A 57,671-nucleotide genomic window follows, 5' to 3' on the forward strand; every position below is an offset into this window, starting at 1 on the left:
AAAGCTTCGAAACGCGCGGCCGGGTCTCGTCCCATCGGTGGTCTCCTCGCCCGGTTGATCGTAAGCCGGCGTGATCCGGCCTCTCCCTTCACTTACTTCGCCACCCGCATTTTTATTCCCGGAATACGCGCGGGATCGAAGAAATATAAGCCGAATAAAGTGCGCGGCTCCGGAGTTTTACCGGCATGGGACGAAACACGTTCGTGCCACCTATCCCCGCTCAAGGAGCCCGACATGGCAGATAAAAAAGCTTTCTCACCCGACGACGCCGGCCAAGCGCCGCTCGCGCCGCTCGACCCGCACGGCTCCCGGCGGCGCACCGCGCTCAAGTGCATGGCGTGGGCGGGCACGGGCGTCGTGTGGACGCTCGCGGGCGGTGTGCCGGCATCGCGGCTGATCGGCTCGGCCGACGCCGCCGAAAACCACTCGCGCGCGTTCTCGTTCGTGCAGATCAGCGACAGCCATATCGGCTTCAACAAGGACCCGAACGTCGAACCGACGAGCACGCTGCAGCAGGCCATCGCCAACGTCCAGTCGATGCCCGTCCGCCCCGCTTTCATGATCCATACCGGCGATATCAGCCATCTGTCGAAACCGGCCGAGTTCGACACGGCGAGCGAGATCATCGGCGCGGCGCGGCTCGACGTGCATTACGTGCCCGGCGAACACGACGTGCTGAGCGAAGGCGGCCAGTCGTACTTCGACCGCTTCTCGAAGGCAGGCGCGCCGAAGTGGTACAGCTTCGATCAGGGCGGCGTGCATTTCATCGGCCTCGTCAATGTGCTCGATTTGCACGGCGGCGGTCTGGGCTTTCTCGGCGACGAACAACTGGCGTGGCTCGAACGCGATCTCAAATCGCGTTCGAGCAGCACGCCTCTGGTTGTTTTTGCGCATATCCCGCTCTGGTCGCTTTATCCGGAGTGGGGCTGGGGAACCGACGACAGCGCGCGTGCGCTTGCAATGATGAAACGCTTCGGCTCGGTCACCGTACTCAACGGCCACGTGCATCAGGTCGCACAGAAAGTGGAGGGCGAGATCAACTTTTACACGGCGCTTTCGACGGCCTTTCCGCAGCCCGCGCCGGGCAGCGCGCCGGGTCCGGGACCCATGAAGGTTCCCGCCGATACGTTGCGCACGTTGCTCGGTGTGCGCTCGGTCAACTTCGTGCCGGGTCAGGCGGATCTGGCCGTGGTGGACACGCGGCTCTCGGCTTGAACCGCCTCGCATTCAATCTTGAACTCGTGGAGAACACATGAAAACCCTGCAGAGAAGCACGAAAGTACTTTTTGCGCTGACGTTAAGCGGATTGCTGAATTGCGCACCGGCGATGGCGGCGAACACGGCGACGGTCGTGATCGGCAATTTCACTTTCGATCCACCCGTGCTGACGGTCGATGCCGGCACGACCGTGACCTGGGAAAATCGCGATGACATGCCGCACATGGTCGCGAGCGCCGATATGTCGCGCGTGATCCATTCGCCTGCGGTCGATTCGGGCGAGCGCTATTCCGCGACCTTCACACAGGCTGGCACGTACAAGTATTTTTGCTCGATGCATCCGCGCATGACGGGCACGATCGTCGTCAGATGAATGAGCCGGAGCGTCGCGCGGTGGAATAAGAAGAAATCCTCGACGGCGAATGCGGCAGTGCGGAACGAGAGTTGCTGCAATGCGGCGCGACCAGGGAGATCCGACATGTCTGCTTACGATGCACCGCATAAAGAATACGTCTGGCAGGTTCCACCCCGTTCGAAGCGCGAGCGCTCGAAAGCGGTCTTGATCGCCGATGACGATATCTCCTCGTCCCGCGCGCTCGCGCTTGCTTTCGAAGACGCGGGGTTCGTCGTCAATCTGGCGTTTACGGGGATCGACGCCGTGAGCGCAACGAAGCGTCTGCGGCCTGACGTCGTGCTCGTGGATCTGCTGATGCCGCTCGGCGATGGCTGGCAGGTTGCGGACGCGGTACGCGCGTCGGGAAACGCATCGATGCTGATCGCGCATACGAGCGTCTCGACGTATCCGGAGTGGGAGAAGTGCCAGCAGGCGGGCTTCGATGCTTTTTTTCTTAAGCCGTGCACGTTGCCGAATTTGATCGGCCTGATGACGACGTATTGCGAGCAATGAGCGTGTTCGTTTCGGCAAACGTCATGCTGAAGGGTTTACCCCTGATCGAACAATAATCTCTTGCGCGATCTCCGCTTAATTTTAAGCCGCCGCTTACCTAGACTGAGATCACTGGACGCGAACAAGGCGTTCGCGGCGAACGGAAAATTTTGGAGGTGTCATCATGAAATCGCTTATTCAAGCTGTCGCTATTGCTGCTGCACTCACTGTTCCTGCAGTGTCGTTCGCGCAATCGGCGCCTTTGAGCCGCGCTGAAGTGCGCGCGCAGTTGGTGCAGGTCGAGCAGGCTGGTTATAACCCTGCTGTCGCAAGCGATCCACGTTATCCGGCTGATGCGCAAGCCGCGGAGGCTCGGGTGGGGGCTTCGTCGGCGTCGTCGGGGTATGGCGGCGTTGCTGATGGCGCTTCAGCGTCGGGTGGTGCGCGTGCGCCGGTTCGCGCGGGTGCTAGCGATAACGCTAAGTCGATTTATTTTGGTAGTTGAGGCGGGGTTGGGGGTTTGTTGGCACGGTTGTGGGGGTTAGCTTTGGTGTCGTGGCCGCGCTTATCTTGCACTGGTTTTGGTTTGCCTGCGCTTCCTGTGAACTTGCGTTCGTGTCGGTTTATTAGCACGCCCCTGTGCGGGGCAGCAGTCACTTTCTTTGCTGCTGCAAAGAAAGTAACCAAAGAAAGCAGCTTGTCCGTCTAAGTGTCCACCACGAACCGTAACCGGGAGTGGCGCGCAAGCTGATTCGGCCATCGCACCACAAGACAGAGTGGAGCCGCTCATCCACCCCCGCAGGCACGAAGTGCCTGCCGGAACGGCATAACAAAAAAACAAACCCAGCGAACCATACCGACCGCTGGTTGTTAAATACGCCCATCGTCCGAGCGCAGCGAGGATGGACCTGACAAGTGCTGTGCCAATACCAACGAATACGAGTTGCCATAGTCAGCCTGCGTGCCTATCCGCAAGGTTATTCGAGGTGGACACTTAGGCGGATAAGCTGCTTTCTTTGGTTACTTTCTTTGCAGCAGCAAAGAAAGTGACTGCTGCCGCGCATAGCGGCGTGCTAATAGACCTACACGAAAGCAAGTTCTCAAGAAGCGGCCGAACATCAGACGGTGTAACCCACCCCCCACAAGCGGCCCCACGGCGCCAAACCGCCGTAACCCAACCAGCCCCACCCCAAGCGCCAGCGACCCCTATGTCTCTCCTAAGGATCAACGCGCAAACTATCCGGTTTCATATCCCGTTCGACCCCGTCAGGAAATGTCTTCGATATGAACGCCACAACGGCAGCCACGGAAGAAGCAGACGAAATCGGCACGCGCTGGCCGGTTGAGCTGTCGCCTGTGGACATCGAACATTCGGTCCGCCGCTTTCCCGGCGACAAGACCCACTTACGCAATCCGCCCGGGCCCGGTGAACTCGTCCTGTGGCGGCTGCGCACGGAATGGCAATTCGTCTCGGCAATGGATAGCGGCATCTGGCTCACGCCGAACGAACGCAAACGTCTGAGGACTTATCGGAATTCGGCGGTCGGGAAGCGTTTCGGCGTGGCGCGTACGGTGCTGCGCATGATCCTCGCCGCGATGTTCGCGTGCGATCCGGGCGACGTGCGGATCGAGGAAACGCCCGACGAGCGCTTGCAAATCAACAACAAGATCGACGGGCGCGCGGTGCATATCGATCTCGCCGTCACCGGCATCTGGATCGTGATTGCCGCCAGCGCGCAAGGCGTGGGCGTGGCGCTGGCCGCACCCGCTACAAACGACGAAGCCCCGGCGCCCGCTCTTATCGCCGAGCATGCGCGGAACGCGAGCCGCGCGCGCACAACGGCCACGTTCGGCACGAAGCCGCACGCCCAAACAATCGACTTTCCGATGCCCGGTGAGATCGTCGGCGCAGTGACGGTCGCCGCGCCCGTTACGCGTCTCACGGCCTTCGGCTGGACGCGCTAAAGCGCGCTACGCGCTCATCGATTCGACGAGTTGTCTTTCGAATCTTAGTGCGGCTTCGGTTGGGGTTGCGTCGGCGGCGACCGCTGCCGGGCAATCGCCAAGAATCGCCTTGACGCGGGCATAGGCGTCGCTAAACCCGCGAAGCTCGCGCGTGACCGGACGGTCATCGAGCCGTCTGCGCTGCAAGGCCAAATCCACCATTCGTTCGATCAATCCAAGCTGACGCTCGATGTACTCGATACACATCGCGCGGCATCGCGCCGATAACCCCGCGACCACGAGCACCGCGGGCGCGAGCGAAATCGTCAAGTGACCGCCTGGAGGAATGCGTGCGAGCGCTGTTGGCGAATCGAACAGTTCGCGGCGCAGCGTCGCGAACACCGCGCCGCCCCATATGTCCTTCTCTAGCGCCAGCGCGTTGCGTTTCTCGCCGATCACCCGCGCCGACGGCACATTGTGAATCCGTCCATCGGCCACGAATGCGTCCTGGCCCGCGGGTTCCTGCTCGCGAATGCACGCGGCACCCAGATAACTCGCGCTCGATTGCCGCGCCGCCAGCACGAGATGCTGAAGCGAGTCGGGGACGAGCGGATCGAGCGGCACGACTTCACACGTGAGCGGTTTGCCGGTGGCATGGAGACGGCAACGGCCGTCCACGTCCAGCGCGGCGCAACGCGCGAGCGACGGATAATCGAAACCTTGCGCCGAGATTGAAAACGATTCCTCGGGATGCGAGGCGGTTTGATGTAGCAACGCAGACAAAAGGGCATCGAACGCGGCGACGTCCGCCGTATCGAGCATGCCACCCGCGCGCCGGCGCGGCACGCGACTGATCGCGAGGCAGCCGACGAACAGATCGCGGTGTCTGAAAAGCTCCGGCAGCGACATCGCGGGCGGGCTGTTGCAGCATTTCCCGCACGCGGAGCACTCGAACGTGAAGCCGGAAGAAGGCGCGCTCACCACGGCCGGCGCACCGAATCCTGATAGCGCGTGAGGATGAAACGCGCGACATCGTTCGAGTGATACGCGGCGACGAGTTGCGCGACCCACGGCGCTGTCCGGTCACGTTCGCGCACGGCGATCACGCTCGCATACGGCGAGCGCGCGTCCTCGATACCGATGCTATCGCGCGCAGGCTGCAACCCCGCGCGCGTGGCGTCCGCGCTGTCGATCACGACGATGCTCGCGCTCTTCAGCGCGTCGTATAGACGCTCGTGCGGCACGCGGCGGATCTTGAGTTTCAGGCGATTGCTGGTGATATCGGCGAGCGTTGCGTGGAGTCCCGCGCTGTCCTTGAACGTCAGCAGCGTGAAGTTCTGCAGCAGGATCAACGCGCGTGCGGTGCCTTCCGGATCGTCAGGAATGACGATGCTCGCGCCCGGCTGCAATTGCGTGAGCGCGGTGAGCTTGCGCGAGTAGAGCGCCATCGGCAAGGTGATCGTCGTGGCTGCCGCCGCGAGCGGATAGCCGTGACGTGCCTTCTCTGAATCGAAATGCGGCGCGTCCTCGAAACTCGCCGCATCGATCCGGCTCGCAGCCAATGCGGCGTCGATCCGCGTGCTGTCCTCGAACTCCACGACGTCGAGTACCAGACCCTGGCGCGCCGCAGCTTGCCGGACCTGCTGCATGATTTCAGCATGAGCGCCAGGCGTCACGCCGATACGAATGGCCGGCGCCGCGACGGCGGATTGGATCAGCGCGACACCGAGCACAGCGGTCGAAAAAAGCAAGCGTGTGTTCATCAGCCGTCTCTCAGCACAGTGCGAAATCCAATGTGCGATGCAGGCAGATCCGCCTCCTGCTGTTCTCGCGACGAAGCGCGATACCGCACGCAGTAATCGCGTGCGCAGAGGAACGAGCCGCCCTTGATGACCATCGGCGTGTCGTGCCGGCGCGAGGGCGGCGCGACCGCCGCCGTGTCGCCGTTGGAGTGCGGCTGGTGCGGACCCGTGTACGGGTCTTTCGTCCATTCCCATGCGTTGCCGATCATGTCGTAGAGCTTGAAATCGTTGGCCGCATAGCAGCCGACCGGCGCGAGTCCGGCGTGGCCGTCTTCCTTCGTATCGAGCACGGGAAAGATGCCTTGCCAGTAATTCGCGGCGGGCTTGCCGTTGGCGTCGAGAGGCGCGGCGTCGAGATTCGCGCCCGCGTGACCCGCCTTGCCCGCGTATTCCCACTCGGCTTCGGTCGGCAGATCGCGGCCGAGCCAGCGCGCGTAGGCGAGCGCATCGGCTTGCGTCACGAGCGTAACCGGCTGGTTGGCCCGACCTTCGATACCGCTCGCCGGACCGCGCGGATGGTTCCATGCCGCGCCTTTCACCCAGTTCCACCATGCGAGGTCGCGCGCGTTCATCTCGTCGCGTGTCGGGACGTGAAAGACCACCGCGCCGCCCTGACGCTCGGCGTCGGTGACGTAGCCCGTCGCGCGGATAAACGCCGCGAACTGCGCATTCGTTACGTCGGTCTGATCGACCCAGAATCCGCCGACCTTCGCGCGCCCGTCGCCAGCGGGGCGTTCGTCGGCGTATCCGAGTGTGCTGCCGAACACGAATTCGCCGCCGCGCAGATGCACCATGCCGGCCCTCGGGTCGTCGCGCCAGCGGCCCGGCAAGCCGCTGTACCGCGCGCATTGACGCTCGGAGCCGAGCGCGGCGAGCGGACGCGAATCGTTCTGTTGATCGAAGGCGCTTGCGCTGCGGTCATGAATCGCCGATGTCGCGAGCGCGGCGGAAAAGCCCGCCGCGAACAGCGCGGCCGCACTCGCCGCGCCGAGCAGCCAGGGACGAAGTGTCATCGCGTGTCCGTGCTTAGTAGTAGCCACGCGGACGCAGCGGTTCCACACCGCCGACACCGCTCATGTAGCTCTTCCACTGCTGCACGAGACCGTCGATAACCGATGCGTTTTGTGCGGCCACGTCAGTGGTTTCGCCGCGATCGGAGGTGAGATCGAACAACTGCCAGTGACCGTCGACAGGCCCGAGCGGCGGCTCGGTCCACAACGCTTTCCAGCGTCCATCCGCGCTGCGCAGATAACCGCGGCCATACGCTTCGTCGCCGAATGCGGTCGTGTGGACCTCACCGGTCGCCGTGCCGTTGAGCAGCGGCAACAGCGATTGCCCCGTCACCGGATACACATAGCGGTTGTTGTAGATCACCTTGCCCTTGTTCTGGTCCGCGCCGGTCAGCGTGTTCAGGAGCGCGGGCGCGGCCTGCGTCGGCGGCGCGATCTGCGCGACGGCGAGGAACGTGGCGGTGTTGTCGGTGACGTGCGTGAACGCGCGCAAGGTCGGGCTTTGCGTCGTCTGGCCGGGCAAGTGGACGATAAGCGGTGTCGATACGCCGCCTTCGCCCGAGTAGCCCTTGGTCAGGCGGAACGGTGTCGCGCTGACTTCGGCCCAGCGCAAGCCGTATTGCAGACGCTTCGCGTTTTGCGCGCCGTTGTCCGTGCCGAGCGTGTCGAAGACGGCATCGGCGGCATTGGCGGTGTCGGTGGCTGTCGGGTCCGCGCCCGAATCGATCGGCCAGCCTTCCGCGCCGTTATCCGACTGGAACATGATGAACGTGTTGTCGTATTCGCCGATGTCCTTCAGATGCTGGATCAGCAGGCCGATGTTGTTATCGAGATTCTCGACCATGCCCGCGTAGATTTCCATGTAGCGCGCCTGCGATTTCTTTTCGGCTGCCGACAGGCTCGACCACGACTTGTTGACGGTGCCCGGACCGTAGTCCGTGTAGCCCTGCGCCGCGCTGTTGACCGCGCTCACATACTTAGCGTTGACGGTGCCGTTGTTGGCCGTCGCGGGCGATGCAGCGAGCGTTTCCGATGCGCCGCCGTACGGCGTGAAGTCGTTCGGAATGATGCCGAGCGCCTTTTGCCGCGCGATACGTGCCGCGCGGATCACGTCGTATCCCTGATCGTATTTGCCCGTGTAGTTATGCAGATACGGCTCCGGCACTTGCAACGGCCAGTGCGGCGAGGTGAATGCTGCATAGGCGAAGAACGGCTTGCCGTCGCCCTTGTTGGAGTCGATGTACGAGATCAGGCGCTGCGTGTAGAAGTCCGTCGAGTAGAACACGGCGGGACTGCCGCCGGTGCCGCCGGGTTGTCCCGGCTGACCGGGCTGCACGTACTGGCCGTCTTCCGTGTAGTTCTTCGATCCGGCCGGCTCGTGCGCGAAGTGGTTGGTCGCCGCGCCGCCGAGCAGCGCGTAGCTGTGCTCGAAGCCCCACTGGTCGGGCGTCTGGCCGCCGCCCGTCGTGCTGCCGACAATGCCCGAACCGATGTGCCACTTGCCGGCCATGTAGGTGTGATAGCCGCCGTCCTTGAGCAACTGCGCAACCGACAGCGCGCGGTCGTTCAGATAACCTTCGTAGCCCGGCAAGCCTTTGCGTTCATCGGTCGGAACACCCATCGTGCCTTCCCCGACGAGGTGATGATCGGTGCCGGAAATCAGCATCGCGCGGGTGATCGCGCAGACGGTGCCGGTGTGCTGGTTCGTCAGAATGCGGCCGGACTGTACGAGGGCGTCGAGGTTCGGCGTATTGATTTCGCCGCCGAACGCGTGGATGTCGGAGTAGCCGAGATCGTCGGCCATGATGTACAGAATGTTCGGGCGCTTTTGCGCGACGACGGGCGGTTTGGCTGAATCGTCCGATGAACCGCAGGACGCCAGCGCCGCCAGACTGGCGACAGCCACGCCGATTACACCGAGCCGGATGGAAGGGAATTGCGATCTGAGTGTTGTCATTGTTTTGAGGATCGGAGAAATCGAGCGGCGATATTAGCAACGCATTTCGCGTCGCCAAACGCATGATTTCTGCGTTGCTTACGATGATTTTTACTAAGACGCTTGTCGAGTTGGGTTTCGGGGCTGCTATTCGTTAGGCGGTTTGCATTCCGTCACGAAACGCACTACACCTCTTCGATGTAAGCCTTCAGACGCCAGTGCGCGTCGGTACGGTCGATCCGCATGCCGCGCAGCGTGTCGAGTAGGGGAATGAAGCGCGGATCATCCACGGCCAGTTGAGGCATCGTGTCGCCTTTGCTGAACCGGCGCGTGGCTGCGGGGCTGTATTCGTCGGCTGGCCGCACGCACCAGATGCCGTCCTGCGGACAGACTTCGCCCGTATACACGGTCGTACCCAGCGGCACGCGCTCGGTCTTCGCGCTCTTGACCGGCGCAAGAGGAAGGCCGGTCGCGGGATCGAGATTTTTCTCGCGGGCGAGACGGTCGATCAGGTTGTCGTCGGGCTTTTGCGGCGGCACGGCCGCGGCCTGGTCCTTCGCCCACTGGAACGTGCCGTCCCACGCGGGCAAAGGTGCCGGCGGCAGCGGTACGATTTTGTCGATATCGGGGACTTTGGGGTTCAGACCTTCGTTAGCGTCGAGGAATTTGCCGATCAGCTTGTAGCGGTGTGAACGTTCGGGATCGTTCGGAACAGCAAGGTAGTTCAGGCGATCGTCCGGTGGGGGGCCATTGAAGCCGCTTTCCAACGCCCACGCGGCCTGGCTGTTTCCCGCCATGACGCCCTGCTGGAAAGCTTTGAGTGCTTCGGCGTAGAACTTATCTGTCGAACGGTCAATGCCCAGTTCGCTCGCCGCCCTGCCGTGCCCCTGGTCGGCGGAGCATTTCCACATTTGCCGTGCAATATCTCGTGCATCGTCGACCGGAAACAGCTTTTGACCAACGTAATACTGTGCGTCCGGACTTCCCAGATCCGCCGCCTTGCGGAAATAGCGCAGGGCCGTCTCACTATTTTGCTTCAGGCCATAGCCGAGTTCGAGATAGTGACCGATATCGTAATAGCCGGCCGGCACGCCTTGTTTTACCAGTTGGATCGCCAGATCGACTGTCTCTTGCGGTGCGTTTGGCGAATCAGCCAACCCCGTCGATACCAGTTGCTGAAGGTTGGTGTTGGCCTTGTAGTGATCGTGGGCTGCCGCGATCCGGTAATACCGCGCGATATCGGCGAAGTCCTTCGGGCCGTCCTGCTTTTGCAGCCAGCGGGCGTATTTGAACAACTGGTCTGCATCGGCGTCGATCGGCGGTAAGCGTACCGGTCACCTTGGCCCAATTTTCCGGTTGTAGCTTGAGGCGGAAGCGGCGATCGGCGGGGATCGCCTTGTAGCTATTCGAATAGGGCTCGTCGCGCGCGCCGCGATGCGTGACTTCTACGATTACCTGACCTTTTGGCGCATCGGGCAAATTGATATCCATTTCCAGCACGCGTCCCGGCTGCAACGCCAGCACGCTGCTTTCGCCTTCATAGACGACTTGCCCCGCAATGGCCGCCTCATGGCGAAGCTGCGCTTCCCACTTCGCGCCCGCCTGATCGAGGTGGTTCGTGCCGTAGATATAAGGCTGGCCGTAGGTCGTGGAATCGTCGGGTGCAACGTTGGACCTGTCGCGAAAGCGCTCCCACGACTGTTCGGGGTTGTAATCCGCCACGGTGAACGATTGCGGCACGGTTACGGCGTGGGTCTTGATCGCCGTTACCGCCTCGATGCCTTCCGCGTTAAGCCCCGCCGATTCGCGGTACGGCACGATCAAACGTGGATCGTAGAGGTAATGGTCAATGTCATCGCCGAAAGCGGCCTGATCGCCGTATTCGGTTTCCACGATGTAGCAATAGATGCCAGCCTTTTCCATCAGCATCTGGACATAGGCCAGATCGCTTATCTGGTGCTGCATGCGGAACAGGTGCTTGCGGTACTGACCGCGCAACCTGAACGACATCTGCTCGGGCCGGAAACCGTGGCTACGCAGGATCGCCGCGATAATCTCCGGCGTACTCGCGTTCTGGAAGATTTTCCTGCGCGTCACCGCCGCCAGTCGCGCGAAATGCGACTTCAGGACGACTTCGTACCTTATAAAGTCGTTCGTCGTCTGGATCGTGGAGAAGCGCGAGATGAAGCCGGAGAACTTTCGCACCGTTCCATCGTCAGGCACGATAGAAAACGTTGCGTCGAGATTCAGATAGTCGGTGCGCGCAAGTTGTAGCGGATGCGTCAGCTCGATACGCACTCCGGTCGGCGCGCCCATCTTCTCAGTCGCCTCGAACGACACCACGGAAAGTGCCGCGGCGCTCTCCGTACCGGGTACATCGAGAAAATATGCTTGGCGTCCCGTGACGCCCTTGCGTAACAAATCAAAATCTCCCACTTCGTGCTCCCCGAAGCGTCAGCGATCCAGTAACATCTGCTAGATAGCTGACGACAAATAACTTAGGGATACGAAGGTAAATGAATCCATCCATAAGACAACGTCGGGCGACAAATCTTGACTGAAATTAACTCACGGCTCAAAAGCAAAACGGCCGGACACGCTCACTCAAGAGCGTATCCGGCCATCAGAACCGGGAAAGGATCTCGCCGAACTACTTCAAACCAATCACGGCGCGTCGATCGCGAGCGGTCCGGGCGCGACGCGCGATGTCAGTTCAGGAAAGAGTCGCGGATACAAAAGCCCCGCGATCACCGCGCCGATCAGCGGCGCGAGCCAGAAGAGCCAAAGCTGGCCGAGCGCGGGCGCGCCGACGAACAGCGCCGGCCCGGTCGAGCGTGCCGGATTCACCGAAGTGTTCGTGACCGGGATGGAAATGAGGTGGATCAAGGTCAGGCACAAGCCGATCGCGATCGGCGCGAAGCCGGAAATCGCGCGGCCGTCGGTCGAGCCGAGCACCACCAGCACGAAGAAAAACGTCATCACGACTTCGCAGATGAACGAAGCCGCAAGCGTGTAGTGGCCGGGCGAACGCTCGCCGTATCCGTTCGTCGCGAAGCCGGCCGTTACGTCGAAGCCGGGCGCGCCGCTCGCGATCAGATAAAGCACGAGCGCGCCGAGCGCACCGCCGATCACTTGCGCCACGATATAAGGGCCGAGTTCGCGCGCGGGTAGCCGTCCGGCGCACGCGAGTCCGACACTGACCGCGGGGTTCAGATGCGCGCCCGAGATATGGCCCAACGCATAAGCCATCGTCAGGACAGTGAGGCCGAACGCCAGCGAGACGCCAGCGAAACCGATACCTGTTTCCGGAAATTTGGCCGCCAGAACCGCGCTGCCGCATCCGCCGAGTACGAGCCAGGCCGTTCCGAAAACTTCAGCCGCAAGCCGATGCTTCATTTGCATTTTGTCGCTCCGATCAAGTGAATCATTATTTCAACCGGAGTAATCGATGCAGTCGATTATTTACTCCGGCGGCACGTGAAATAGCTCGCGGATTATTCCGACAATTTCCCGCATCCGCTGAAAGGGCGGGCAAAGAAAACGACATTGTTTTTATATCGCCGACAGGCGTGAAGGCGCGGCACCGTATAGCGATCAGTGGACGACCGCATTGATCCGTTGCGGCGGAAACGGATCACTTAATTTATAAATCATTAATGAAACTATTCAAGGCAATATTTCGCGGGACGTCACAAAAAGAAATCGAAAATCCCTTTTGCCGGTTCGCTAAACCCTAATGCCAGGCTATTGCGAGAAAGATACTAAACGATAAAGCGAATTCAATGGCCGGGAATATGTCCGGTTTTGTTTTCTCATACCATTGAGCACGCGCAGCGTGAGTGCGCGGCGAACGCGCCCGCGCAATCGTCAGGCTACTTTTCTGTCGTTCGCCCATGACCACAGCGCGTCGGGCGGCATCGCCTTCGAGAACAGGAAGCCCTGTAGTTCGTCGCAGCCGATGCCGCGCAAAATCTGCGCTTCGCGTTCGCTCTCCACACCTTCCGCCACGACGCGCAATCCCAACTGATGCCCGAGTTCGATGATCGACTTGATGATGGCGAGATCGGCGGGCGCATCGAGCATGTCGTGCACGAACGCACGGTCGATCTTGAGGCGGTCGAGCGGAAAGCGGTTCAGATAGCTCAAGCTCGAATAGCCCGTGCCGAAGTCGTCGAGCGACAGCATGACGCCGAGCGCGCGCAGCGAATTGATCGCGTCGAGATAGTTTTCCGCGCTGTCCATCAGCACGGTTTCGGTAATCTCCAGTTCGAGCATCGCCGGCGCGACGCTGTGCGCGGCGAGGCTGTGCCGCAGCGTGTGAGCGACCTCGGCATCGCGCAACTGAATGGCCGACAGGTTGATCGATACCTTGACGTCCATCATGTCCTCGTCGCGCCAGCGTGCCATCTGGCGGCACGCTTCGTCGATCACCCACGCGCCGATCGGGATGATCAGCCCGGTTTCCTCGGCAATCGGAATGAAGCGCGAAGGCGGCACTGCACCGAGTTCCGGACTGTTCCAGCGCAGCAAGCCTTCGACGCCCGCGAGCGCGCCGGTCCTCGCGTCGAGACACGGCTGGTACGCGAGGCTCAACTCGTTGCGCTCGATGGCCGAGCGCAGACACGCTTCGAGCGAAAGCCGGAGACGTGCGCGTTCGGCCATGTCGGCGGAGAAAAACTTCACGAGGTTGCGGCCGGCGGCTTTCGCCTGATACATCGCGGCGTCGGCGTTCTGCATCAGCGAACTGATGTCGTCGCCGTCGGCCGGATACATCGCGACGCCCACGCTGCACGAAACCTGCAGACTCACGCCGCCGATCTGATGCGGCTCGCGCAATAGCGGAATCACGCGTTCATCGATGATCCGCGCGGCTTCCGCCGGATCGCTCACGCCGCTCAGGATCACCGTGAACTCGTCGCCGCCGAGCCGGCTGACGGTATCGTTCGAGCGCACCGCGGCAAGCAGACGCCGCGAGACCGAGCGCAGCAAGCTATCGCCGACATGATGCCCGAGCGAATCGTTGATGTTCTTGAAACGGTCGAGGTCGATGAACAAAACGGCTACGCCGTGCTGGCCGCGCTCGGCCTTGTCGAGTTCGCCGCCGAGCCGCTTGGTGAACAGCGCGCGGTTCGGCAGTTCGGTGAGCACGTCGTGCTCCGCGAGAAACTGGATGCGCGCCTCGCTGCGCTTGCGCTCGGTCACGTCGATCAGCGTGCAGATGTAATGCGACACCTGTCCGCGCTTGTCGCGCACCGCACTCGCGATCAGCCACGCGGGATAGTCGCCGCCTTCCGGCCGGCGCACCAGGCCTTCGCCTTGCCAATGGCTCGCGCGCCCGACCGCCGACGCCACGCTCGCAGACATGTTTTCGCCGGCAGTGCCGATGGCACCGATGGATATGAAATCGGGCTGCTTGCCCATCACGTCGTCGGCGCCGTAGCCGGTCGCGCGATAGAACGCGGCGTTCGCGGTGAGCAGACTGAAGTCGCAGTCGAGAATCAGAATCGCCTCCGACGACGCTTCGAAAACCTTCGCCCACAGTTCGAGCCGCTGCTCCATCAGTTTGATCTGGTTGATCGGCGTGAAGGCCGTGAGCACGGCGTCCTGGCCCTGGAACACCATGCGCCGCGCGGAGAGCATCGCCCAGGTCGGTTCCTTGGTCGCGCTCCAGCGGACCTCGAATTCATCGACGGCCTCGCGGTCGGACAACTGCTGGAAAAAGCGCGCACGTACAGCGGAATCGAGACCGCGCGCCCATGGATCGGATTCGCAGTTGTTGAGCCAGTAGAGCGCGGGCTTGTTGACGTGCAGGATTTCGTGGCCCGGGATGGCGGTGACCATCATCGGGACCGGCGTCGCTTCGACGAGCGCATATTGCGCCGCCGATGCACGCGCCGTCGCGGCGAGTTCCTGTTGCGCGTCGCGCTCGCGATCGAGCTGGCCGAGCATTTCGTTGAAGCCGGTGACGAGCTGGCCGATCTCGTCCTGACTGTCCCAACTTGCGCGCAACGAGTGGTCGCCAGTGCGACGCACGGTGTCCATCACGCGCGCGAGTTGTCTGAGCGGCCGCGAGATATGCTGCGCGACGAAGTACACCATCACGAGAATCGCGCAGAGCAGGAACAGCGCCGTGCCGAGATGCAGCCACATGCGCGAATAGAGACCGCTCACGCGCGCGTGCAGGAGATCGTCGAGTTCCGCGCTCGTTCTGCGCCACGAATCGTGCGCGCGTGCCACCACGGCTTGCTGCGCGGCATCGGCGCGCCGGAGCATCGCCGTATCGGCCGAGGCGCCGCTATCCACGACTACGCGCGCCGCATCGCGATACGCTTCGACCGATTGCAGCATCTCGCCGACCGAGGGCGCGAGCAGCATCGTGAGCGAGTGATTGGACGCGGTGGCTTCGGCGAAATCCGATTTGAGCCCTTGCAGCACGGCGTCGAGCTGCCCTTCGAGCACGAGGTAGCGCGTGCGCATGACCTCGGCTTTCGCAACCGCGCTTGGCGTGTCGTGCAACTGCACGCCGATACCGTTGATCGCATCCAAGAGCGCGGGGTAGCGCAAGATCGACAGCGACATGGCGTAGTAGCTGTCGAGGTCGGGATCGAGAATGAGGTTCGACTGGTTGCCCACGCGCGTGATGAGTTCGCGGCATGCATGCAGCGCGTCGTCGATTGCGGCGGTGTTGGGCGCGGGCTGTTGCGCGAGCGCTTCGAGCGCGCCGCGAACGCGTTCGTTGAGCGCGGCGCTTTCCATGTTTGCGCCGTAGCGTGTCTCGGCATCGGCGAGATCGCGCGCGTCCCGCGAGAGCGTCGCGGTGGAGAGTGGCCGACCGGCGCCGATCATCGCGACATCGACGAGCGCGTCGCGCACGGTCCGCACATACGCATTGCCGACGATTTCCCGGTTAGAGAAATCGATCGCGATGTACTTCTCATGGATCAGGATGCTGCTGATGAACACGACCGCGCTCAGGTCGAGCAGATAGATGAGCAGCAGTTTTCGGCCGACCCGCAGTCGAGCCAGAAACCGGAAAAACAGGTTCCGCTTCATGGTATCCAGCCAGTTCAGTGATGGCCGACCGGGCGGCTGTTTCTTTGCCGGGATTAGCCGCGGTCGGACCGTTTGGGCATGGCCGGGGGACGTCGCCCGGTTGCCTGTCTCTTAGCTTATCGGCCGAACGTTCGCGTTCTTTAGCGGATGCTTAAAGTTCACCGATGTGGTGCGGGGGGCGGTTTTGTGGTGCGTTGGGGAAACGTTGTTTTCACTGGTTTAGCGCACGGGGGGGGTGTTTGCTGGCGCCTTTGCTGTTGTTTGCCTGCGCTTCTTGAGAACTTGCTTTCGTGTAGGTCTATTAGCACGCCGCTATGCGCGGCAGCAGTCACTTTCTTTGCTGCTGCAAAGAAAGTAACCAAAGAAAGCAGCTTATCCGCCTAAGTGTCCACCACGAATAACCTTGCGGATAGGCGCGCAGGCTGACTATGGCAACTCGCATTCGTTGGTATTGGCACAGCACTTGTCAGGTCCATCCTCGCTGCGCTCGGACGACGGGCATATCCGAAAACCATTGGTTTGTTTATTTTTTGGGTTATACCCAACCGCCAGGCACGAAGTGCCTGTCGGGATGGATGAGCGGTTCCACTCTGTTGTGTGGTGCGATGGCCGAATCAGCTTGCGCGCCACTCCCGGTTGCGGTTCGTGGTGGACACTTAGTAGGTCACGCTGCTTTCTTTGGTTACTTTCTTTGCAGCAGCAAAGAAAGTGACTGCCGCCGCGCATAGCGGCGTGCTAATAGACCGACACGAAAGCAAGTTCCCAGAACGCACAGGCGCACAAAACCAACAGCGCCAGCAAAAAAAGCCCGTCTACCCCTGCGTCCCCGACGCACCATCCGCCGGCGCGGCATGATGCAACTCCGGATGCGCAAGCGTGAACCCCTCCGACTTCACCGGCTCGGCAGTCTTGCGCATCTTCGCGACCTGATCCGCCGTGGCACGTCCACCCGTATTCCCCCAGCTCGTCTGAACGAACGAGACCACATCGGCGATCTGCTGATCGTTCAGAATGTCCGCATACGGTGCCATCGTAATAGCCGACGGCGCAGTCTTCGTCGCGGGCATCGCGCCGCCCGACAGCACGATATGAACGGCCGAAGTAGGATTGGACGTCTGCAGAACCGGATTGCCCGCAAGCGCTGGAAACGCGCGCCCATTGCCCCGTCCGTTCGACTTGTGACAGCCCGCGCATCGATCGAGATAAAGCTGCGCGCCCGCTATGTTCGGCACCTGGCCGACGTACAGCGCCTTCGAAATCGCGCTGTCGTAAGCGTAGGGCTTCTCTTCGGTGCGATACGGCTGCAACGTCTTCAAATACAGCGCAATGCTGTTGAGGTCGGTGTCGTTCATGTACTGCATCGAATCGACCACCACGTCGTTCATCGCGCCGAACGAAGCCGTGCGATGCGTGCGGCCGCTGTGCAGGAACTCGACGATCTCCGCCTGGTTCCACCCGGCAAGCCCGCCCCCGTGCTCGTTGCGCAGGCTCGGTGCGATCCATCCGTCGATGGCGCTCCCGCCCGACAAGTAGATCGGGTTGTCGTTGCCGAGGGCCTTTTCCTGCAACGCCACGCCGCGGGGCGTGTGGCAACTGCCGCAGTGTCCGAGACCTTCGACGAGATACGCGCCGTGTTCGGCGGACGCGTCGATACCGGCGGTTTCCGCGTACGGCGCGGGCGTCGGCGCGAACATCGCGCGCCAGATTTTCAGCGGCCAGCGCATCGAAAGCGGCCAGGGAATATCGTTTGCGCGATTGGCTTGATCGACCGGGGCCACGCCATGCTGGAAATACGCGTAAAGCGCGTGCATTTCGGTGTCGTTCACGCGCGAATACGACGGATACGGCATCGCCGGATACACCGCATAGCCCGACTTCGTCTCGCCATGACGCATCAGCGCGGCGAAGTCCTCGTAGGTCCACGCGCCGATACCGGTCTTCTGGTCGGGCGTGATGTTGGTCGAATAGATCTTGCCCATCGGCGTGGCAATCGCGAGGCCGCCCGCGAACGGCTTGCCGTTTCGCGCCGTGTGACACGCGATACAGTCGCCTGCGCGCGCGAGGTATTCGCCGCGCGCGACCTGCTGCTGATCGGCGGAAGCGGCGGTCGCCGCGTGCGCGATGCCGCCAACGCTCGCTGCAAGGACAAGCGGCAAGGAGACGAGATGCTTGAACATTTTCATTGTTATCGTGTCCTCAGGCGTCGATCAGAGGACGCGGATCTTTCAGGTATTGTTCGCGGATCGCCTTGGCCGACCAGTAGGCAAGTGCGGTGGCGAGGCCGGTCGGGTTATAGCCGATCCCCACAGGGAACACGCCCGATCCCACCGCGAAGACGTTGTGTACATCCCAGCTCTGCAGATAACGATTCAGCACGCTGTTGCTGCGGTCCGGACCCATCGCGACGCCGCCCGCCCAGTGCGTCGTCTGATACGGACGCAGATCGAGGTGATCGCCGAGCTTCATCACGGTTGTCGAAACGGACTTCGGGTTCATCGCCTTCGCGACCTGCTGCATCTGTCCGGTCACGTACTGGCTCATGCGGATGTCGTTATCCTTCCAGTCGAACGTGAAGCGCAAAAGCGGCTGACCGAAGCTGTCCTTGTAGGTCGGATCGAGATCGAGATAGCAGTCGCGATACACCATGTTCGCGCCGTGCACGTCGAACGAAACGAAGTTGGTGAAGCTGTCCTTCGCGGCCTTCTTCCATGCCGCGCCCCATTTAGGCGTGCCGTCGGGAACGGGCACGCCCGAGATCGGCTTCACGCCGGCCGGGTTACACCAGACCGGCGCGCCGCCGACAAAGCCGAGCGCGCTGTGATCGAAGTTATCCGCGTTGAAGTCGTCCAGCGCCACACCGTTGCCGCCCGCGCCGATGAAGTTGTTGGTGTTCTTGCCAGGCTCGAAGAACGCCTTCACCGTCGACATGGTCTGGTAAGCGACGTTCTTGCCGACCGCGCCTTCGCCCGTCACCGGGTCATACGGCTTGCCGATCCCCGACACGAGGAACAAGTGCGCGTTGTTATAGGCGAACGTGCTTGCGATCACGAGCGCTGCCGGTTGCTCGACAGTGTCGCCTTTCGCGTCGATGTAGGTCACGCCGGTCGCCTTTTTCTTCGTGCTGTCGAGGTTGATGCGCAGCACGTTGCAGTTCGAACGCAACTCGAAGTTGGTCACCTGCTTGAGCGCGGGCAGGATGTTGACGTTCGGCGATGCCTTCGAATAGTTGTAGCAGGCGTAACCCGAGCAGAAGCCGCAGAAGTTGCACGGACCCATCTGGCAGCCGTACTGATTCGTGTACGGTTGCGAGACGTTTGCCGACGGCTCCTGAAATGGATGCAGCCCGACTTCGCGCGCGGCTTTTTCGAAAAGATGCGCTGTATAAGGCGTTTTCTGCGGCGGCAGCGGGAAATGGTCCGAACGGTTAGCCTCGAACGGATTGCCGATACCGTTCGCCACCACTTGGCCCTTCACGCGATACGCCTGGCCCGACGTCCCCATCATCTTCTCGACGAAATCGAAGTGCGGTTCGAGCTCTTCGTAGGTCACGCCGAAGTCCTGAATCGTCATGCCTTCGGGAATGAACTTGCGGCCGTACTTTTCTTCGTAGTGGCTCTTGAGCTTGAGTTCTTCCGGATACACGCGCCAGTGCTGACCCGACCAATGCAGCCCCGCGCCGCCGACGCCCTCGCCCGGCTTGAACGCGCCGATCTGGCGATACGGCAGCGCTGTATCGCCCATGTTGTGGCGGAACGTGAAGCTCGTCTTCGACATGTCCTGAAACAGCTTCCAGCGTTGCAGGTAAGTCAGTTCGTCGAGTGTCTTCGGATACGCCCCGTCCGGGTAGGTGTCCCGGTATGCGCCACGTTCGAGCGCGAGCACGGTGAGTCCCGCCTCGGTCAATTCCTTCGCCATGATGGCGCCCGTCCAGCCGAAGCCGACGATCACGACATCGACCGGCTTCATCGTCTTATCGGTCATTTTCTTATCCGTAGTGTGGGGTCGCGAGGGCGCCGATATGCGCGGAAATCCCGTATGAAACCGGTTCCATTCCAAGGCGCATGCAGTGCCCGCAGGCGGTCGTTCAGCCGATGGAAACCGGCGGCAGCGGATAGCGCTTGCCGTATTGCTCGACCATGTCCATGTAGTCGGCGCGCGCGCCCGGGAAGTTGATCATTCGCCAGGCGTCCATGTTCTTGTTGCCGCCGTGCTTCGGATCGCAGAAATAGCCTTCGCGCGTGTTCTGCAGCAACTGGGCGAAGAAGTCGGCGGGCGGCACGTCGCCGATGGCGAGCTTGCCGTGTTCGAGTTCGCCGATCACCGCGTCGCGGGTCGCTTCGTCGAGTTCGCTGAAGGACTTGCCGTGTGCGTCGTGGATCGATTTCTCCAGCCCGGCGAGCGCGCTGCGGTACAGCGTGCGCGGGGAGAATTCGAGTTGATAGCCCATCAGCGGCGACGCATTTTGCGCGAACGGCGGGTGCATGTACCACAGCGCGCCGAAGCCGTAGGGCTGGTTCATCTGCAGGTCGATGAACTCGGCGACGCCCGCTTGCAGCGCGCCCGGCCCGGTTTCATCGGCGGGGATGAGACGGTCCACCAGCGCGTTGAGCGTGGTCCATTCGGTGGCGGTGAAGTATTTGGGTTTGAACGGTTCGGCGTCGGCGGCCGACGCGACTTTGACGATGGCCGAACCCGCGACGCCCGTGCCGACCGCGACGGCAGCCGGGGCCATCTTGAGCGCGTCGCGCAGAAAAGCACGGCGCGCGGGGGAAATTCCGATGGGTTTCATGGAGTCAGTTTGAATAGTTGTGCCGTCCGCGACGTTCGGCGGCATCTTGTCGACGTCACCGGTCTTTTGAACCGGCGCGTGTCTTCCTCCACGATTCGCCGCTAGCGATCTCTTCGTATGCGCCTTGAGCGGGCGCGGCCAATTGTCCCCTAATAGGGAGTTGGCCGCGCCGCCTTTCCGGATAAACACTTTCTCGAAACGCGTAAATATTAAGAAAAATGAAAGGCGTCGCATGACCGATTTGGCCGGCCGATAATGCAGAAAAGCCCTTGAAACAAGGGCTTTTCTTATATCGGACTCGTCAAGCGGCTTCGGCGAAATCCGCGAGTATCTCGTCGCGAAGCCGCACGAACGCGGTATCGCTGCGACTGCGCGGACGTTGAAGTCCGACCTCGACAACACGCCCGATCCGTCCAGGACGCGCCTGCATCACCACCACGCGGTCCGCAAGAAAGACGGCCTCGTCCACGTCGTGCGTGACGAGGATCATCGTAATGCGTTCGTGTTCCCAGATGCGCTGCAACTCGTGTTGCAGGCGGCTGCGGGTAAGGGCGTCGAGCGCACCGAACGGTTCGTCGAGCAGCAAGAGGCGCGGACGATTCACCAGTCCGCGCGCGATCGCGACGCGTTGCGCCATGCCGCCCGAAAGCTGATGCGGAAAGTGATGCTCATAGCCGCGCAATCCGACCAGACCGATATGATCGGCCACGGCGCGCCGCTTCGCTTCCTTCGACAATGGCGAGTTCTTGAGCGCGACCGCGATGTTCTGTTCGACATCGAGCCACGGGAACAGGCGATGATCCTGGAACACGATCCCCCGCGCGAGGTCGGTGTTATGAACGCGCTCGCCGCCGAACGCGATCTCGCCGTCGAAGCGGTCGTCAAGTCCCGCGATCAGGCGCAGCAGCGTCGATTTTCCGCAGCCGCTCGCGCCCACGATGCTCACGAATTCGCCGCTTTGAACGGCCAGATCGATGTGATCGAGAACAGGGCGCGCGGCGTCGTCGCCGGGGAAGCGCTTGCTGACTTGCCTGATGTCGAGCCTGCTGTCGGCGTGTTGCATGACGGTGGACATGTCGATAAAACCTCTGCTTAAGAGTGAGCCGAAACCTAGCGCGCCGTTTGCGCTGGATCGCTGAACCAGCGCCGCTGCACGGCCAACGCCACTGCATTTAGCGCGCGTCCGGTCAGCCCGATCACGATCACGCCGAACACGACGAGATCCATGCGGAACTGCTCGCTGCCGTCCACGAGCGTATTGCCGATCCCGCTGCCCGCCACCAGCAAATATTCCGCGCCGAGCGTGGCGAGCCACGAGTAGATCAGCGCCAGATAGATGCCGGTGAAGATTGACGAACGCGCGGCCGGAAGCACTACGTACACCACGGTTTGCCACTTGCTGTAGCGAAACACGCGCGCCACTTCGAGCGCTTCGGGCGCGACGGCGCGAATGCCGTCGCTCGTGTGCGCCACGACCGGCACGAGCGCGGCGAGCGAGAGGAAGACCACTTTCGCGACATCGCCGAGACCGAACCACACGGAGATCAAAGGGATCCACGCGAATAGCGAGACCTGTTTGAACGTATTGAAGCTCGGTCCGATGGCGCGATTCGCGAGCGTCGAGACACCGAGCAGCGCGCCGAGCGCGAGTCCCGCGAGCGTGCCTATCGTGAAGCCGGTGAGTTCGCGGGCGAGCGAAGCCGAGAGGGCGCGCCACAGCGCGCCGCTGCGGATCTGATCGATGGCGGTGTGCAGCACTTGCGCGGGCGATGTCGCGATACCGTGCTCGGCGGTCGTATGGCGCGTGATGAACCACCACACGACCAGCGCCACTAGCGGAAACACCCAGCCACGCCAGCGGCGCGCGTTGCCGGAGATACGTTCACCGTTTGTCGCGAGTCCTGTTTCAAGCCTGAGAGAAGTGTCTGCCATGCTGGTCTCCGTAGGTCCCGTCAAGCTGCCGCGCCGCGCTGCAACCGCCGTTCGAGCGCGGTCAGCAGGCGGTCCATCAAGTACCCAACTGCCCCGACGATCAGCACCGAAGCCAGCACGAGATCCAACTGAAAGAGCTGTCGTCCGTAGACGATCAAATAGCCGAGCCCTTCCGACGACGCCACCAGTTCCACCACCACGAGCGTCAGCCACGCTTTGGTGAACGCGAGCCGCACGCCCGTGCCGATCACCGGCACGGCGGCGGGCAGCACCACGCTCGCGATGGTTTGCCAGCGCGTATAGCGATAGACGCGCGCGACTTCGCGAAACTTCGAAGGCGTCTGCCGAAAGCCCTGCATCGTGCTGAGCGTGACGGGGACGAGCGCGGCGTGTCCGATCAAAATGTACTTGAGTGGCTCGCCGATCCCGGCCACGATCATCAGGAAGGGCAGCCAGCCGAGCACCGGCACCTGCACGACGGCGTTGAACGTCGGCAGGATATAGGCCTCGGCGGTGCGCGAAAGACCGAGCACGCCGCCGAGCAGCAAGCCGAGTACGACGCCCGCCGAGAAACCCACCGCGACGCGCGAAAGGCTCGCGCCGACATGCGTCCAGAGTTCGCCGCTGCGGGTGAGCGCAGCGAGCGTATCGAAGACAAGCGCGGGCGGCGGCAATACCTGCGCCGAAATCCAGCCGTAGCGCGAGCCGAGCACCCATAGCACGGCGAGCGCAACGGGCAGCAACCACGGCAGCGCGATCCATCCGATGGACCGCAACGCAATGCGCGCTGTGGCCCGTTCAGCGGACGCGTGCACGCGATCAGTCGGAAGCAGCACACGTGCAAGAGTGTTCGCCATATCGAAGTCTCCGGAAGATCAGGACGTCAGGGGCTTGCCGGACGCGTCGTAGCGCGGCCAGTAGTTTTCCAGCTTCAACGTTTTGAGCGCCTGATCGAGGTACTTCGGCTCGAACCAGCCGTTCACGCTAACTGGCTGGCGGATCAGGTTCAAGCGCAGCGCGTCGTCGGCGACTGCCTGATAGCGCGACACCACGAACGGGTCGAGCAGGGGCGAACTGCGGTCCTTCAACTGCTGATTCGCATATTCGGATTGCCACGATTCCACCGGCACGCCGCTCTTCGCCCAGAGCTTGAACAAAGCGTCGCGATTCTTATCGTCGGAGGACCATAGCGATGCCTGCACCACCGACGTCACAACCTTCTGCACGGTTTCGGGATGCGCGGCTTCGAAGTCGTCGAGCACGAGCAGATGCGCCTGTCGCGTGAACTGCATGCCGCCATCACGCGACGATTCGACGATCTTCGCGAGTCCCTGCCGCTGCAGCTTGAACAGGTTGTAGTCGAGGAACACGGCGTCCACGCCTTTCGATGCAAGCGCTGCTTGCGCCGCCGCTGAATCGAGATTGATGACGCGCAGGTCGCGTTCGGTCAGACCGTTCGCCTTCAGCACGTTGTCGGCCACGAGTTGCAGGTTCGTGCCGCGAAAGATGCCGACGCGTTTGCCTTTGAGATCCTTCACGCTCTTGATGTCGGAGTCCGGTGGCACGGCGAGATACACGCCGGCACGCACGTTCGACGCGACCAGCAAGTGCGTCTTGAGCCCGTTCGCACGCCCGAGCACGGCGGGAAGATCGCCTTGATACGCGAAGTCGATCTGCTTGTTCGCGAGCGCTTCGTTCACGGCCGGACCCGCGCCCTTGAAGAAGATCCACTCGACCTTCACGCCTCCGGGTTGCAGCGCATCTTCCACGCGATGCTGAAGCTGCGCGGTCGCGGCCGGCGATCCACCGAATACGGGCGGGTCGCCCGCGCCTTGTTGCGCCACGCCGATACGGACCACGGCCGGTGTGGCCGCGAATGCGCCGGCGCTCAGCGCCACGCCGAAAATCGTAATGAGTTTGCTCAGCAGGGATCGCGGCGTCATGTTGGAATCGAAAGAGGATAAGCGGCGGACGCGTGTCGCCACGCGTCCGTATTTGCGACTCAGCGCATTTAGGCTTGCGGAGCGCTGGCGAGCGCGCGGCTGCGGCGGCCGTCGATCCCGACAGGGACGTCGCCATGCACGGTCGCGCGACGCACTACACGATGCGCTTGCCCATAGTCCGCGACCGCATAGTGCTGCGTTGCGCGGTTATCCCAGATCGCGACGTCGCCCTGCGTCCAGCGCCAGCGCACAGTGTTTTCAAGACGCGTGACATGGTCCTGAAAAAGATCGAGAATCCGGTCCGAATCGCGTTGCGACAAGCCTGTAAAACGCTGCACGAAATGACCAAGCACGAGACTGCGTTCGCCTGTCTCCGGATGCACGCGCACGACCGGGTGTTCGGTTTCGTACAGCGTCGAAGTGAATTGCTCGCGATAGGCCAGTTCGGCATCGGTTGCGGGTGTTGCGCGGGTGGCGGCGTAATCGTAGACGTTCGAATGCACGGCCCAGAGCGTGTCGGCGAGCGCGCGCAGCGCCTCCGGAAGATGCTCATAAGCCGCGACCGTATTGGCCCACACCGTGTCCCCGCCCGCGGGCGGAATGACGACGCCGCGCAGGATCGAGATCTTCGGATAGGCATCGACGAAGGTCACGTCGGTATGCCACGAATTGGCGCGCGTGCCGTGCTTCGAATCCAGTTCGAGAAGACGGTTGCTGCCCGCGAGCGACGGCACGGTCGGATGCGCGACTGTCTCGCCGAAACGTGCGGCGAACGCTTCCTGAGCGGCGTCGTCGAGATGCGATTGGCCTTTGAAAAACAGCACTTTATGCCGGAGCAGCGCCGTGTTGATGGCCGCGATGGCGGCGTCATCGAGATCGGCCGAGAGCCGGACGCCACGAATTTCCGCGCCGATACGTCCGCCGATCTGGCGCACGTCCGGCTGCGAAGAGGAATAGGAAGATTGCGTTGCAGAGGTCTGATCGAGCGTGACGCTGGCAGTCATTGATATCTCCGTTCGGGCGGCGTTTTTTGGTCGATCGCGGCGGACGTTGCCGCGACCGGATTATTGAAGCACCGCTCGCGCGACGAACCAACGAAGTGTTTAGACTTTGCTTAGCATCGCTGATATCGATTGTTTAATTGAACGCCGCTTCATCTGCAATGGCATGCTGGTTGACCGGCCGACGCAAGCCCGGATTCTCACGCAGCGTGCGGCCTTCGTGGTCGAGGCGGAACAGCCCGCGCCGACGTAATTCGGGCAGGACCCGGTCGATGAAGTCCGTCAGACTGCCGGGCATGGTGTTGCAGCCGTGGGGTGGTTTGTGGGTGGGTGGGTTACACCGTCTGATGTTCGGCCGCTTCTTGAGAACTTGCTTTCGTGTAGGTCTATTAGCACGCCGCTATGCGCGGCGGCAGTCACTTTCTTTGCTGCTGCAAAGAAAGTAACCAAAGAAAGCAGCTTATCCGCCTAAGTGTCCACCTCGAATAACCTTGCGGATAGGCACGCAGGCTGACTATGGCAACTCGCATTCGTTGGTATTGGCACAGCACTTGTCAGGTCCGTCCTCGCTGCGCTCGGACGACCGGCATATCTGAAAACCGTCGGTTTGGTTTGGTGTTCGGTTATGCCGTTCCGGCAGGCACTTTGTGCCTGCCGGGATGAATGAGCGGCTCCACTCTGTTGTGTGGTGCGATGGCCGAATCAGCTTGCGCGCCTATCCGCTAGGTTATTCGAGGTGGACACTTAGACGGATAAGCTGCTTTCTTTGGTTACTTTCTTTGCAGCAGCAAAGAAAGTGACTGCTGCCGCGCATAGCGGCGTGCTAATAGACCTACACGAAAGCAAGTTCCCAAGAAGCGCAGGCAAACAAAAGCAAAAGCGCCACCAAACAGCGCCGTCCACAACCCAGCGAGCGCATGCAATCACCCCCCCCAGCGCCAGCAAACCCTACCCCTCCTATTCCTGCAAAACAAAAAAAACCATAACCCGCAATCCACCCTCCACAGCGTCGTCCAAAACCACATCCGCGCCAATCCGAGCGGCGATAGTCCGCACAATCGACAACCCCAATCCCGACCCATCCTGATCGTTGCCGAGCACACGAAAGAACGGATCGAACACGCGTTCGCGATCGGCAATTGCAATCCCCGGTCCGTTATCGTCGATACGGATCTGCACGCGCTTCTCCGCCACGTGCAGCGAAAGGTCGATCCGCCCGCCTTCCGGTGTGTACCGAATGGCGTTATCGACGAGGTTCTTGATCAGGATCTTCAGATCCACCTCCGGCGCGCAAACGAAAGCGTCATCCGCGCTCGCGACACCGAGGTCCATCCGCTTAGCCTCGGCAAGCGGCATCAAGTCTTCGAGCACCTGACGGAATACATGCTGCAACGAGAGGCGCAACGGCGCGGCGCTTGCCTGATCCTGCACGCGCGCGAGCGTCAGCAACTGCTCCAGCAGCGCGCGCGTGCGCGCGAGGCCCCGGCGCAATGCGCCGAGCCGCTCGCTCGCCTGATCGGGCAGACCGGAGGCCGCGAGACGCTCGGCCTGCAACGTGAGCGCGGTAAGCGGCGAACGGAGTTCGTGCGCGGCATCGGCGACAAAGCGGCGCTGCAGCGCAACGGATTGCCCGACGCGCGCAAGCAGCCGGTTGATGGCGACCACGAACGGCGTGATCTCGGCCGGCAGGCTGGTGTCGGATAGTTCGGACAGGTCATGGTCGGCGCGCCGGTCGAGACCGGCGGCGAGTGTCGTGAGCGGCCGGAACATGCGCCGCACGAGCGCGCCGAGCACGAGCAGCAGTACCGGCACGAGGACGACGAACGGCATGACGGTCGCGATCGCGCTGTTGCGCGCGATCTCGTCGCGGCCCGCCGTTTCCTGGCCGACCACGATGCGCGTTCGCGCATCGAGTGTCTTGACGAAAAGCCGCCACGGCGTGCCACGGACATCGGCGTTCTGGATGCCGTCGGGCAGGTCCGCTGCGAGCGCGAGCGGGGCGCGCGCTTCACCGAGCGTCTCCACGACGAGCTTCGATTCGCGGTCCGCGCCCGGCACGTTTTCGAGCGCCTCGCGTTCCATCACGTCGAGGCTGCGCAACGTGACGAGCGCAGCCACCTGCTTCAACTGGCCGTCCTGCAACTCGTTGGCCTCGTGAAACGCGGTCTTGAACGCGATGACGCCCGCGATCACCGCGATACCCGCGATCAGCACGGAAAGCCACGCGGAAAGCCTGAACTGGAGCGAGCGCGTCATGCGAGCTTCGACACCATCCAGCCGACACCGCGCACGTTCTTGATGGCATCGCTGCCAAGCTTCTTACGCAGCGAATAGATCAAAAATTCAACGGCGTTACTCTCCACTTCCTCGTTCCAGCCGTAGATGCGGTCTTCGAGTTCCGCTCGCGAAAGGATCGCGCCAGGCCGGATCATCAGCGCCTGAAGGAGCGAGAACTCGCGCCCCGAAAGCCGCACGGTATGATTTTCGATGCTCGCTTCGCGCGTCGCCGGATCGAGCGAGAGCACGCCGTTGGTCATCACAGGCGCGGCCTGGCCGCCGCGACGGCGCACCACGGCGCGGATCCGCGCAAGCAGTTCGGAGATTTCGAAGGGCTTGAGCACGTAGTCGTCGGCGCCGCCATCGAGGCCGCGAATCCGGTCTTCCAGCGCGTCGCGCGCGGTGATCACGACGAGCGGCACCGGGTTGTCGTGGGCGCGGACGTTTTGCAGCACCTCGAAACCGTCCTTCTTCGGCAGGCCGAGGTCGAGCAGGACGATGTCGTAAATCTGCGTCTCGATGCTCGCCAGCGCCATCTGTCCGTCCCGCACCCAATCGACCGCATAACTCGCATCGCGCAGCGCCCCTTCTACCGCTTCACCGATCATGCGATCGTCTTCGACTAGCAATACGCGCATTGCGCTACTCCGCTTCATGATGTTTGCGACGCCCGGGGCGCACCCGTAGGATGGATTGTGCCGAATTTCGGCCAGGTGCATCGAGTTGACGGGGGCGCGGTGAATAAGTCATGGGAATAAGTCATGGGAATAAGTCATGGGAATAAGTCTGGGAATAAGTCATGGGAATAAGTCATGAGAACAAGCCGGATCGACGATGCGCCGAGCGTAGCGCGGCAAACTTAGCGGCGCCCGAGGCCGCCGGGCCGCGTCCACGCGTCCGCTACTTGACGCATACCCCAAAAAAAAGCCCGGCGCGAGCCGCGCCGGGCTAAAGGAACGGCCATGGTTCAATGTCACGACCGTTCGCGTGGACGCACGCCGCCTGCCATTTTCACGGCGGTTTTGCGGCTGTCGTCAGCGAAACAACCGTGGATGCAGATCGATATGCAACTGCACCAGCCAGTCGTCGTTGCACCGATCGGATACGGTCGGCAAGGCCGCGCGACCTCTCGCGGGGACGAGTTGATCCGCGCGGTCGGCCGTATCGAAGGCGCGTTTTGCAGCGCGCCGCAAGAGCAGCGTGATCGCGGTGGCCGTGCCGATCGTCGCGGCCCGCACGGCGAGCAAGCCGATCCATTGCGGCCGCCCGATTAACGCCGACGCCACGAGCCAAGCGCCATCCGATGCCGCGACGGCGAACGCGAACAAGACGAGGTTCGCGCGGAACGACGACAAAAGCGGCATTACATCGGACATGCGCATGATCCGTCTCCGTGGTCGCGCGGCGGGGACGTTCGCCCCGGTATTCGACCATGCTGCGCCGGCCTTCCTTATGGAACGCTTAAGCATGGCTACGTGCGCTTTCGCATGAGGAGACGGAGCAGCACGGGCAGCACGAGGAGCACGAGCGGCAACTGCGCGATGAGTCCCGAGATGATCGCGATGGCGAGCGGCTGCTGCATCGCCGATCCCTGGCCGATGGCGAACGCGAGCGGCCGGAGCGCCAGAGCCGCCGGAATCATCGCCAACGCGATAGGGCGCAGGCGGTTGCGTCCGGCTTCGATCAGCGCGCGATCGAACGGCATGCCTTCGTCGCGCGTGAGGCCCTGTAGCTCGGAGACGTAGAAGATCGCCACCTCGGTCACGATGCCGATAATCATCGTCATGCCCATCATGGCCGATATGTTCAGTTCGATCCCGGTCACCCACAAGTCGACGAATACCGCGCCGGTGGCGAGCAGGGGCATCGCGAGCACGGCGAGTGCGATGCGAAACCGCTCGTAGAGAAAGAGCAGCAGGCCGAACACGAGTGCAACGGCCGCGCCGAACACGGTCATCAAGCCCTTGAACGCAATCTGCTGCTGCTGATAGAGGCCGCCGAGTTCGTAATAAACGCCCTTCGGCAGCAGGTTGGCAGCGCCGAGCGCCTTCTGCACATCGGCGACGGTCGAGCCGAGATCGCGACCGTCGATACGCGCGGTGACGGCAACCATGCGTTTGAGATTGTCGCGCGTAATCTCCGGCTGGCCGCTGACCACGACGCGATCCGCCACGCGATTCAGCGCGAACAGATGGCCGTCGGGCGCGCGGATTTGCAGCAGGCCGAGTTGCGTATCGGTGAGTTGCAGCGCGTTCGCGACATGCACGCGTACGCCGACCGTTTTCGGTCCGGTCTGGAACTGCGTCGCGACATTGCCTTCGACCATGTCGGATACCGCCTGCGCGACGGATTGCGGGTCCATGCCTTCGGCCGCGGCGGCGTCCGGGCGGATGCGCAGTTCGAGCGCATCGCCGGCGGGATTGATGCCGTCGTTCACATCCACGATGCCCTTGATGCCGCCAATCGTGGCCGCTACTTTGTGCGCGGTCGCATCGAGCGTGTTCTGGTCGTCGGAGAAAATTTTGATCTGGACCGGCTGCGGTACGGCCGTGAGATCGCCGATCAGGTCTTCCATCAACTGCGCCAGTTCGAACGTGACGCCCGGGACTTGTGTCTCGACCTTCGAGCGAATCTCTTCCATCACGGTCGCAATCGGCTCGCGCGAGCCGGATTTCAGCCGCACGAAAAAGTCGCCCTTGTTCGGCTCGTTAAGATCGCCGCCGAGACCCGCGCCCGTGCGCCGCGAATACGTCGCCACGTTCGGATTCGCGCTCACGATGCCTTCGACCTCTTTCATCAGCCGGTCGGTTTCCGTTACCGACGTGCCGGCTTCCGTGTGATAGTCGAGCACGAAACCGCCTTCGTCCATGGTCGGCATGAAGCCGCTGCCGACCTGCGTGAACGCGAACGCGGCGACCAGCACGAGCGGCACGACGCCGATCAACACGAGCCATGGCCGCCCGCTCACGCGCTCGACGAGCGTGCCGTAGCGCGCGTTCATCCACGCGGCGAAGCGCGTTTCGCGATGCTCGTCGGCGTCGCTCGGCTTGAGCCAGCGGTCGCAGAGAATCGGGACGGCGAGCCACGTCACGAGGAACGAGATGAACAACGCGCTTGCCATCGTGACCGACAGCGCCTTGAAGAACGCGCCCGTCACGCCCGAGAGAAACGCGAGCGGCACGAACACGATCAGCGTTGCGGCCGATGAGCCCGCGAGCGGCCGCGTGAATTCGAGTGCGGCGCTCATCACGCGGCCGTGAAACGCTTTCGCGCCACCCTCGCGCATGCGTCGCACGATATGTTCGATCATCACGATAGCGTCGTCGATCACGAGACCGACCGCCGCCGCCATGCCGCCGAGCGTCATGATGTTGAAGCCCATGCCGAACACGTTGAGCAGGAGAATGGTCGCGGCCATCACGACCGGCACGAGCGCCACCGCGATCGCGGTGATCTTCCAGTTGCGCAGGAACGCGAACAGCGTGAAGGCGGCGAGCACGACGCCGATCATGATCGCGTCGCGCACGCTCGCGGCGGAAGCGACGACCAGTTCGCTCTGGTCGTACCAGTTCGAAAGGCGCACGCCGGGCGGCATCTGATGCTGGAAGTCGTCGAGTTTCGTGCGGATTGCCTTCGCCATCGCGACGCTGTTCGCGCCCGGTTGCTGGTAGATATTCACGAGCACGGCGTCGTGGCCGTCGGCGGTCACGCGCATCCATTGCGGCGTGACGCCCTGACGCACGGTGGCGACATCGCCGAGCCGGATCTGCGTGGCGCCGTTCGTCTGCACCACCACGTTCTTCAGCTCGTCGATGTGCGTAATGACGGTGTTCGCGATCACGAGGTACAGCTTGTAGTGATCTTCGATACGCCCCGTCGCCATCAGCACATTGCTCGCGCCGATCGCCTTCGACACATCCGCGACCGAGAGCTTGAGCGCGGCGAGACGAGCCGGGTCGATGGCGACTTCGAACTCGTCCTGCGCGCCGCCGGTGACATCGACACGCGCCACGCCTTCCACCGACGAAAGCAGCGGCCGCATCTGGAATTGCGCAAGATCGCGCAACGCGGAAAGCGACTGACGATCCGACGTAAGGCTATACGCGAGCACCGGAAACACCGTCGGGTCCATGCGGCGCACCTGCATGCTCGTGCCGGCCGGTAGCGTGCCGAGTATCTCGCCGATGGCCGATTGCGACTGCAGCGTGGCTTGCGCCATGTCGGTGCCCCAGTCGAAATTGATCGAGATTTCGGCGGCGCCCCGGCTCGTTTTCGACTCGACATCGCGCACGTTCGGCACGCGCCGCAACGCCTCTTCAACAGGCATGGTGACGAGCGTCGCCATCTGTTCGGCGGGACGGTCGCCCGCATCGAGTGAGACGACGGCGCGCGGAAACGCGACGTTCGGAAAGAGCGAGATGGGGAGACGGAACGCGGTCAGCGCTCCAGCAATCGCCAGGAGCGCGATCACGAAAAGCAGCGAGCGGCGATGCGCCTGCATCCATTGTCCGAAATTCATCGCGGGGCGCCTCCGCTCGTCTGCACCGCGCCGCCGTCCTTCAATTCATAGTTGCCGGTCACGACGAGCGGTTGCGATGCATCGAGCGGACCGTCGATGCCGTAGCGGTCGTTGTCCTCGATTTTCGTGACGACGGCCACGCGCCGCGCCTTCTTCGCGGGCGTTATCTGAAACACGTACTCGCCGTGAGCGTCCTTGAGGACGGCGGCGCGCGGCACGATCCAGTGCACGTTCTCGGCGGTCGCGATGTCCGCGCTCACGTGCGTGCCGGGCAGGAACGGCGTCGCGCCGAGCGGTACGTTCGCGCTGATATCGACAAGCTGCGTCTGCGGGTCGATCGACGCGCCGACGAGCAAGACGCGTCCCACGGCCGATTGATGCGAGAGCGTGGTCGAGAGACCGTGCAGCGTGACGCTGTCGCCGGGATGCACGCGTTGCGCATCCGCTGGCTCGATACCGAGAACGACGTTGCCGCGCGCATCGTGCACGTTGCTGGCGCGCGCGATCTGAAGAATCGAGGCGCCCGCCTGAATCTGATCGCCGGGGTTCGCTTGCACTTGCAGCACGACACCGTCGACCGTCGCGACGACCGTCTTGTTGCCCGCGACGATACCCGTGCTCGACTGCGCGGCGAGAGCCTGCCGCGCGTCCTGTTCGGCCTTTTTGGCGGCGGCGAGTTGCGACGCGGTGGCGAGATTCTTGTCGAAGAGCGACTGCGTTCGCGCGAGTTCGCCGCCCGCGAGCGTCACGGCGCTCTTGGCCTGCGTGGCGGCGAGCGCGGCGGCAGGATCGGCCTGGACCACGAACAACGGCGTTCCGCGCGCAACCGTCTGGCCGCCCTGAACGCGCATCTCCACGATCCGCGCGACGTAGGGCAGGTTGACGGTCGCGAGGTTCGCGGCGGACGCTTCGACCACGCCATAGGCGCGCACGGGTTGCGCGATCGTGCCGCGCTGCACAGTAGCGGTCTGAACCGCGACGACGGGTTCATCGGCGTGAGCGTGAGACGCCGCAAACGCGGCACAGACGCTCGCGAGCGAGATGAGGCGGATCGGACGATTAATTTTCATGGGCGTCGAGGAAGGTCTGGTCCTGAATGAAGGCGTCCGGAATCGCGCTGCCGAGAATGGCCTGCAAACCGACGCGCTGTTCCGCGAGCGACTCGGCGAGCGTTGCGATATCGATACGGCGCGTCAGTGTGGCGGCTTCGGCATCGGTATAGGCGCCGAGCGCGAGATTGTGTTCGGCATACGCGGCGCGGGCGTCGCGGGCGGCGGCGTCCGCTTCCGGCAGCGCGGCTTCGGTCTGGGAAAGCTGGCGCGCGAGAATCTCGCCGTCCGCCCGCAAGTGCGCGACATCGGCCACGGCTTGATTGAGCCGCGTCTGATACTCGTCGCGCATGCGCTGGCGCGTGGCGGATTCGATCGCGACGTTGCCGCGATTGCGGTTGAAGATCGGCAAGCTCAGGCTGATCTGAAATCCGGTGGTGTAGATGTTCGACGTATCGCGGGCGCGGTTGAAGCCTACGTTCAGGCTCGGAAACTGAGACATGATCGCGGCGCGGTACTTCTGTTCCTGCGCCTCGTATCCGGCTTGCAGTGCGAGCAGATCGGGACGGCGCTTCGGCAAAGCGGCAAGCGCCGCGTCGATGTCGGCGGCGGCGGGCGGCGTCGCGCGTGCGTCGGATGTATCGACGAGTTGCAGCGACACGTCGGGTGCGACGCCCAGCAGCGCATTCAGATCGTGATGCGTCTGCTCGGCGGCGCGCTCGGCGTCGGTGTATTGTTTGCGGGCGTCGCTGTAAGCAGTGAGCGCGGCGCTTAAGGCTTCGCCGGTGAGATTGCCTTCATGGGCCGCTTCGGCCATCCGTTCATAACGCGTCTGCGCCAGATCGCGTTGCTGCCGAAGAAGCGGTAACGTCGTGTCGTGCAGGCGTGTCTTGAGAAAAAGCTGCTTCGCCTGCGCGATGACTTGCCATTCCTGCCAGAGCAGCACGAGATCGGTCTTCACGACCGTCGCGTCCGCCGACGCCTTGTTCGCGCCGCGCGTCACGATGGCCATGACGTCCATGCTCAAGCCGTAGTTGAACGCGCGCGTCGTGCCTTGCGCGCCCGGGTAATCGCTCGATACGGCGAGTTGCGGATCGGGCAGCAAACCCGCCGAAAATGCCTGCGCGCGGGCGATGCCGAGATCGCCGCGCGCGAGCTTGAGGTCCGGATTGTTCGCGACGGAGAGGATCGCCACTTCCTCGATATCGAGCCCGTCCGATGGATCGAAGCGGTGCGCGGCGAGTTCGGGCAGCGGCATCGTCGCGGGATCGATGGACAGGCGCGCGAGCGATTCGAGCGAGGTCGAGGTGCCGCGCGGCGCGAGCGGCTCGCGGTGATACGACGTGCAGCCGGCCAGCAGCAGCGCGGCGGCAGCGACGACCGTGACGGCGCGGCGCCGCCTCGGCGCGGGTGAGGATGCGGGACTGGCAGACAATCGGAACTCCCCGGACAATGGACGCGCCGTGCATGACGCGCGGCTCGAAGGAGTGGCCGATTCTATGAACCGCATGCTTAAGAAACCCTTAACCAACGCTTAGCGAAGGCTTAGCGCAAGCTTAGGAGAGGCTTAAGCAAGACTTAAGGCACGGCCCGCGACAATCAGCGGCTACGAGGATTGAATCGAAGGAGGCGCGCATGCGTCTGTTGCTGGTGGAAGACGACGAGATGATTGCCGAGACCGTGCTCGATTCGCTGCGGCGTCTCGGCTATGCGGTGGACTGGGCCCGCGACGGGCGCGAGGCCGACTTGTCGCTCGGCAATGGCGTGTACGACCTCGTGCTGCTGGATCTCGGCTTGCCGAAGCGCGACGGGATCGACGTGCTCAACGATTACCGGCGCACGGGCGGCACGGCGCCCGTCATCATCCTCACGGCGCGCGACGCGGTGGACGACCGCATTCGTGGCCTCGATGCCGGCGCCGACGACTATCTGATGAAGCCGTTCGATCTCGACGAACTGGCCGCGCGGGTGCGTGCGCTGCTGCGTCGCCGGACCGGGCAGAAGCATCCCGTCTACACGCACGGCGAACTCGCGCTCGATCCGGCGGCGCACGAAGCCACCAAGGGCGGCGTGGAACTCAATCTCGTGCCGCGCGAGTTTGCGTTGCTGCAGGCGTTGATCGAAGAGCCGTCGCGCGTGTTTCGCCGCGCGGAACTCGAAGAAAAACTGTACGGATGGGGCGAGGAAGTAGGCAGCAATACCATCGAGGTTCATGTGCACAGCTTGCGGCGCAAGATCGGCGTCGAGCAGATCGTGACGGTGCGCGGCGTGGGTTATCGGCTGAAGAGGCTCGCGTGAGTTCGATACGCCGATGGCTGCTCGGCTGGCTCATCTTCGGTCTCGCGGCGGCGTGTCTGGCCGCGGGCTACGGCATCTTCCACACCGCGCGCGCCGAGGCGGGCGAATTGTTCGACTACGAACTGCGCACCGTCGCGTTGTCGCTGCCGACGAATATCGCCGCCGGCGACGCGAACGAGCGTCACGACGAAACCCTCAACGGCATCGCCGACGATCGTATCGTGATCGACATCTGGGACCGCACCGGGCGGCTCGTCTATCACTCGCTGAAGGAGCCGGCGCTGCCGCGTATCGGCGAAGGTTTTCGTTCGACGCAACGTGAGGGCATTCGGTGGCGCGTGTTCGGGATCGAGCAGGCGGATCGCTTCGTGCAGGTCGCGCAGCCGTATTCCGTGCGCGAGGAACTCGCACTCAAGCTCGCGCTGCGCACGCTCTGGCCGCTCGCATTGATGGCGCCCGTCACGATCATGCTGGTGCTGTTCGTGGTGGCGCGCGGCCTCGCGCCGATTCGCGGTTTATCACGTGCGCTGTCGAGCCGCTCCGCAGAGTCGATCGAGCCGATCGACCCGGCCACGCTCGGGCGGACCGTGCCGGTGGAAATCCGTCCGCTCGTCGATGCGTTGAACGATCTCCTGCTGCGCGTGAACGCGGCGTCGCAGGCGCAGCGTACCTTCGTCGCCGATGCCGCGCACGAACTGCGCACGCCGCTCGCCGCGCTCAAGCTGCAGATTCAGGCCGCCGTGCAGAACGGCACGCTGCAGGGCGAGAGCGAGACGCTTGGGCGGATCGACGGGCGTCTGCAGCGCACGATTCATCTTGCTCAGCAACTGCTGACCATGGCGCGCGAGGACGCGGAACATACGGCATCGTTCGCGCCGCTAAGCCTGCGTCATCTCGGCGAGCGCTGCGTGAGCGATTTCTCGATGGTGGCCGAAGCGCGCGCCATCGATCTCGGACTGGAACTCGAACAACCGCGCGACGCAAGCGATACGTACACGGTGATGGGCGACGCACACGCGCTCGCGGTGCTCGTCAACAATTTGCTCGACAACGCCATTCGCCATGTTGCGCCGGGCGGCCGCGTCGATATGATTCTGCGGCGCGAGCGTGACGGCGTGACGCTTGCCGTGCTCGACGACGGCCCCGGTATCCCCGCCGAGGAAATCGACCGCGTGTGCGACCGGTTTTATCGCGGCACGGGCGCGCAAGGGCAGGGCAGCGGCCTCGGTCTCGCGATTGCATCGCGTGTCGCGGCCCGGCATCGCGCGACCTTCACGCTTGCCGTGCGCGCGGATTCTCGCGGACTGGCGGTGACGGTCGCCGGGTTCGAAGCGGTCAGCGACCGATAGCGGCGTACCGCAGCGCTCGCATTCAAAAATTTCCACGGCTCAATCGTTTCCTGTGCATGTATGGGCTACGGGTGCGCAGCGTCGCGCGCACCGGTCAAGCTGCTCACCGGCACGCGCGATCTAAAACCCCGTGCCGGGCGCCGTGAACAATTTCAAAGGTACTTAAACAATCGCGGAATGGCATCGGCTTGGCTGCTGGTTAGCGTATGCATTGAAGGCGCACGACGCCGCGTGTTCGGATCGTGCTCGAACTAAGCACGCTTGATTCAAGCATTCTCACATCATCAGAGATCCAAGCCATGACAACTTTAGCCACAGTACTAGACACGCCCATCACCTGGACGAAATCGAGCACCGATGCGGAATTAAAGCTCTTTCTCGACGACCTTCAGGCGAATATCCTTAAAGGGCACGGACGTCATCACGCCGCCCATATCTTTATGAGTTTCGCGGGCATGAATGCCCAGGAGACCGCCGAAGTCGTGCGCGCACTAGGGGAATCCTGCACCAGCGCCTACGAGCAACTGCGCAAGAACAAGCGCCTTCCGCCGCATCTCGACGGCGGTCCCGTGCGTTGCCTCTTCGTCAGTGCATCGGGCTATACCGCGCTCGGCGCAACGGTCGAAACGCCAGCGGGCGAGGCGTATCGCGCGGGGATGCCGAAGCGTCGCGATACGCTCAACGACCCCGAGCGCGGCACGTGGGACCCGCACTGGACCTACGCGCAGCCCGACGCAATGTTCCTGATCGCGGATGCAAACTCGCATGCGGTCGATCGCGACATGCATGCGGTGATCCACTATTTGAAAGCGTCCAAAGTGACCGTGCTGGCGGTTGAAACGGGCCTGCAACAGACGCGTGATTTCCAGCCAGGCGTTCCGCAGGGTGTCGAACATTTCGGCTATGTCGATGGCCGCAGCCAGCCGCTTTTCCTGCAAGAAGACATTACAGCCGAGCCTAAAGGCGGCTGGGATCCGGCGTTCAAGCCGTCGCAATTCATCGTGGCGGATCCGAACGGCCGCGGACCGCTTTCGGCGGGAAGCTACTTTGTGTTCCGCAAGCTCGAGCAGAATGCGCGCGGCTTCAATGCGGCGGAAGATGCACTTGGCAAGACGTTATTCGGCCCGGGAGCGTCGCAAGACGAACTCGACCGCGCGGGTGCGATGGTCGTCGGCAGATTCGAAGACGGTACGCCACTTACCTTGTCGCCGACTGCACTGAAAGCCGCACCGCCGAACAACTTCGATTACTCGGCCGACGCGGATGCAGCGCGCTGCCCGTTCCAGGCGCACATCCGCAAAGTCAATCCGCGCGGGGATATCGAGCGCATCACCGGCACTGAAGACGCGCAACCTGGACGTCGGCCCATCATGGCGCGCCGTGGCATCACCTACGGCGCACTCCGTCCGCATAACGCCGACCGCAGTGAATTCGCGGACGCCGGCCATGAGCCGGAGAAGGACATCGGACTGCTGTTCATGGCCTACATGGCGAGCATCGAGAACCAGTTCGAGTTCACGCAGCAATCGTGGGCGAACAACGACAAATTCGTCGCCAATATCGGCGCGAAGACGTTCCCTCAAGTGGGTATCGATCCGATCATCGGTCAAATGGGCGCGACCTCGGACCCGACGAGCCGTGATTACACATGGCCAGCGGCTCCGCCCAAGAAGGCCGGCTTCGCGCAGTTCGTCACGCTCAAGGGCGGCGATTATTTCTTCGCGCCGTCGTTGTCCTTCCTGCGCAGCGTCGGGATCACAGCCTGATTCTTGTTGACCGCCTTGTCACCCCGGATGCGCGTTTTCACGTGCTTCGGGGTGACTTCGTGTAGCGCAGCCAGATCGCGTCGTGCTCGGTCTTCTCGACCGACTTGAGCGACAAATACGCGGGCGCGTGCCACTTGTCCATCGCGACTTCGAACGACGAAGGATGCTCCGTCCGTCCATCGACGAGCGGCAAAATCAGCACGCTCACTTCATCGACGAGTCCTGCATTCACGAACGCGCCGCTCACATGCGAGCCGCCTTCCACGATCAACGTCTTCACGCCGAGCTCGCGCGCGAGCGTATCGATCACCGCCGCGAGATCGATCTCGCTCTTGCCGCCAAATACATACGACACGCCGATGGACTGCAGATAGGCCAGGAAATCGTCGGACACCTGTTCGGTCACGACTTCGATCACGTGCGACTTCAGCGCCGTGTCGCTCTTCCATGCAACAAGTCCTTTAGGATCGATGGAAATGGCGTATTGGTCCGCGTCACGCTTCGCGAAACGATGCGTGCGCGGGACCGGCGCTTTCGCGAGTCCCTTCGGATAATCCGTTCCGTGCGAGATTTCCTGCATCGTGACGCGGCCGCAAATCCAGCCTTCGGCCTTGAAAGTGGCTGCCGTGTTTTCGTATAGATCGGACGCGTAATCGAGATTCCAGCCGTCGGTGAGGCTGCGGCCATCGAGCGACGACATCATGTGAGCGACGATATAGGGTTTCATTCGAGAGGCTTCCGCATTGACTAGGGAAACCACTCATGCAGCAAACGCTGTTCCGCGCGCCAAGACCGGCGCGGCGAGCCGAAGCTGGACGTATAAGCAAAATGAATCACCACATCAACTATTTTCAATAGACGGATATCGCTCGTTTCATCAGACTCTGTTTCCATCACGACCGCTCCGGCTGCACAGTTAAGCGACGGCGCGAGTCGTGACCCCGACTATAAAGCGCCCCGAGGTGCAACCGGAGGAGACAATGTTGCATCGACCGAAAGTCAGTCGATCGATCCTCGCGCTCATGTGCGCGATGTCGTTCATCATGTATCTGGATCGCGTGAATCTGTCGGCGGCGGCCGGTCTGATCCGCGACGACCTGCACCTCACCAATACCGATGTCGGCCTCGTGTTCGCGGCTTTCGCCTATACGTATGCGATCTGCCAGGTAATCGGCGGCTGGTTCAGCGACCGGGTCGGCGCGAAGACCACGCTCATCATCTGCGCGTCCATCTGGATTGTCGCGACCATCGCGACCGGTCTGGCGGGCGGTATCGTGTCCCTGTTCTGCTCGCGCATGCTGCTCGGCATCGGCGAAGGCGCGGCATTGCCGGCGCAGGCCCGCGCGCTCACGAACTGGTATCCGGCGAGCAAACGCGGCTTCGTGCAGGGTCTGACACACTCGTTCTCGCGTCTCGGCAACGCCGTGACGCCGCCGCTGATTGCCTTGCTCGTGGCGTTCGCGTCCTGGCGCGCGTCGTTCATTCTGGTTGGCTTGCTGACCGCGGTGTGGGTGATCGTCTACGCGTGGTACTTCACCGATAACCCGCGCAAGCACCGTCACATGACCGCCGAGGAAGAAGTCGATCTGCCGCCGGCGGGCAAGGTCGTGATCGAGAAGACGCGGGTGCCGACGCCGTGGCGCCGTCTCCTGAAACGCATCGGACCGACGATGCTCGTCTACTTCTGCTACGGCTGGACCGGCTGGCTGTTCTTCACATGGCTGCCGACCTTCTTCATGCACGGACGCGGCCTCGATCTCAAGAGTTCGGCGCTGTTTTCGGCGGGCGTCTTTCTGTCGGGCGTCGTGGGCAACACGGCGGGCGGCGTGCTGAGTGACCGCATTCTCAAGCGCACTGGCAACGTGGTGAGCGCGCGGCGCAATGTGATCATCGGCGCGTTTTTGGGTGCGCTTATTTTCCTCGCACCGGTGATGTTCGTGAAGTCGCTGCCGATCATGGCGGCTTCGTTGAGCCTCTCGTTCTTCTTCCTTGAAATGACGATCGGACCGATCTGGGCCGTGCCGATGGACGTGACGCCGAAGCACGTCGGCATCGCGAGCGGTCTGGTGAATGCGGGCTCGGCGGTGGCGGGTATCTTCTCGCCGATCGTCTTCGGCTTCGTCGTGGACCGGACCGGGAGCTGGACCTTGCCGTTCGCCGGGTCGCTCGGGCTGCTTGCCGTCGGTATCGTGGCGACGTTCTTCATGCGCCCGGATATTCCGCTCGACGCGGGTATCGGTTCGACCGATCCGCAAGGCGAGCACGACCTCGAACTTGCCAAGCACGCCGCGCATTGAGCGGGCTCAGGCAGCGGCCCGGATAGCGTCGATAACGAGCTGGGTCGCCGGCCGGATGCGCCGGTTCTTCCTCAGGATCAACCCGTATGGCGCGAGCCGTCCGCGCAATGGCGTGGGCAGCGACGCGATGGTGTTCAGCGCCACGTAGTACTGCGCGACCGAACTCGGCAGGACGGCGAGCATGTCGGAGTCGCGCAGCAGCGAGAGCGTCGTGAAAATGGACGACGTCTCGACCGTGCTCACCGGCGGCGCGACGCGCGACTCTCGAAACGTCTGGTCGATGATCTGCCGCATCGGGCTCGGATGCGGCTGCACGATCCACGGATACTGCGCGAGTTCCGCGAGCTTGGGCCGCGCGTTCGCGGCGGGATGATCGGGCCGCACGACAATCGATAGCGCTTCTTCCGACAGCGTTTCAAAACTCAGATCGAGCGCCGGAAAGCCGTCTGGAATCCGCCCGATCACAATGTCCAGTTGATCCTGCTGCAACGCCTGCACAAGCACGTCGCTGGTGTCGATCTGCACGGTGATCTGCAGCCTCGGATGCGCGGCCTTCAGCGCGACGATGGTGTGCGTGAGCAGTTCCGGCGCGGGCGCCATCACCGCGCCGATCCGCACCTTGCCGATATCGCCCGCTTCGATCGCGGCGAGCTCCTCGCGCAATTCGTCGAGATCCTCGAACACCACGCGCGCATAGCGCATCACGGCCTCGCCGAAAACGGTCGCGTCCATGCCGCGCGCGTGCCGCACGAACAGCTTCACGCCGACCGTTTCTTCGAGTTCCTGCAACGCCTTGGTCGCGGCGGGCTGCGTCATCGCGAGTTCGTCGGCGGCGCTGCGCAGCGATTCGGTTTCGGACAGCGCGACCATCAACTGCAAATGACGCAGACGCAAACGCTTACGAAGGGTGGACGCGGGCGCGATCATGCGAGCGATAACTCCAGGGAATAGGGCGATTCGATTAATTCAGTGGTCAGTTATCGCATAGTTTCGCACACTAGCGTCTGACAAAAACACTCGAACAAGCCCTGATAGGGCGCTCGTGTGAACGATAAAAGCCGGAGACGAAATCACGACAGCGCGCAGGTTTTCCCTGCCGTTCAGCGCATTTTCCGCCCGGTCCCGATGCAGGACGAACCTGAAGCCAGCGCCGGCACGCCCCGCGGCGAGCGCTTCGCCTGGAGGAGATTACGACGATGAAAATCAAACATATCCGCACGCGCGTCTTTGAATGGAAAGGCAAGGTCGTGCCGCCGCAAGCGCATTTCTGCACGAACGCCGTGGACATTCTTTACGAGCGCGGCGATGCGATGGGCTCGTTCCGCTTTCATGGCTGGCTCGTCGTTGAAATCGAGTGCGACGACGGCACGATCGGGATCGGTAACTGTGCGCTCGCGCCGCGCATCGCCAAGCAGATCGTCGACGAATATCTCGCGCCCATCGCGATCGGCGAAGACCCGTTCGACAGCGAATACATCTGGCAGAAAATGTATCGGCGCACGCATGCGTGGGGCCGCAAGGGCATCGGCATGGCCGCGATCTCGGCGGTCGATATCGCGATCTGGGACATCATGGGCAAGGCGGCAAAGAAGCCGGTGTTCAAGCTGCTCGGCGGACGCACCAAAGAGAAAATCTGGTGCTATGCGTCCAAGCTCTATAACAACGACGACCGCGATGCGTTCCTCGGCGAGGCGCAAGGCTATCTCGACCAGGGCTTTACCGCGATGAAGATGCGCTTCGGCTATGGGCCGAAGGACGGACCGAAGGGCATGGCGAAGAACCTCGAACAAGTGCGGCTCTTGCGCGAACTCGCGGGCGACGATATCGACATCATGCTCGAATGCTACATGGGCTGGACGCTCGAATACGCGCGCCGGATGCTACCGCGTCTCGCCGAATTCAACCCGCGCTGGATCGAGGAGCCGGTAATCGCCGATGATGTCGAGGGCTATCAGGAACTCAAGAAAATGAATATCGTGCCGGTATCGGGCGGCGAGCACGAATTCACGAGCTATGGATTCAAGGATTTGCTGGAGCGGCGCGCGGTGGACGTGATCCAGTACGACACGAACCGCGTCGGCGGCATCACGGCGGCGCGCAAAATCAACGCGATGGCGGAAGCGTGGTCCGTGCCCGTGATCCCGCACGCGGGGCAGATGCACAACTATCATCTGACGATGGCGAGCACGGCGAGTCCGATGTCCGAGTTCTTCCCCGTGTTCGACGTGGAAGTGGGCAACGAGCTGTTCTACTACATCTTCGAAGGCGAGCCGCAGCCGGAAAACGGCTTCCTGCAACTCTCCGATGAAACGCCGGGGCTCGGCATTACGCTGTCCGGCAAGCATCTCGACGACTTCAATATCATCGAGTGAGTTTAGATTTCTGCGGCGTGAAGACGCTTCACGCCGCGCACATTGCACGTACCACACCAGGTGAACACGATGAAACCTCGCATTGCCGTCCTTCTCGGCGACCCCGCCGGCATCGGTCCGGAATTGATCGCGCGCCTGCTCGCGAAGCCGGAAAATCGCGCGCGCGCCGATCTGCTGATCATCGGCGACCAGCGCGAACTGGAAGCGGGCATGAAGATCGCGGGAACGCGATTCGATTACGCCGTGGTCGATCGCGAGGACGCGGCCGCAACCGGCACGGACGTCCCTTCGCTGATCGACTTTCGTCTGGCCGACGACACGCCTTACGAGCGCGCCGTCGCTAGCGAACGTGGCGGCCGCTACAGCCTCGATGCGTTCAAGCAAGCGCTTGCGTTGACGCAGGCGAACCGGACGCAAGGCATGTTGTTCGCGCCGGTCAACAAGACCTCGCTGCATATGGCAGGCATGGAAACCGGCGACGAGATGGAGTGGTTCGCGCGGCAACTGGACTACAGCGGCAGCTTTTGCGAGTTCAATGTGCTCGACGAATTATGGACGTCGCGCGTGACGTCGCATATCGCGCTGAAGGACGTGAGCGCGAAGCTCTCGGCGGAGCGGATCATCGGCGCGGTGCGCTTGATTCACGACGGCCTGAAGCGTGCGGGGAACGTCGCGCCGCGCATCGCGGTGTGCGGGTTCAACCCGCATAACGGCGACAACGGCGCGTTCGGGCGCGAAGAGATCGACGTGATCGCGCCGGCCGTGGAAGAAGCGCGCAAGCTGGGTTACGACGCGCAAGGACCGTTTCCCGCCGACACGATTTTCGTGCGCGCGCGCGACCAGAAAGCGTTCGACGGCGTGGTGACGATGTATCACGACCAAGGTCAGATCGCGATGAAACTGATGGGCTTCTGGCGTGGCGTGACGGTTCATGGCGGCTTGCCCGTACCGATCGCGACGCCCGCGCACGGCACCGCATTCGATATCCACGGGCAAGGCCGCGCGGATGTCGGCGCGACGCAGAAGGCGTTCGATATCGTGACGAAGATGGCGGACGAGCGGGTCGGCTGAAAATCTAAGCCACGCTCACCGCGGTCCTGACCCGCGCCGCTTTCACCGTCTTCTCCGGCCCGGCAACGATGTACGCGCGCGCAAGTTCATGTGCCTGCGCGCGGTGATCGGTTTGCCACTCGTCGGTCAGCATGTCGGTGTCGAACATGCGCGACAGCGTGTATGCGTTCGACTTGTGAAAGTACGCGAGACTGACGAGCGCGACATACAGATGCAGCGCATCCATGCCGCCGCGCAGCGTGCGGTCCGCCTCGCCGCGCACGATCAGCGCGCGCAACATATCGAGCACGGGCGACGACATCTCCGGAATCGCGCGCGAACGTTTCATGAAGCGCGCTCGATTCAAGTTCTCGGAAGAAAGCAACTTCAGCAGTTCAGGATGCCGCGCGAAATGCCCTTCGATAAAGTCGTAGAGCTGCAAAATACCCGCGATAGGCGCGATCTTCTGCGCGTCGATACTCAGCTTGAGTTCCTCGTCGCGCAACTGGCCGAGCACGTACTCCAGCACTTCGATATAGAGCGCTTCCTTGCCGCCGAAGTAGTGATAGATCATGCGGATATTCACCTTCGACCGGCTCGCGATGGTCTCGACGCGCGCGCCGCTGAAGCCTTTATCGGCGAACTCAGCTATAGCCGTCCGGAAGATGCGCGAACGTGTGGTGGCCGCGATCTTCTGGCGCTGCGTGCGCGGTGCGGCGGCGGTGTCGTCGGGCGTGGCTGACGCGGTGGACGGGACAGTGCGTGTGGTCTTGCGTGTCATCGAAAACCTGTGCGGAAAAGTACGTCGTACACGAGCGCGGTGCAGATCCGCATTCTAAACCGCGCTCGCTTGATGTCGATGCCTAACGCTTGATTAACGTTTGAACGGCTGGGTCAGCGCGAGCGGCGCGGTCTGACGGCCGATCAGTCCGGCCACCGCGACCAGCGCGAGCAGATACGGCAGCATGATGAGCAGCGCAGTCGGCACATGGACGCCCATCAGTGGTAATTGAAACTGCAGCGCGCTTGCCGCGCCGAACAGCAGGCACGCGCCGAGCGTGCGGCCGATCTTCCAGTTGCCGAAAATGATCGCGGCAATCGCGAGATAGCCGACACCGTTCGTCATGCCCTCGGTGAACGTATGGATATCGCCGATGGAAATGAAGCAGCCCGCCGCGCCCGACATCACGCCCGCGTACAGCACCGCGCCGTAGCGCAGCCGCGTGACCGACAAGCCCGATTGATCGACGGCCTTGGGCGCGGCGCCCACCGCATGCAGCGCGACGCCGAGCGCCGTGCGCCGCATCACGATGGCGGTTGCAATCAGAATGGCGACGCCGAGATAGACGAGCCACACCTGATCGAAAATCGGTTCGCCGATCACCGGAATCGAACCCAGGCCCGGCGGCGACCATTTGGAAAGTCCGGGAATGGTCGCGCTGGAACGCTCGCCGAACAGTTCGCGATACGCGAGCGTCGTGCCGCCGAGCGCGAGAATGTTGATGCCGATGCCGGTCACGATCTGATTGGCGCGCAGCGTGATGCTCAAGAACGCCTGCAACAGCGCGATTGGCAGCACGCCAAGCATGCCGATCGCGAGTCCAAGCACGGGATTGCCCGTCGCCCACGATCCCGCCGCGCCCAGAAACGCGCCGGTCAGCATCATGCCTTCGACGCTCATGTTCAGCACGCCCGCGCGTTCGCTCACGAGTTCGCCGGTGGAGGCGAGCATCAGCGGGGCGGCAAAGCGGATCGACGATCCGACGAATACAGCGGCAATTTCTGCGTTCATCGCGAAGCTCCGTTGCGTTCGAGCCAGAGCGAACCGCCCGCTAGCGCGACGATCACGATGCCCTGCACGACCAGCACCAGCGCGGACGGCACCGATGCCACCATTTCCATATTGATCCCGCCGGAGCGCAGCAAGCCGAACAGCAGCGCCGCTGCGAACACGCCCGTCACCGAGCCGCGCGCGAGCAATCCGACCACCAGCCCGTCGAAACCGTATCCCGACGAGAAGCCTGCTTTCAGCGAGTACTGATCGCCTTGCAGCATCAAGGCGCCGGCCAGACCGCCGAATGCGCCCGCGAGCGCGAGCGCGCCGACGATGGTCGCGGTGATCGGCATGCCCGCGCGGCGCGCGGCGATGGCGTTGAGACCGACCGCCCGCAGATGCATGCCGAAGCGCGTCCGGCGCAACACGACCGCAACGGCGATGCCGAGCACGATGGTCACCGGCAGCCCGATATGCAGCCCGAGCGAACTAGCGGCGGCGAGCAGCGGGAGCTTCGTCTTATCGGGGATTTCGAGCGATTCCGGCAGCGTGGAGGCGTTGCTCATCGGCTGGCGCAACAGCGCTTCCGATTGCACGCACCAGTAGAGAAACCAGACGGCGATGAACGAAAGCAGCAGCGTGCTGATGACTTCGCTCGTGCCCGCGCGCGCCTTCAACACGCCCGCAATCGATCCCCAGCCCGCGCCCGCGAGCGCGGCGGCGAGCATCGGCAGAATGAACGCGAGTCCGAACGGCAAGTGCGCGACGCCGCCATACAGGCTCACCGCCGTCGCCACGATCCCGCCGATCGCGATCTGCCCTTCGCCGCCGACGTTCGTGAGCCGCGCGCGATCCGCGAGCACGAAGCCGATGCCGACCAACGCGAACGCGAGGCTGCGGTTGATCGATGCGCCGATCGCGTAGGGCGATCCCCACGCGCCGTCCGCGAACGCGGCGAGCGCATCGCCGATCGGCACGCCGACGAGTTTGATGAGCAGCAACGCCGCAGCGATAGCGACCGCCGCGGCGCCCGCGAGCACGGCCGCCGTGCGGAGTTGCGGCAGGCCGCGCCACGCGATGCGCGGAGAAGTAAGCGTCGAGTTCATGCTGATTGCCCTGCCATCCATGCGCCGATTCGCGCGCGTTGATCGGATTGAATCGTCTCGTTCGAGGCGTTCGGGTCGTCGCTGTCGTTTCTGCCCGGCACGCAACTGCCCATGATGCGTCCGCGATACATGACGAGGATGCGGTCGGCGACGCCGAGCAGTTCGTCGAGTTCGGAGGAGATCAGCAACACGCCCGCGCCGGCATCGCGTGCGGCGCGAATATGGTCGTAGACGGCCGCGACCGCGCCGACATCGAGGCCGCGCGTGGGTTGCGCCGCCATCAGGAACACGAGGTTGTCGAGAGTCAGTTCGCGCGCGAGCACGGCCTTCTGCTGATTGCCGCCGGACAGGCCGCGAAACGGTACATCGGGACTGGCCGCGCGCACGTCGAAGCGTTTCATCAGCGCTTTCGCATCGCGCGCCATCGCACCGCGCTTGAGAAAACCGTAGCGCGAATACTGGTCGAGCCGGTTGAGCCGCAGATTGTCGATCAGGCTCATGTCCGGCACGCAGGCCACCGCGTGCCGATCTTCCGGAACGATGCCCACGCCGTGCTGCGTGATCTCGCGCGGGCTCGCGTTCGTCATTTCCTTGCCTTGCACGAAGAAGCGTCCGATGGTCGCCTTCTGCATGCCGGCGAGCACCGCGCCGAGTTCGCTCTGACCGTTGCCTTCCACGCCCGCGATCCCCACGATCTCGCCGCGATTCACAACCAGCGTGCAGGCGTCCACGCGCGTCACGCCCTGCGCGTCGCGCACGGTGAGTCCGTCCACTTGCAGCGCTTCCTCGGAGAGCGGGCGTCCGTATGGCGACGGCGCTTTCGCGACCTCGGAGACGGGTTCGCGTTCGGTCGTGCGCTGGATCATCGCGCGCACGAGCATGTCGATATCGGCGGAAGGGTTCGCCGATCGCGCGACCACGCGACCGCTTTGAAGCACGGTCGCGCGCGAGGCGATGCGGCGGATTTCCGCGAGCTTGTGCGTCACCAGCACCACCGCGCAGCCGCGCTTCGCGACGCGCGCGCACACGTCGAGCAACGCGGCGATTTCAGCGGGCAGCAGCACGGCGGTCGGTTCGTCGAGTACGAGCAGACGCGGCTCGCGAATCAGGCACTTGACGATTTCCACGCGCTGCCGCTCGCCGACCGATAACGCCGCGATGCGCGCGTCGGGATCGAGCGTGAGCCCGAGATCGGCGACGAGCGCGCGCACGCGCGCCGCCTGCGCGCCACGGTCGAGCCAGCCGCGCGACTGACCCAGGAGCAAGTTGTCGAGCACCGTCACGTCGCCCACCAAACTGAAATGCTGGTGAACCATCGCGATGCCGTGTTCGAGCGCATCGCGGGGACTGCGCGGACGATACGGCGCGTCGTCGAGCCACATCTCGCCGGAATCGGGCTGATGCACGCCGAACATCACGTTGCACAGCGTCGATTTACCCGCGCCGTTTTCGCCGAGCAGGCAATGCACTTCGCCCGGCACGAGTTCCAGCGAGACGTCGGTGAGCGCGTGGAACGCGCCGAAATGCTTGCCGATGCCCGAGAGCCGCAACACGGCCTGACGGGCGACGGCGCGCTCAGTGGCGGGTGTGGTGACGGTGGAGTCCATGCGCGTCAGCCTTCTGACACCTTGATCTTGCCGCTCTTGATGTCGTCCTCGATCTGCTTGATCTTGGCGTTCATTTCAGGCGTCGCGTTGCATACCGCCATGCCCGATGCCTTCGGACCCATCGCAAGACCGAACGCCTTGTAGCCCGGCTGCCACGTTCCGGCGGACATCTGGTCGATTGCGTACTGCACCTGGAAACCGACGCCCGTGATGGAGTACGCGATATACAGCGGGTCCGTGCCGCAACGGTCCGTGTAGCTGCCGATCAGGTGCGTGTGCTTCTCGGTCGCGGCTTGTTCGAGACCGCGCAGGCCGAGGTTGAGAATGTGATAGTGAACGTCGGCGCCTTGCGAAATGGCGGCAAGCGTCGCTTCCTTTGCCTTCGACACGTTGTCGAAGTCGCCGGTGTAGCTCTCGAAATACTTGATCTTCGGGTTGATCGCGCGCGCGCCGTTGCCGAACTCCTTGCCCGCGTTGACGATGGACGGAATCTCCATGCCGCCGACATAACTCACCGCGCCGTTCTTCGAGAGCATCGCCGCCGCCGCGCCCGCGACGTAAGCGATTTCGGCCTGCTTCACGTCATAGCCCGCGACGTTCGGTGGCATGTCCTGGCCTTTATTGCCGCCGACAATCGCGAACTTCGTATTCGGAAACCGCTTGGCGATCTTCAGCACGGCGGCCTGCGTCTGTCCGCCCACGCCGATCACCAACTGATTCTTCGACGCGAGATTGGTGAGCGCCTGCTCCATGTCGGCGTAGTTGATGTTCTCGATCATCTGCGTCTTGATCTTCGGGCCGAGTTCCTTCTGAGCGGCGACGAGCCCTTCGTAGCCCGATTCCATCCAGCCCTTGTCCGACTTCGAGCCGGGAATCAGCACGCCGACGCGCAGCGGGTCGGCGGCGTAGGCATTGAGCATCGCGCCCGAGAACGAAGCGGCGGCGGTGACGAAGAGCGTCGCCTGGATCAGCGAGCGGTACGGCCGGGCGGCGGAGCGGGAGACGTTGAACATACTGGCATTCCTCTTGCGTTCGGTTTGGGTAAGTAAGTTATGCATGACCGAAATGCAACTTCGATGCCAAGCGTGATCAACGCGCGAAAAACATCGGCGAAGAAGGCTCGCGAAACCACGTATGCGTCGGCTGACCGCACGGCATCGCGGTCCCGGACGATCAACCCATTTACCCACTCGAACAGCAATGGAACAAAACGGCATGAAGGACGAACAGGCAGACGTGGCGGGCGTGAGCGGGCGGCTCGGCCGCTCGGATCAGTACCATTGGCGCGCCAGTCCGACGCTCGTGGACATGGCGATACCCGCGCCCGACCCCGTGCCCGTGACGCTTGCAAGCGAGCCGCAGAACGTGCGGATCGACCTGCGCCGCACGGCGATGGTGGTGATCGATATGCAGAATGACTTCTGCACCAAAGGAGGCTGGGTTGCCCACATCGGGGGCAATTACGAAGTCGATCGTGCGCCCATTGCACCATTGCAGCGCCTGCTCCCGAAGCTGCGCGTGCAGGGCGTACCGGTGATCTGGGTGAACTGGGGAAACCGTCCGGACCTCGCCAACATGCCGCCGAATCAGCTGCATTTATACAAGCCCACGGGCACCGGAACCGGCCTCGGCGAGCCGTTGCCGGAGCACGACGCACATGTGCTCGAAAAAGATTCGTGGGCGGCGGCGGTGGTGGATGAACTCGCGCCCGAGCCGCAGGACATCTGCGTGGACAAATACCGCATCAGCGGATTCTGGGACACGCCGCTCGACAGCATCCTGCGCAATCTCGGTGTTCGCACCGTGCTGTTCGCGGGCGTGAACACGGACCAGTGCGTGCTCCATTCGCTCACCGACGCCAACTTCCTCGGCTACGGCTGCGTGCTCGTGGAAGACTGCTGCGCGACCTCGTCGCCCGCGTTCTGCACCGAAGCCACCGTATGGAACGTGAAGAAGTGCTTTGGCTTCGTGACGGATTCGGCGCGTATCGCCGATGCACTTGAAACCACCGGAGACATGACGTGATGAGCGACGATCCGCTGAACGCATTTGTGCCGGGCGAGCGCGTCGTGTCAAGCGCGACGGCAAGCGGGCCGCTCGACGGCCTGCGCTTCGCCGTGAAGGATCTGATCGACGTGGCGGGCGTCACGACCGGCGGCGGCAATCCGGATTGGCTCAAGACACACGGACCCGCGAGCGCGCACGCGCCGGCAGTCGCGAAGCTGCTCGCGGCGGGCGCATCGGTGGACGGGAAGGTGCTGACCGATGAACTCGCGTACAGCCTCGAAGGCGAGAACGCGCATTACGGCACGCCGCTCAATACGCGCTGGCCGGATGCGCTGCCGGGCGGGTCGTCGAGTGGATCGGCTTCAGCGGTCGCGGGCGGTGCGGTCGATTTCGCGCTCGGCACCGACACGGGCGGTTCGGTCCGCGTGCCCGCTGCGTTTTGCGGATTGTGGGGCATTCGTCCGAGCCACGACGCGGTATCGACGGCGGGCGTGCTGCCGTTCTCGCCAGTGTTCGACACGGTAGGCTGGTTCGCCCGCGACGTGGATACGCTGATCGCCGTGGGAGACGTGCTGTTGCCACCGGCCGCGAGCGAGACCGAATCGGGGAGCACGACGCCCCGTCTCGTGCTGTTCAACGAAGCGTTCGCCGCGCGCGCCGCGAACGAACCGGACGATGCGGCGCGTCTCTCGGCATTCGCGCGCGGCTTCGGCGCGACCGCGTCGATGGACGTATTCGACGGCGAGCACGATGCGTGGCTCCATTGCTATCAGCAATTGCAGGACGGCGACATTCTCGCCGCGCTCGGTGGCTGGATCAAGGAGACGCAGCCGGTGTTCGGACCGTCGATTGCCGCACGCTTCGCCCGGCTCGACGCGCTCGATCCCGCCGAGGTCGCGCGCTGTCGCGAACGTCGCGAGCCGTTGCGCGCGAAGCTCGCCGCGTTGCTCGCGGACACCGTGCTCGTGCTCCCGACCACGCCGCGCGCGCTGCTCGCGAAGGACGCGCCCGCTGCGACGATCGACCGCTTCTACGGCGACGCACTCACGATGAATTCCATCGCCGCGCTCGGCGGCTTGCCGCAAGTGACGATTCCGCTCACCGACGAAATCGACCGGCCGCTGGCGCTCTCGCTGATCGGCGCACGGGGTACGGACCGCGCGCTGCTCGCGCTGGCCCGCACGCTTTATCTCTCGACAACAACCCATTAATCGCGATGACACCGACCCCCGATAGCGCAACGCTCGCGCTGTATCTCGACGCGGCCGCCCGGCTGCAAGGCTTCGAACTCGCACCGGACGTTGCGGCGCGCGTGCTCGAACAACTGGAACGCGTCGCGATGGTCGCGGCGCCGATGCTCGCGTTCGAACTCTCGCCGCACGATGAACCCGCGCCGGTCTATAGCCTGGAGCCACGATGAATCGAGCGATAGAAGAAAGCGGACTTCCGCACGATGCACTGGGGATCGCCCGCGCGATTGCGGACGGCGAGACGACCGCTGTCGAAGTGGCGCAAGACGCGCTCGATCGCATCGCGCGTTTCGACCCGCAGGTTCGCGCGTTCACGCACGTGACAACGGAGCGCGCGCTGGCGGAGGCGGCTGCGGTCGATACGCTGCGTGCGAGCGGCGCCAGCCTGCCGCCGCTCGCGGGCGTGCCGTATGCAGTGAAGAACCTGTTCGATATCGAAGGCGTGACGACGGTTGCCGGATCGCGCGTGCTCGAAGACGATCCGCCCGCGAGCCGCGACGCCGTGCTCGTCGAACAGATGCGTCTGAGCGGCGCGGTGTTGCTCGGCGCGCTCAACATGGACGAGTTTGCCTACGGCTTCACGACCGAGAATCATCATCACGGCGTTTGCCGGAACCCGCGCGATTTGAGCCGCACGGCGGGTGGATCGTCGGGTGGCAGCGCGGCGGCGGTCGCAGCCGGGTTCGTGCCGCTCACGCTCGGCTCCGACACGAATGGCTCGATCCGCGTGCCGTCGTCGTGTTGCGGCGTGTTCGGCATCAAGCCCACCTATGGACGTCTTTCGCGACGTGGCTCGTTCCCGTTCGTCGCGAGCCTGGACCATTTGGGCGCGTTCGCGAGCAGCGCCGACGATCTCGCCGCCGTGTACGAGGCGTTGCTCTTCGCCGATCCCGACGACCCAGCCTGCGCGCTAAAACCCGGCTTACCGGACACGCAAGACGGACCGCTGCGCGTCGCGCGCCTCACAGGCTACTTCGATGACTTCGCCGGCGACGACGCCCGCGCCGCCGCAACGGACGCCGCCCGCGCGCTCGACGCGAGCGCGGACGCGACCGTAGAATTCGCGCACGCCGAGGCGGCGCGCGGCGCGGCATTCGTGATTTCGGCGGCGGAGGGCGGCGCATTGCATCGGGATAATCTGAAGGCGCGTTACGCCGATCGCGAGCCGCTATCGCGTGACCGTTTTCTCGCGGGCGCATTGTTGCCCGCCGCTTGGGTCCAGCACGCTCAACGCGTGCGCGCGGTGTTGCGGCGCGAGTTCCTCGCGTTGTTCGCGCAGCACGATTTGCTGATTGCCCCGGCCACGCCGGTGGTCGCGCCGGTGATCGGCGCGGAACATATTTCGGCTGGCGGACGGTTGCTGCCGACGCGGCCGAATCTCGGTCTGCTGGCGCAACCGATATCGTGTCTCGGCTTGCCGGTCGTCACCGTGCCGCTGATGACGTCGGCCGGCTTGCCGATCGGTGTGCAATTGATCGCGCCGCCCTGGCGCGAGGATCTGGCGCTGGCGGCGGCGCGTCGTCTGGAGAAGGCGGGCGTGGCGCACTGCGCGCCGGAACCCGCGTTCATGCGCTAGCTGCACGCAAAGCTGGCGGCGGCGTTCACGTCGCCGCCTTTATAGCGCGCGACTTTCGGGTACGCGCACAGCGGCCGCGTGCGTCCCGCGCCCCAGTCGGCGGGCACTTCCGCATTCGGCACGACGTTGGCTGCATCGCGCGCGGTGGCGATCACGCTGTCGGGCGCGTGGCCTTGCTCGACCCACGCGATCATCGGCGTCAGCATGTCGAACTGATCGGCGGTCGGGCCGCCCGAGCAGTGGTTCATGCCCGCCACGGTGTAGAGGCGCGCGAAGTTGCTCGCGTCGCCGCCATTCGCGGTCATCACACGCTGATACCAGTCGGTCGTATCGTTCGATGAAAACACCGGGTCGCTCGTGCCGTGATAGACCATCAGTTTCGCGCCGCGCTTCTTCAAGGCGCTCAGGTTCGTCTCGTCCGGCGGCGTCATGAACGACCACGAAGACTCGCTGTAGACGCCGTTCGTCGCGAAGATTTTCGGGGCGTCGGTGTCCATGCTGAAGCCGAGCGCATACGCGGATAACTGACTCAACAGCGAGGCCGATTGAGGCAGCGTGGTGAACGTGAACGCGGCGGCGGCGGGGTCGAGCGTGATGGAATTGGATTGCTTCCACGCCGTCCAGTTCGCCCCGTCGATGCCCGCGTCGAACGGAAAGCTCGCGTAGAGCGCGGTGCCTGCGCTGTCGTGCGCGCCGGAAAACACTTGGCCGATGGCGTCTTTCTGCGCGCTCGTGAGACACGTTCCGTCGCGCGTGGAGGACGCGCAGGTCGGCACGTCGTTGGCGAGGCTGAAGTTCGCCTGACATGCCTTGATGTCTTGCACGAGACCGTCGGTTGCGCCATCGAGGGCATCGCATTTCGCGAGAATGCGCGATGCCACGAGTTGCCGCTCGGCTGCCGTGAAGCCAGTCTTGATGTCGGGCAGGCCGCTCGTCGTGGTCGCGGTCGCGACTTTCGCGAACTGTTGCGCGCTCCACATCTCGCCGATTGCAGCCTTCGGCAGATGAAAGCCCGGATCGCCCGCGATGATGCCGTCGTATTCCGCCGACGAACGCGCCGCCGCGACCATCGCGTGGCGTCCGCCATTGGAGCAGCCGTCGAAGTAGCTTCGATCGGGCGCTTTGCCGTACGCCAGCTTGATGATCTGCTTTGCCATCGGCGTGAGTGTCGCGACCGCGTTGTAGCCATAGTCGATCCGCGCTTGCGGATCGAGACCGAACAGCGGATTTTGCGAGGCGCTGTGACCGGCATCGGAACTGATGACGGCGAAGCCGATGTTGAGCGCGTTGTCGGTCGGACCGCCGCCGCCGATTTCACCGGTTGCGGTGAGGACGTTGCCGTCGAGGCCACCGTTCGCCTGATAGAAGAAGCGGCCGTTCCATGCCACGGGCAAGCGCATTTCAAAGCCGATCGCGTAGGTTTTGCCGTCGACGGTGCTGACGCGTTGATTCATGTTGCCCTGGATCAGGCAGTGTTCCGGCACGGACTTGCCGGCTACCGTTAGGGTTCCCGCTGGGACGTCGGTGACTGAGGTGAATACGGTGTTCGTGAATGCCAGTTTTGGCGAGAGCGCGGCACAGGATCCTGCGAGGGGCGCTGGCGTTGCGGCGCTGAGTTGCGGTAGGGAGGACGTAGCGTCGTTGGTGCTTCCGCCGCACGCGGTGAGCGTTGCTGTCGTTGCCGCCAGTATCGTCGCGGCGAGTGCTGCTGATCGTGAATTGGACATTTGGGGGTTTCCTGACGGGCTAGTGGACTCGAGTCGTTTTTGGGATTTTGGGTTTGTCGTTTTTGGCTGGGTTTGCTTTTGTTGTCAGGCGACCTTTGGGAGCTTGCTCGCGGGGTGGTTTGCTGGCGCCCTTGCTTTTGTTTGCTTGCGCTTCTTTTGAACTTGCTTTCGTGTAGGTCCATTAGCACGCCGCTATGCGCGGCAGCAGTCACTTTCTTTGCTGCTGCAAAGAAAGTAACCAAAGAAAGCAGCTGTTCCGTCTAAGTGTCCACCACTGGCCATAACCGGGAGTGGTGCGCAAGCTGATTCGGCCATCGCACCACCCAACAGAGTGGAGCCGCTCATTCATCCCGGCAGGCATAAATGCCTGCCAGCACGTATCATCAAAAACCATCGGTTCTCTAACTGCGTTGAAGCGTTGAAGCGTTGAAGCGTTGAAGCGTTGAAGCGTTGAAGCGTTGAAGCGTTGAAGCGTTGAAGCGTTGAACCGTTGAAGCGTTGAACCGTTGAACCGTTGAAGCGTTGAAGCGTTGAACCGTTGAACCGTTGAACCGTTGAAGCGTTGGGGCTTTGGCGTTTTGGTGTTTCGCTTCTTCGCGTTCCTGTCGTCATAGCGCAGCGAGGACGGAGCTGACAGGCGCTGTGCCAATTCGAATGGATGCGAGTTGGCCGAGTCAGCTTGCGGGCCTATCCGCGTGGTTATTCGAGGTGGACACTTAGGTGGACAAGCTGCTTTCTTTGGTTACTTTCTTTGCAGCAGCAAAGAAAGTGACTGCTGCCGCGCATAGCGGCGTGCTAATGGACCTACACGAAAGCAGGTTCCCAAGAAGCGCATGCAAACAAAAGCAGCAAGCGGCAGCAGACCAAAACCGTCAGGCGCAGCGCTAGCAAAAACCCACCCCCAAGCGCTAGCAAAAACCCACCCCCAAGCGCCAGCAAAAACCCACCCCCAAGCGCCAGCGAAAACTCAACCCCAAGCGCCAGCGACCCCACTAGAACATATGCCGAAGCCCTAGCATCACACCCGTCTGCCCTTCACCCGCCGCAGGCGTAGTCCCACCGCCCCCGCCGCTAACGGAATATCGCGCCCGCGCGCTATTGGCGAGATACGAACCCTGCGCATAAATCGCAGTGCGCTTCGAAAGCAAGTAAGTGGTACGCAAAGTGCCCATCGTCGCCCGCGTGTCGTGATCGTTATTCACGATCCGGTACACCTCGCCATCGACGAGAAACGCCGGCGTCACGAAGTACGACGCGCCCACGAAGAACAGATTCGAGCGCACATCGGGAACGGCCGCCGCGTCGGTCTCGACACGCCGGTTGAGCCAGCCCGCGCCGATCTTCGCGTCGCCGAACTTCGCATAAGCGCTGACGTGGGTGCGAATGTCCTTGTCGGCGGCATCGATCAGTGTGGTCGGCGCTACGCCGTCGAAGAAATTCGCGGCTGCGTTCGTGCCGCCGCCGCGTTGCTCTTCATACGATGCCGCGACGCCGAAGAACGGGGCGTCGTATTTGAGCATCACCGACCAATCCCGACACTCGGTGGCACGGCCCGCCACCGATCCCGCGCAGATTCCCGCGCCCGGCGAATTGCCCGTGCCTGCGGCGTCGCGTCCGAACGAATAGCTCGCGCCGAGCGTCACGCCGCGATAAGCGCCGATATAGCTCACGGCGTTGTCGGCGCGCGCGTTCGGCACGTAAGCGTCGAGCGAGCCGAGTCCGTAGATGTCCGGTCCGATGATGTCCGCGTTCATCAGCGCGAGATACGTCATCGTGTACTGGCGTCCGAATGCGAGCGTCCCGTAAGGACTCTTCACGCCGACGAACGCTTGTCGACCGAACAATCGTCCGCCCTGGCCCAGTTCGCCGTTGCGCGTATTGAAGCCGCTTTCCAGCGTGAAGATCGCGCTATATCCGCCGCCGAGATCTTCCGATCCGCGCAGGCCCCAGCGCGACGGAAGTTCGCCGGTGACGGACGGCATGCGAAATACTGCGTTGCCCGCGGCGTTTGCGTGCGACACGTACTCGATACCCGTGTCGATGATGCCGTAGAGCGTGACGCTCGATTGCGCGAGCGCGACGGTGCTCGTCGCAGCGAGCGCGGTGCATAAGGCAAGGCATACGGATGCTTTC

46 protein-coding genes and 3 pseudogenes (2 of these 49 cut by a window edge) are annotated in these 57,671 nt (G+C 63.1%); 15 read left to right on the forward strand and 34 right to left on the reverse strand.

The window, feature by feature from the left end; all coding sequences use genetic code 11:
• Positions 1 to 35: the 5' end (the start) of an RNA polymerase sigma factor gene (locus AC3D25_RS23310; RefSeq protein WP_488890835.1), read on the reverse strand. Its footprint begins 571 nt before the window's first position; 35 of the gene's 606 nt are visible here — the first part of the coding sequence; its start codon is at positions 33 to 35; its stop codon lies off the left edge, out of view.
• A 199-nt stretch (positions 36 to 234) separates the two neighbouring features.
• On the opposite strand from AC3D25_RS23310, the gene AC3D25_RS23315 reads away from it, so the two are divergent.
• The 5 genes from AC3D25_RS23315 to AC3D25_RS23335 all read left to right on the forward strand — a co-directional run bounded on the left by AC3D25_RS23315 (position 235) and on the right by AC3D25_RS23335 (position 4,069).
• Positions 235 to 1,215: a metallophosphoesterase family protein gene (locus tag AC3D25_RS23315; RefSeq protein ID WP_488890836.1), complete on the forward strand. Its 981-nt coding sequence runs from the start codon at positions 235 to 237 to the stop codon at positions 1,213 to 1,215.
• Between the two features lie 37 nt (positions 1,216 to 1,252).
• A complete protein-coding gene (locus tag AC3D25_RS23320) occupies positions 1,253 to 1,591 on the forward strand; it encodes a cupredoxin domain-containing protein (protein ID WP_488890837.1) in 339 nt (112 codons plus the stop codon).
• Between the two features lie 105 nt (positions 1,592 to 1,696).
• Complete coding sequence (locus AC3D25_RS23325; protein ID WP_488890838.1) at positions 1,697 to 2,125, forward strand: response regulator; 429 nt, start codon at positions 1,697 to 1,699, stop codon at positions 2,123 to 2,125.
• A gap of 163 nt (positions 2,126 to 2,288) precedes the next feature.
• Positions 2,289 to 2,609, forward strand: a complete 321-nt coding sequence (locus AC3D25_RS23330; protein ID WP_488890839.1) for a DUF4148 domain-containing protein — start codon at positions 2,289 to 2,291, stop codon at positions 2,607 to 2,609.
• 779 nt (positions 2,610 to 3,388) lie between these two features.
• Positions 3,389 to 4,069, forward strand: a complete 681-nt coding sequence (locus AC3D25_RS23335; protein ID WP_488890840.1) for a hypothetical protein — start codon at positions 3,389 to 3,391, stop codon at positions 4,067 to 4,069.
• A 6-nt stretch (positions 4,070 to 4,075) separates the two neighbouring features.
• Here AC3D25_RS23335 and AC3D25_RS23340 read toward each other — a convergent pair whose 3' ends face one another.
• From AC3D25_RS23340 to AC3D25_RS23450, 23 genes and pseudogenes are all read right to left on the reverse strand, one after another.
• Positions 4,076 to 5,029, reverse strand: coding sequence for a hypothetical protein (locus AC3D25_RS23340; RefSeq protein ID WP_488890841.1), 954 nt, complete (start codon positions 5,027 to 5,029; stop codon positions 4,076 to 4,078).
• Positions 5,026 to 5,811: a MetQ/NlpA family lipoprotein gene (locus tag AC3D25_RS23345; protein WP_488890842.1), complete on the reverse strand. Its 786-nt coding sequence runs from the start codon at positions 5,809 to 5,811 to the stop codon at positions 5,026 to 5,028. The genes AC3D25_RS23340 and AC3D25_RS23345 overlap by 4 nt, the downstream gene beginning before the upstream one ends.
• The gene (locus AC3D25_RS23350; protein WP_488890843.1) at positions 5,811 to 6,863 is read right to left on the reverse strand and encodes a formylglycine-generating enzyme family protein; all 1,053 of its coding nucleotides are present in this window, start codon (positions 6,861 to 6,863) and stop codon (positions 5,811 to 5,813) included. Before AC3D25_RS23350 ends, AC3D25_RS23345 begins: the two co-directional genes overlap by 1 nt.
• Before the next feature lie 13 nt (positions 6,864 to 6,876).
• Positions 6,877 to 8,817: an arylsulfatase gene (locus AC3D25_RS23355; protein ID WP_488890844.1), complete on the reverse strand. Its 1,941-nt coding sequence runs from the start codon at positions 8,815 to 8,817 to the stop codon at positions 6,877 to 6,879.
• Between the two features lie 164 nt (positions 8,818 to 8,981).
• Positions 8,982 to 10,121, reverse strand: a pseudogene (locus AC3D25_RS23360) (SEL1-like repeat protein); the annotation flags it as partial.
• A pseudogene (locus AC3D25_RS23365) lies at positions 10,114 to 11,232 on the reverse strand (type VI secretion system Vgr family protein); the annotation flags it as partial. The pseudogenes AC3D25_RS23365 and AC3D25_RS23360, both read right to left, overlap by 8 nt.
• Positions 11,233 to 11,460: 228 nt before the next feature.
• Positions 11,461 to 12,198 carry an aquaporin Z gene (gene aqpZ, locus AC3D25_RS23370; protein ID WP_488890845.1) on the reverse strand — a complete coding sequence of 246 codons (738 nt, stop codon included), beginning with the start codon at positions 12,196 to 12,198 and terminating at the stop codon, positions 11,461 to 11,463.
• A gap of 465 nt (positions 12,199 to 12,663) precedes the next feature.
• Positions 12,664 to 15,849, reverse strand: coding sequence for an EAL domain-containing protein (locus AC3D25_RS23375; protein WP_488890846.1), 3,186 nt, complete (start codon positions 15,847 to 15,849; stop codon positions 12,664 to 12,666).
• Between the two features lie 812 nt (positions 15,850 to 16,661).
• Positions 16,662 to 18,032 (reverse strand): c-type cytochrome, encoded by a 1,371-nt coding sequence (locus AC3D25_RS23380; RefSeq protein ID WP_488890847.1) that lies wholly within the window; start codon positions 18,030 to 18,032, stop codon positions 16,662 to 16,664.
• 13 nt (positions 18,033 to 18,045) lie between these two features.
• A complete protein-coding gene (locus tag AC3D25_RS23385; RefSeq protein WP_488890848.1) occupies positions 18,046 to 19,830 on the reverse strand; it encodes a GMC family oxidoreductase in 1,785 nt (594 codons plus the stop codon).
• Positions 19,831 to 19,933: 103 nt separating this feature from the next.
• Positions 19,934 to 20,638, reverse strand: a complete 705-nt coding sequence (locus AC3D25_RS23390) for a gluconate 2-dehydrogenase subunit 3 family protein (RefSeq protein ID WP_488890849.1) — start codon at positions 20,636 to 20,638, stop codon at positions 19,934 to 19,936.
• Between the two features lie 301 nt (positions 20,639 to 20,939).
• Positions 20,940 to 21,713, reverse strand: a complete 774-nt coding sequence (locus AC3D25_RS23395) for an ABC transporter ATP-binding protein (RefSeq protein ID WP_488890850.1) — start codon at positions 21,711 to 21,713, stop codon at positions 20,940 to 20,942.
• Positions 21,714 to 21,748: 35 nt separating this feature from the next.
• Positions 21,749 to 22,570: an ABC transporter permease gene (locus AC3D25_RS23400; RefSeq protein ID WP_488890851.1), complete on the reverse strand. Its 822-nt coding sequence runs from the start codon at positions 22,568 to 22,570 to the stop codon at positions 21,749 to 21,751.
• Positions 22,571 to 22,590: 20 nt separating this feature from the next.
• Positions 22,591 to 23,427, reverse strand: a complete 837-nt coding sequence (locus AC3D25_RS23405; protein WP_488890852.1) for an ABC transporter permease — start codon at positions 23,425 to 23,427, stop codon at positions 22,591 to 22,593.
• Between the two features lie 18 nt (positions 23,428 to 23,445).
• Positions 23,446 to 24,513, reverse strand: a complete 1,068-nt coding sequence (locus AC3D25_RS23410) for an ABC transporter substrate-binding protein (RefSeq protein WP_488890853.1) — start codon at positions 24,511 to 24,513, stop codon at positions 23,446 to 23,448.
• Positions 24,514 to 24,581: 68 nt separating this feature from the next.
• Positions 24,582 to 25,517, reverse strand: coding sequence for a TauD/TfdA dioxygenase family protein (locus AC3D25_RS23415; protein ID WP_488890854.1), 936 nt, complete (start codon positions 25,515 to 25,517; stop codon positions 24,582 to 24,584).
• A 133-nt stretch (positions 25,518 to 25,650) separates the two neighbouring features.
• Positions 25,651 to 25,812: pseudogene (locus tag AC3D25_RS23420) on the reverse strand (nitrilotriacetate monooxygenase); the annotation flags it as partial.
• Positions 25,813 to 26,471: 659 nt separating this feature from the next.
• On the reverse strand, positions 26,472 to 27,770 hold the full coding sequence (locus tag AC3D25_RS23425) for an ATP-binding protein (RefSeq protein ID WP_488890855.1): 1,299 nt from the start codon (positions 27,768 to 27,770) through the stop codon (positions 26,472 to 26,474).
• Positions 27,767 to 28,429, reverse strand: a complete 663-nt coding sequence (locus AC3D25_RS23430; protein WP_488890856.1) for a response regulator transcription factor — start codon at positions 28,427 to 28,429, stop codon at positions 27,767 to 27,769. The genes AC3D25_RS23425 and AC3D25_RS23430 overlap by 4 nt, the downstream gene beginning before the upstream one ends.
• A 396-nt stretch (positions 28,430 to 28,825) precedes the next feature.
• Entirely contained in the window at positions 28,826 to 29,167 is a 342-nt protein-coding gene (locus AC3D25_RS23435; RefSeq protein WP_488890857.1) for a hypothetical protein, read from the reverse strand.
• Between the two features lie 95 nt (positions 29,168 to 29,262).
• On the reverse strand, positions 29,263 to 32,310 hold the full coding sequence (locus AC3D25_RS23440) for an efflux RND transporter permease subunit (RefSeq protein WP_488890858.1): 3,048 nt from the start codon (positions 32,308 to 32,310) through the stop codon (positions 29,263 to 29,265).
• Complete coding sequence (locus AC3D25_RS23445; RefSeq protein ID WP_488890859.1) at positions 32,307 to 33,380, reverse strand: efflux RND transporter periplasmic adaptor subunit; 1,074 nt, start codon at positions 33,378 to 33,380, stop codon at positions 32,307 to 32,309. Before AC3D25_RS23445 ends, AC3D25_RS23440 begins: the two co-directional genes overlap by 4 nt.
• Positions 33,370 to 34,794, reverse strand: coding sequence for a TolC family protein (locus AC3D25_RS23450; protein ID WP_488890860.1), 1,425 nt, complete (start codon positions 34,792 to 34,794; stop codon positions 33,370 to 33,372). The genes AC3D25_RS23445 and AC3D25_RS23450 overlap by 11 nt, the downstream gene beginning before the upstream one ends.
• Before the next feature lie 200 nt (positions 34,795 to 34,994).
• On the opposite strand from AC3D25_RS23450, the gene AC3D25_RS23455 reads away from it, so the two are divergent.
• From AC3D25_RS23455 to AC3D25_RS23465, 3 genes are all read left to right on the forward strand, one after another.
• The gene (locus AC3D25_RS23455; RefSeq protein WP_488890861.1) at positions 34,995 to 35,657 is read left to right on the forward strand and encodes a response regulator; all 663 of its coding nucleotides are present in this window, start codon (positions 34,995 to 34,997) and stop codon (positions 35,655 to 35,657) included.
• Complete coding sequence (locus tag AC3D25_RS23460) at positions 35,654 to 37,006, forward strand: ATP-binding protein (RefSeq protein ID WP_488890862.1); 1,353 nt, start codon at positions 35,654 to 35,656, stop codon at positions 37,004 to 37,006. The genes AC3D25_RS23455 and AC3D25_RS23460 overlap by 4 nt, the downstream gene beginning before the upstream one ends.
• 299 nt (positions 37,007 to 37,305) lie before the next feature.
• Positions 37,306 to 38,772, forward strand: a complete 1,467-nt coding sequence (locus tag AC3D25_RS23465) for a Dyp-type peroxidase (RefSeq protein ID WP_488890863.1) — start codon at positions 37,306 to 37,308, stop codon at positions 38,770 to 38,772.
• Between the two features lie 37 nt (positions 38,773 to 38,809).
• Here the strand turns inward: AC3D25_RS23465 and AC3D25_RS23470 are convergent, their stop codons facing one another.
• On the reverse strand, positions 38,810 to 39,499 hold the full coding sequence (locus tag AC3D25_RS23470; RefSeq protein WP_488890864.1) for a dihydrofolate reductase family protein: 690 nt from the start codon (positions 39,497 to 39,499) through the stop codon (positions 38,810 to 38,812).
• A gap of 253 nt (positions 39,500 to 39,752) precedes the next feature.
• On the opposite strand from AC3D25_RS23470, the gene AC3D25_RS23475 reads away from it, so the two are divergent.
• Complete coding sequence (locus tag AC3D25_RS23475) at positions 39,753 to 41,069, forward strand: MFS transporter (protein WP_488890865.1); 1,317 nt, start codon at positions 39,753 to 39,755, stop codon at positions 41,067 to 41,069.
• 6 nt (positions 41,070 to 41,075) lie between these two features.
• Here AC3D25_RS23475 and AC3D25_RS23480 read toward each other — a convergent pair whose 3' ends face one another.
• A complete protein-coding gene (locus tag AC3D25_RS23480; RefSeq protein WP_488890866.1) occupies positions 41,076 to 41,996 on the reverse strand; it encodes a LysR family transcriptional regulator in 921 nt (306 codons plus the stop codon).
• 269 nt (positions 41,997 to 42,265) lie between these two features.
• Between AC3D25_RS23480 and AC3D25_RS23485 the strand changes: the two genes are divergently transcribed.
• Together AC3D25_RS23485 and AC3D25_RS23490 are read left to right on the forward strand one after the other, a co-directional pair.
• Positions 42,266 to 43,441 (forward strand): L-rhamnonate dehydratase, encoded by a 1,176-nt coding sequence (locus AC3D25_RS23485; RefSeq protein ID WP_488890867.1) that lies wholly within the window; start codon positions 42,266 to 42,268, stop codon positions 43,439 to 43,441.
• A 69-nt stretch (positions 43,442 to 43,510) separates the two neighbouring features.
• Positions 43,511 to 44,512, forward strand: a complete 1,002-nt coding sequence (locus AC3D25_RS23490; protein WP_488890868.1) for a 4-hydroxythreonine-4-phosphate dehydrogenase PdxA — start codon at positions 43,511 to 43,513, stop codon at positions 44,510 to 44,512.
• A 4-nt stretch (positions 44,513 to 44,516) separates the two neighbouring features.
• Here the strand turns inward: AC3D25_RS23490 and AC3D25_RS23495 are convergent, their stop codons facing one another.
• The 5 genes from AC3D25_RS23495 to AC3D25_RS23515 form a co-directional block, all read right to left on the reverse strand.
• Positions 44,517 to 45,272 carry a TetR/AcrR family transcriptional regulator gene (locus AC3D25_RS23495; RefSeq protein ID WP_488890869.1) on the reverse strand — a complete coding sequence of 252 codons (756 nt, stop codon included), beginning with the start codon at positions 45,270 to 45,272 and terminating at the stop codon, positions 44,517 to 44,519.
• A gap of 93 nt (positions 45,273 to 45,365) precedes the next feature.
• Positions 45,366 to 46,283: an ABC transporter permease gene (locus AC3D25_RS23500; RefSeq protein WP_488890870.1), complete on the reverse strand. Its 918-nt coding sequence runs from the start codon at positions 46,281 to 46,283 to the stop codon at positions 45,366 to 45,368.
• Positions 46,280 to 47,371 (reverse strand): ABC transporter permease, encoded by a 1,092-nt coding sequence (locus AC3D25_RS23505; RefSeq protein ID WP_488890871.1) that lies wholly within the window; start codon positions 47,369 to 47,371, stop codon positions 46,280 to 46,282. Before AC3D25_RS23505 ends, AC3D25_RS23500 begins: the two co-directional genes overlap by 4 nt.
• On the reverse strand, positions 47,368 to 48,978 hold the full coding sequence (locus tag AC3D25_RS23510) for an ABC transporter ATP-binding protein (RefSeq protein ID WP_488890872.1): 1,611 nt from the start codon (positions 48,976 to 48,978) through the stop codon (positions 47,368 to 47,370). Before AC3D25_RS23510 ends, AC3D25_RS23505 begins: the two co-directional genes overlap by 4 nt.
• 5 nt (positions 48,979 to 48,983) lie before the next feature.
• Positions 48,984 to 49,991 carry a BMP family protein gene (locus tag AC3D25_RS23515; RefSeq protein ID WP_488890873.1) on the reverse strand — a complete coding sequence of 336 codons (1,008 nt, stop codon included), beginning with the start codon at positions 49,989 to 49,991 and terminating at the stop codon, positions 48,984 to 48,986.
• Positions 49,992 to 50,178: 187 nt separating this feature from the next.
• On the opposite strand from AC3D25_RS23515, the gene AC3D25_RS23520 reads away from it, so the two are divergent.
• Genes AC3D25_RS23520 through AC3D25_RS23535 form a run of 4 tightly spaced genes read left to right on the forward strand, consistent with a single transcriptional unit; the run spans position 50,179 to position 53,811 of the window.
• A complete protein-coding gene (locus AC3D25_RS23520; RefSeq protein ID WP_488890874.1) occupies positions 50,179 to 51,003 on the forward strand; it encodes a cysteine hydrolase family protein in 825 nt (274 codons plus the stop codon).
• Positions 51,003 to 52,196: an amidase gene (locus AC3D25_RS23525; RefSeq protein WP_488890875.1), complete on the forward strand. Its 1,194-nt coding sequence runs from the start codon at positions 51,003 to 51,005 to the stop codon at positions 52,194 to 52,196. Before AC3D25_RS23520 ends, AC3D25_RS23525 begins: the two co-directional genes overlap by 1 nt.
• A 5-nt stretch (positions 52,197 to 52,201) precedes the next feature.
• Positions 52,202 to 52,405 (forward strand): DUF4089 domain-containing protein, encoded by a 204-nt coding sequence (locus AC3D25_RS23530; protein ID WP_488890876.1) that lies wholly within the window; start codon positions 52,202 to 52,204, stop codon positions 52,403 to 52,405.
• On the forward strand, positions 52,402 to 53,811 hold the full coding sequence (locus tag AC3D25_RS23535) for an AtzE family amidohydrolase (protein WP_488890877.1): 1,410 nt from the start codon (positions 52,402 to 52,404) through the stop codon (positions 53,809 to 53,811). Before AC3D25_RS23530 ends, AC3D25_RS23535 begins: the two co-directional genes overlap by 4 nt.
• Here the strand turns inward: AC3D25_RS23535 and AC3D25_RS23540 are convergent.
• The 3 genes from AC3D25_RS23540 to AC3D25_RS23550 all read right to left on the reverse strand — a co-directional run.
• A complete protein-coding gene (locus AC3D25_RS23540) occupies positions 53,808 to 55,538 on the reverse strand; it encodes a tannase/feruloyl esterase family alpha/beta hydrolase (protein ID WP_488890878.1) in 1,731 nt (576 codons plus the stop codon). The two genes, AC3D25_RS23535 and AC3D25_RS23540, sit on opposite strands and share 4 nt — an antisense overlap.
• Before the next feature lie 208 nt (positions 55,539 to 55,746).
• Positions 55,747 to 56,187 carry a hypothetical protein gene (locus AC3D25_RS23545; protein WP_488890879.1) on the reverse strand — a complete coding sequence of 147 codons (441 nt, stop codon included), beginning with the start codon at positions 56,185 to 56,187 and terminating at the stop codon, positions 55,747 to 55,749.
• A gap of 343 nt (positions 56,188 to 56,530) precedes the next feature.
• Positions 56,531 to 57,671: the 3' portion of a porin gene (locus AC3D25_RS23550; protein WP_488890880.1), read on the reverse strand. 2 nt of this gene lie beyond the right edge of the window; 1,141 of the gene's 1,143 nt are visible here — the last part of the coding sequence; the start codon is cut by the window's right edge — 1 of its three bases falls inside, at position 57,671; it ends in the stop codon at positions 56,531 to 56,533.

The organism is Caballeronia sp. SL1002, assembly GCF_057814995.1.

Bases quoted from the DNA above. Each gene is read 5' to 3' on its own strand.
- AC3D25_RS23315 (WP_488890836.1), top strand. From the start codon at position 235: ATGGCAGATAAAAAAGCTTTCTCACCCGACGACGCCGGCCAAGCGCCG.
- AC3D25_RS23320 (WP_488890837.1), top strand. From the start codon at position 1,253: ATGAAAACCCTGCAGAGAAGCACGAAAGTACTTTTTGCGCTGACGTTA.
- AC3D25_RS23325 (WP_488890838.1), top strand. From the start codon at position 1,697: ATGTCTGCTTACGATGCACCGCATAAAGAATACGTCTGGCAGGTTCCA.
- AC3D25_RS23330 (WP_488890839.1), top strand. From the start codon at position 2,289: ATGAAATCGCTTATTCAAGCTGTCGCTATTGCTGCTGCACTCACTGTT.
- AC3D25_RS23335 (WP_488890840.1), top strand. From the start codon at position 3,389: ATGAACGCCACAACGGCAGCCACGGAAGAAGCAGACGAAATCGGCACG.
- AC3D25_RS23345 (WP_488890842.1), bottom strand. From the start codon at position 5,811: ATGAACACACGCTTGCTTTTTTCGACCGCTGTGCTCGGTGTCGCGCTG.
- AC3D25_RS23350 (WP_488890843.1), bottom strand. From the start codon at position 6,863: ATGACACTTCGTCCCTGGCTGCTCGGCGCGGCGAGTGCGGCCGCGCTG.
- AC3D25_RS23355 (WP_488890844.1), bottom strand. From the start codon at position 8,817: ATGACAACACTCAGATCGCAATTCCCTTCCATCCGGCTCGGTGTAATC.
- aqpZ (WP_488890845.1), bottom strand. From the start codon at position 12,198: ATGCAAATGAAGCATCGGCTTGCGGCTGAAGTTTTCGGAACGGCCTGG.
- AC3D25_RS23375 (WP_488890846.1), bottom strand. From the start codon at position 15,849: ATGAAGCGGAACCTGTTTTTCCGGTTTCTGGCTCGACTGCGGGTCGGC.
- AC3D25_RS23380 (WP_488890847.1), bottom strand. From the start codon at position 18,032: ATGAAAATGTTCAAGCATCTCGTCTCCTTGCCGCTTGTCCTTGCAGCG.
- AC3D25_RS23385 (WP_488890848.1), bottom strand. From the start codon at position 19,830: ATGACCGATAAGACGATGAAGCCGGTCGATGTCGTGATCGTCGGCTTC.
- AC3D25_RS23390 (WP_488890849.1), bottom strand. From the start codon at position 20,638: ATGAAACCCATCGGAATTTCCCCCGCGCGCCGTGCTTTTCTGCGCGAC.
- AC3D25_RS23395 (WP_488890850.1), bottom strand. From the start codon at position 21,713: ATGTCCACCGTCATGCAACACGCCGACAGCAGGCTCGACATCAGGCAA.
- AC3D25_RS23400 (WP_488890851.1), bottom strand. From the start codon at position 22,570: ATGGCAGACACTTCTCTCAGGCTTGAAACAGGACTCGCGACAAACGGT.
- AC3D25_RS23405 (WP_488890852.1), bottom strand. From the start codon at position 23,427: ATGGCGAACACTCTTGCACGTGTGCTGCTTCCGACTGATCGCGTGCAC.
- AC3D25_RS23410 (WP_488890853.1), bottom strand. From the start codon at position 24,513: ATGACGCCGCGATCCCTGCTGAGCAAACTCATTACGATTTTCGGCGTG.
- AC3D25_RS23415 (WP_488890854.1), bottom strand. From the start codon at position 25,517: ATGACTGCCAGCGTCACGCTCGATCAGACCTCTGCAACGCAATCTTCC.
- AC3D25_RS23425 (WP_488890855.1), bottom strand. From the start codon at position 27,770: ATGACGCGCTCGCTCCAGTTCAGGCTTTCCGCGTGGCTTTCCGTGCTG.
- AC3D25_RS23430 (WP_488890856.1), bottom strand. From the start codon at position 28,429: ATGCGCGTATTGCTAGTCGAAGACGATCGCATGATCGGTGAAGCGGTA.
- AC3D25_RS23435 (WP_488890857.1), bottom strand. From the start codon at position 29,167: ATGTCCGATGTAATGCCGCTTTTGTCGTCGTTCCGCGCGAACCTCGTC.
- AC3D25_RS23440 (WP_488890858.1), bottom strand. From the start codon at position 32,310: ATGAATTTCGGACAATGGATGCAGGCGCATCGCCGCTCGCTGCTTTTC.
- AC3D25_RS23445 (WP_488890859.1), bottom strand. From the start codon at position 33,380: ATGAAAATTAATCGTCCGATCCGCCTCATCTCGCTCGCGAGCGTCTGT.
- AC3D25_RS23455 (WP_488890861.1), top strand. From the start codon at position 34,995: ATGCGTCTGTTGCTGGTGGAAGACGACGAGATGATTGCCGAGACCGTG.
- AC3D25_RS23465 (WP_488890863.1), top strand. From the start codon at position 37,306: ATGACAACTTTAGCCACAGTACTAGACACGCCCATCACCTGGACGAAA.
- AC3D25_RS23470 (WP_488890864.1), bottom strand. From the start codon at position 39,499: ATGAAACCCTATATCGTCGCTCACATGATGTCGTCGCTCGATGGCCGC.
- AC3D25_RS23475 (WP_488890865.1), top strand. From the start codon at position 39,753: ATGTTGCATCGACCGAAAGTCAGTCGATCGATCCTCGCGCTCATGTGC.
- AC3D25_RS23480 (WP_488890866.1), bottom strand. From the start codon at position 41,996: ATGATCGCGCCCGCGTCCACCCTTCGTAAGCGTTTGCGTCTGCGTCAT.
- AC3D25_RS23485 (WP_488890867.1), top strand. From the start codon at position 42,266: ATGAAAATCAAACATATCCGCACGCGCGTCTTTGAATGGAAAGGCAAG.
- AC3D25_RS23490 (WP_488890868.1), top strand. From the start codon at position 43,511: ATGAAACCTCGCATTGCCGTCCTTCTCGGCGACCCCGCCGGCATCGGT.
- AC3D25_RS23495 (WP_488890869.1), bottom strand. From the start codon at position 45,272: ATGACACGCAAGACCACACGCACTGTCCCGTCCACCGCGTCAGCCACG.
- AC3D25_RS23500 (WP_488890870.1), bottom strand. From the start codon at position 46,283: ATGAACGCAGAAATTGCCGCTGTATTCGTCGGATCGTCGATCCGCTTT.
- AC3D25_RS23505 (WP_488890871.1), bottom strand. From the start codon at position 47,371: ATGAACTCGACGCTTACTTCTCCGCGCATCGCGTGGCGCGGCCTGCCG.
- AC3D25_RS23510 (WP_488890872.1), bottom strand. From the start codon at position 48,978: ATGGACTCCACCGTCACCACACCCGCCACTGAGCGCGCCGTCGCCCGT.
- AC3D25_RS23515 (WP_488890873.1), bottom strand. From the start codon at position 49,991: ATGTTCAACGTCTCCCGCTCCGCCGCCCGGCCGTACCGCTCGCTGATC.
- AC3D25_RS23520 (WP_488890874.1), top strand. From the start codon at position 50,179: ATGGAACAAAACGGCATGAAGGACGAACAGGCAGACGTGGCGGGCGTG.
- AC3D25_RS23525 (WP_488890875.1), top strand. From the start codon at position 51,003: ATGAGCGACGATCCGCTGAACGCATTTGTGCCGGGCGAGCGCGTCGTG.
- AC3D25_RS23530 (WP_488890876.1), top strand. From the start codon at position 52,202: ATGACACCGACCCCCGATAGCGCAACGCTCGCGCTGTATCTCGACGCG.
- AC3D25_RS23535 (WP_488890877.1), top strand. From the start codon at position 52,402: ATGAATCGAGCGATAGAAGAAAGCGGACTTCCGCACGATGCACTGGGG.
- AC3D25_RS23540 (WP_488890878.1), bottom strand. From the start codon at position 55,538: ATGTCCAATTCACGATCAGCAGCACTCGCCGCGACGATACTGGCGGCA.